The 42521-nt window shown below is 34.6% G+C and carries 48 protein-coding genes and 2 tRNA genes; 17 read left to right on the top strand and 33 right to left on the bottom strand.

The genetic code is table 11. The annotated features are described in order from the left end of the window. The first annotated feature begins 174 nt into the window (after positions 1 to 174). Positions 175 to 597, top strand: a complete 423-nt coding sequence (locus tag ACP5O9_RS04290; RefSeq protein ID WP_353685760.1) for a PPC domain-containing DNA-binding protein — start codon at positions 175 to 177, stop codon at positions 595 to 597. On the opposite strand, the gene ACP5O9_RS04295 is transcribed toward ACP5O9_RS04290, so the two are convergent. Continuing rightward, positions 594 to 1511: a histone deacetylase family protein gene (locus tag ACP5O9_RS04295; RefSeq protein WP_353685759.1), complete on the bottom strand. Its 918-nt coding sequence runs from the start codon at positions 1509 to 1511 to the stop codon at positions 594 to 596. The genes ACP5O9_RS04290 and ACP5O9_RS04295 overlap by 4 nt on opposite strands. A gap of 21 nt (positions 1512 to 1532) precedes the next feature. Next, entirely contained in the window at positions 1533 to 2222 is a 690-nt protein-coding gene (locus ACP5O9_RS04300; RefSeq protein ID WP_428723497.1) for a hypothetical protein, read from the bottom strand. Positions 2223 to 2462: 240 nt separating this feature from the next. Between ACP5O9_RS04300 and truA the strand changes: the two genes are divergently transcribed. Continuing rightward, the gene (gene truA, locus ACP5O9_RS04305) at positions 2463 to 3227 is read left to right on the top strand and encodes a tRNA pseudouridine(38-40) synthase TruA (RefSeq protein ID WP_353685757.1); all 765 of its coding nucleotides are present in this window, start codon (positions 2463 to 2465) and stop codon (positions 3225 to 3227) included. On the opposite strand, the gene ACP5O9_RS04310 is transcribed toward truA, so the two are convergent. The 7 genes from ACP5O9_RS04310 to ACP5O9_RS04340 all read right to left on the bottom strand — a co-directional run bounded on the left by ACP5O9_RS04310 (position 3221) and on the right by ACP5O9_RS04340 (position 8493). Further along, positions 3221 to 3613 (bottom strand): TraR/DksA family transcriptional regulator, encoded by a 393-nt coding sequence (locus ACP5O9_RS04310; RefSeq protein ID WP_353685756.1) that lies wholly within the window; start codon positions 3611 to 3613, stop codon positions 3221 to 3223. The genes truA and ACP5O9_RS04310 overlap by 7 nt on opposite strands. Next, entirely contained in the window at positions 3614 to 4171 is a 558-nt protein-coding gene (gene frr / locus ACP5O9_RS04315) for a ribosome recycling factor (RefSeq protein WP_353685755.1), read from the bottom strand. Beyond that, on the bottom strand, positions 4143 to 4895 hold the full coding sequence (gene pyrH / locus ACP5O9_RS04320) for a UMP kinase (protein WP_353685754.1): 753 nt from the start codon (positions 4893 to 4895) through the stop codon (positions 4143 to 4145). The genes frr and pyrH overlap by 29 nt, the downstream gene beginning before the upstream one ends. Next, on the bottom strand, positions 4888 to 5481 hold the full coding sequence (gene tsf, locus ACP5O9_RS04325) for a translation elongation factor Ts (RefSeq protein ID WP_428723498.1): 594 nt from the start codon (positions 5479 to 5481) through the stop codon (positions 4888 to 4890). Before tsf ends, pyrH begins: the two co-directional genes overlap by 8 nt. A gap of 12 nt (positions 5482 to 5493) precedes the next feature. Further along, the gene (gene rpsB / locus ACP5O9_RS04330) at positions 5494 to 6279 is read right to left on the bottom strand and encodes a 30S ribosomal protein S2 (RefSeq protein WP_428723499.1); all 786 of its coding nucleotides are present in this window, start codon (positions 6277 to 6279) and stop codon (positions 5494 to 5496) included. 136 nt (positions 6280 to 6415) lie between these two features. After that, positions 6416 to 7657: a sensor domain-containing diguanylate cyclase gene (locus ACP5O9_RS04335; protein WP_428723500.1), complete on the bottom strand. Its 1242-nt coding sequence runs from the start codon at positions 7655 to 7657 to the stop codon at positions 6416 to 6418. Further along, positions 7654 to 8493: an HDOD domain-containing protein gene (locus tag ACP5O9_RS04340; RefSeq protein WP_428723501.1), complete on the bottom strand. Its 840-nt coding sequence runs from the start codon at positions 8491 to 8493 to the stop codon at positions 7654 to 7656. Before ACP5O9_RS04340 ends, ACP5O9_RS04335 begins: the two co-directional genes overlap by 4 nt. A 47-nt stretch (positions 8494 to 8540) precedes the next feature. On the opposite strand from ACP5O9_RS04340, the gene ACP5O9_RS04345 reads away from it, so the two are divergent. Then, the gene (locus tag ACP5O9_RS04345) at positions 8541 to 8807 is read left to right on the top strand and encodes a SemiSWEET transporter (RefSeq protein WP_353685749.1); all 267 of its coding nucleotides are present in this window, start codon (positions 8541 to 8543) and stop codon (positions 8805 to 8807) included. Between the two features lie 48 nt (positions 8808 to 8855). Here ACP5O9_RS04345 and ACP5O9_RS04350 read toward each other — a convergent pair. Both ACP5O9_RS04350 and pgeF read right to left on the bottom strand, forming a co-directional pair. Then, positions 8856 to 8929, bottom strand: a tRNA-Pro gene (locus ACP5O9_RS04350). Positions 8930 to 9170: 241 nt separating this feature from the next. Next, positions 9171 to 9830: a polyphenol oxidase family protein gene (pgeF, locus tag ACP5O9_RS04355; RefSeq protein WP_428723502.1), complete on the bottom strand. Its 660-nt coding sequence runs from the start codon at positions 9828 to 9830 to the stop codon at positions 9171 to 9173. Between the two features lie 67 nt (positions 9831 to 9897). Here pgeF and ACP5O9_RS04360 point away from each other — a divergent pair, with 67 nt between their 5' ends. Next, positions 9898 to 11106 (top strand): HD-GYP domain-containing protein, encoded by a 1209-nt coding sequence (locus tag ACP5O9_RS04360; RefSeq protein ID WP_428723503.1) that lies wholly within the window; start codon positions 9898 to 9900, stop codon positions 11104 to 11106. Next, entirely contained in the window at positions 11103 to 12347 is a 1245-nt protein-coding gene (locus tag ACP5O9_RS04365; RefSeq protein ID WP_353685747.1) for a replication-associated recombination protein A, read from the top strand. The genes ACP5O9_RS04360 and ACP5O9_RS04365 overlap by 4 nt, the downstream gene beginning before the upstream one ends. Here ACP5O9_RS04365 and ACP5O9_RS04370 read toward each other — a convergent pair. Continuing rightward, positions 12344 to 12970: a radical SAM protein gene (locus ACP5O9_RS04370; RefSeq protein WP_353685746.1), complete on the bottom strand. Its 627-nt coding sequence runs from the start codon at positions 12968 to 12970 to the stop codon at positions 12344 to 12346. The two genes, ACP5O9_RS04365 and ACP5O9_RS04370, sit on opposite strands and share 4 nt — an antisense overlap. Continuing rightward, positions 12967 to 13869 carry a metal-dependent hydrolase gene (locus ACP5O9_RS04375; RefSeq protein ID WP_353685745.1) on the bottom strand — a complete coding sequence of 301 codons (903 nt, stop codon included), beginning with the start codon at positions 13867 to 13869 and terminating at the stop codon, positions 12967 to 12969. The genes ACP5O9_RS04370 and ACP5O9_RS04375 overlap by 4 nt, the downstream gene beginning before the upstream one ends. A 112-nt stretch (positions 13870 to 13981) precedes the next feature. On the opposite strand from ACP5O9_RS04375, the gene atpB reads away from it, so the two are divergent. The 5 genes from atpB to ACP5O9_RS04400 all read left to right on the top strand — a co-directional run bounded on the left by atpB (position 13982) and on the right by ACP5O9_RS04400 (position 18497). Further along, positions 13982 to 14659, top strand: a complete 678-nt coding sequence (gene atpB, locus ACP5O9_RS04380; RefSeq protein WP_428723504.1) for a F0F1 ATP synthase subunit A — start codon at positions 13982 to 13984, stop codon at positions 14657 to 14659. Positions 14660 to 14689: 30 nt separating this feature from the next. After that, positions 14690 to 15025, top strand: coding sequence for a F0F1 ATP synthase subunit C (locus ACP5O9_RS04385; RefSeq protein ID WP_353685743.1), 336 nt, complete (start codon positions 14690 to 14692; stop codon positions 15023 to 15025). Between the two features lie 66 nt (positions 15026 to 15091). Next, positions 15092 to 17182 (top strand): CHASE2 domain-containing protein, encoded by a 2091-nt coding sequence (locus tag ACP5O9_RS04390; RefSeq protein ID WP_428723505.1) that lies wholly within the window; start codon positions 15092 to 15094, stop codon positions 17180 to 17182. Then, positions 17179 to 17646 (top strand): SH3 domain-containing protein, encoded by a 468-nt coding sequence (locus ACP5O9_RS04395; RefSeq protein WP_428723506.1) that lies wholly within the window; start codon positions 17179 to 17181, stop codon positions 17644 to 17646. The genes ACP5O9_RS04390 and ACP5O9_RS04395 overlap by 4 nt, the downstream gene beginning before the upstream one ends. Next, positions 17643 to 18497: a M48 family metalloprotease gene (locus tag ACP5O9_RS04400; protein ID WP_428723507.1), complete on the top strand. Its 855-nt coding sequence runs from the start codon at positions 17643 to 17645 to the stop codon at positions 18495 to 18497. The genes ACP5O9_RS04395 and ACP5O9_RS04400 overlap by 4 nt, the downstream gene beginning before the upstream one ends. On the opposite strand, the gene ACP5O9_RS04405 is transcribed toward ACP5O9_RS04400, so the two are convergent. The 8 genes from ACP5O9_RS04405 to ACP5O9_RS04440 all read right to left on the bottom strand — a co-directional run bounded on the left by ACP5O9_RS04405 (position 18494) and on the right by ACP5O9_RS04440 (position 24716). Further along, positions 18494 to 19168, bottom strand: a complete 675-nt coding sequence (locus ACP5O9_RS04405; RefSeq protein ID WP_428723508.1) for a zinc dependent phospholipase C family protein — start codon at positions 19166 to 19168, stop codon at positions 18494 to 18496. The two genes, ACP5O9_RS04400 and ACP5O9_RS04405, sit on opposite strands and share 4 nt — an antisense overlap. Next, positions 19165 to 19734: an aminoacyl-tRNA hydrolase gene (pth, locus tag ACP5O9_RS04410; protein WP_353685738.1), complete on the bottom strand. Its 570-nt coding sequence runs from the start codon at positions 19732 to 19734 to the stop codon at positions 19165 to 19167. The genes ACP5O9_RS04405 and pth overlap by 4 nt, the downstream gene beginning before the upstream one ends. Before the next feature lie 5 nt (positions 19735 to 19739). Further along, the gene (locus ACP5O9_RS04415; protein ID WP_424904412.1) at positions 19740 to 20384 is read right to left on the bottom strand and encodes a 50S ribosomal protein L25; all 645 of its coding nucleotides are present in this window, start codon (positions 20382 to 20384) and stop codon (positions 19740 to 19742) included. Between the two features lie 12 nt (positions 20385 to 20396). Further along, the gene (locus ACP5O9_RS04420) at positions 20397 to 21341 is read right to left on the bottom strand and encodes a ribose-phosphate pyrophosphokinase (RefSeq protein WP_353685736.1); all 945 of its coding nucleotides are present in this window, start codon (positions 21339 to 21341) and stop codon (positions 20397 to 20399) included. 46 nt (positions 21342 to 21387) lie between these two features. Next, positions 21388 to 21459: transfer RNA gene (locus tag ACP5O9_RS04425), tRNA-Gln, on the bottom strand. A gap of 6 nt (positions 21460 to 21465) precedes the next feature. Then, the gene (gene ispE / locus ACP5O9_RS04430; protein ID WP_428723509.1) at positions 21466 to 22311 is read right to left on the bottom strand and encodes a 4-(cytidine 5'-diphospho)-2-C-methyl-D-erythritol kinase; all 846 of its coding nucleotides are present in this window, start codon (positions 22309 to 22311) and stop codon (positions 21466 to 21468) included. Beyond that, a complete protein-coding gene (locus ACP5O9_RS04435) occupies positions 22311 to 23969 on the bottom strand; it encodes a tetratricopeptide repeat protein (RefSeq protein WP_424904414.1) in 1659 nt (552 codons plus the stop codon). Before ACP5O9_RS04435 ends, ispE begins: the two co-directional genes overlap by 1 nt. A 204-nt stretch (positions 23970 to 24173) precedes the next feature. Then, positions 24174 to 24716 carry a ferredoxin domain-containing protein gene (locus tag ACP5O9_RS04440; RefSeq protein WP_353685733.1) on the bottom strand — a complete coding sequence of 181 codons (543 nt, stop codon included), beginning with the start codon at positions 24714 to 24716 and terminating at the stop codon, positions 24174 to 24176. 65 nt (positions 24717 to 24781) lie between these two features. Between ACP5O9_RS04440 and uvrA the strand changes: the two genes are divergently transcribed. After that, positions 24782 to 27523 (top strand): excinuclease ABC subunit UvrA, encoded by a 2742-nt coding sequence (uvrA, locus tag ACP5O9_RS04445; RefSeq protein WP_428723510.1) that lies wholly within the window; start codon positions 24782 to 24784, stop codon positions 27521 to 27523. On the opposite strand, the gene ACP5O9_RS04450 is transcribed toward uvrA, so the two are convergent. Genes ACP5O9_RS04450 through ACP5O9_RS04475 form a run of 6 tightly spaced genes read right to left on the bottom strand, consistent with a single transcriptional unit; the run spans position 27512 to position 33320 of the window. After that, positions 27512 to 28630 carry a Vms1/Ankzf1 family peptidyl-tRNA hydrolase gene (locus ACP5O9_RS04450; protein WP_353685731.1) on the bottom strand — a complete coding sequence of 373 codons (1119 nt, stop codon included), beginning with the start codon at positions 28628 to 28630 and terminating at the stop codon, positions 27512 to 27514. The genes uvrA and ACP5O9_RS04450 overlap by 12 nt on opposite strands. Further along, positions 28623 to 29696 carry an AI-2E family transporter gene (locus tag ACP5O9_RS04455; RefSeq protein WP_353685730.1) on the bottom strand — a complete coding sequence of 358 codons (1074 nt, stop codon included), beginning with the start codon at positions 29694 to 29696 and terminating at the stop codon, positions 28623 to 28625. The genes ACP5O9_RS04450 and ACP5O9_RS04455 overlap by 8 nt, the downstream gene beginning before the upstream one ends. 3 nt (positions 29697 to 29699) lie before the next feature. Continuing rightward, a complete protein-coding gene (locus ACP5O9_RS04460) occupies positions 29700 to 30341 on the bottom strand; it encodes a gamma-glutamyl-gamma-aminobutyrate hydrolase family protein (protein ID WP_428723511.1) in 642 nt (213 codons plus the stop codon). Continuing rightward, complete coding sequence (locus ACP5O9_RS04465) at positions 30338 to 31885, bottom strand: N-acyl-D-amino-acid deacylase family protein (RefSeq protein ID WP_353685728.1); 1548 nt, start codon at positions 31883 to 31885, stop codon at positions 30338 to 30340. The genes ACP5O9_RS04460 and ACP5O9_RS04465 overlap by 4 nt, the downstream gene beginning before the upstream one ends. Then, a complete protein-coding gene (locus tag ACP5O9_RS04470; protein ID WP_428723512.1) occupies positions 31886 to 33091 on the bottom strand; it encodes an N-acetylmuramoyl-L-alanine amidase in 1206 nt (401 codons plus the stop codon). Positions 33092 to 33095: 4 nt separating this feature from the next. Next, a complete protein-coding gene (locus ACP5O9_RS04475; RefSeq protein ID WP_353685726.1) occupies positions 33096 to 33320 on the bottom strand; it encodes a NifU family protein in 225 nt (74 codons plus the stop codon). Between the two features lie 207 nt (positions 33321 to 33527). Between ACP5O9_RS04475 and ACP5O9_RS04480 the strand changes: the two genes are divergently transcribed. Genes ACP5O9_RS04480 through ACP5O9_RS04500 form a run of 5 tightly spaced genes read left to right on the top strand, consistent with a single transcriptional unit; the run spans position 33528 to position 37489 of the window. Continuing rightward, on the top strand, positions 33528 to 35060 hold the full coding sequence (locus ACP5O9_RS04480; protein WP_428723513.1) for a flagellin: 1533 nt from the start codon (positions 33528 to 33530) through the stop codon (positions 35058 to 35060). 56 nt (positions 35061 to 35116) lie between these two features. Beyond that, positions 35117 to 35506: a flagellar protein FlaG gene (locus tag ACP5O9_RS04485; protein WP_428723514.1), complete on the top strand. Its 390-nt coding sequence runs from the start codon at positions 35117 to 35119 to the stop codon at positions 35504 to 35506. Further along, positions 35507 to 36835: a flagellar filament capping protein FliD gene (gene fliD, locus ACP5O9_RS04490; protein WP_428723515.1), complete on the top strand. Its 1329-nt coding sequence runs from the start codon at positions 35507 to 35509 to the stop codon at positions 36833 to 36835. Further along, a complete protein-coding gene (gene fliS, locus ACP5O9_RS04495) occupies positions 36832 to 37257 on the top strand; it encodes a flagellar export chaperone FliS (RefSeq protein ID WP_353685722.1) in 426 nt (141 codons plus the stop codon). The genes fliD and fliS overlap by 4 nt, the downstream gene beginning before the upstream one ends. After that, entirely contained in the window at positions 37223 to 37489 is a 267-nt protein-coding gene (locus ACP5O9_RS04500; protein WP_353685721.1) for a hypothetical protein, read from the top strand. Before fliS ends, ACP5O9_RS04500 begins: the two co-directional genes overlap by 35 nt. 70 nt (positions 37490 to 37559) lie before the next feature. On the opposite strand, the gene ACP5O9_RS04505 is transcribed toward ACP5O9_RS04500, so the two are convergent. Beyond that, entirely contained in the window at positions 37560 to 37670 is a 111-nt protein-coding gene (locus ACP5O9_RS04505; protein ID WP_424904422.1) for a hypothetical protein, read from the bottom strand. A 131-nt stretch (positions 37671 to 37801) separates the two neighbouring features. Here ACP5O9_RS04505 and ACP5O9_RS04510 point away from each other — a divergent pair, with 131 nt between their 5' ends. Next, entirely contained in the window at positions 37802 to 38878 is a 1077-nt protein-coding gene (locus ACP5O9_RS04510; RefSeq protein ID WP_428723516.1) for a DUF763 domain-containing protein, read from the top strand. On the opposite strand, the gene proB is transcribed toward ACP5O9_RS04510, so the two are convergent. The 5 genes from proB to hisG are packed head-to-tail and all read right to left on the bottom strand — an operon-like array spanning position 38865 to position 42469. Next, positions 38865 to 39962, bottom strand: a complete 1098-nt coding sequence (gene proB / locus ACP5O9_RS04515; protein WP_428723517.1) for a glutamate 5-kinase — start codon at positions 39960 to 39962, stop codon at positions 38865 to 38867. The genes ACP5O9_RS04510 and proB overlap by 14 nt on opposite strands. Further along, positions 39959 to 40957 (bottom strand): GTPase ObgE, encoded by a 999-nt coding sequence (obgE, locus tag ACP5O9_RS04520; RefSeq protein WP_353685718.1) that lies wholly within the window; start codon positions 40955 to 40957, stop codon positions 39959 to 39961. Before obgE ends, proB begins: the two co-directional genes overlap by 4 nt. Before the next feature lie 34 nt (positions 40958 to 40991). Continuing rightward, positions 40992 to 41261 carry a 50S ribosomal protein L27 gene (gene rpmA, locus ACP5O9_RS04525; RefSeq protein WP_353685717.1) on the bottom strand — a complete coding sequence of 90 codons (270 nt, stop codon included), beginning with the start codon at positions 41259 to 41261 and terminating at the stop codon, positions 40992 to 40994. Between the two features lies 1 nt (position 41262). After that, positions 41263 to 41577: a 50S ribosomal protein L21 gene (gene rplU, locus ACP5O9_RS04530; protein WP_353685716.1), complete on the bottom strand. Its 315-nt coding sequence runs from the start codon at positions 41575 to 41577 to the stop codon at positions 41263 to 41265. Positions 41578 to 41590: 13 nt separating this feature from the next. Beyond that, complete coding sequence (gene hisG, locus ACP5O9_RS04535) at positions 41591 to 42469, bottom strand: ATP phosphoribosyltransferase (RefSeq protein WP_353685715.1); 879 nt, start codon at positions 42467 to 42469, stop codon at positions 41591 to 41593. Positions 42470 to 42521 lie beyond the last annotated feature (52 nt).

Here is a 42521-nt window from a genome sequence, read left to right on the forward strand (position 1 = left end):
AAATGAGCTCAGTTACAGACCATATAACACAGGACATTGGAAGCATTGCAGAGGGAATAAAAGAGATTGCCACTTCAGTGGAACAGACTTCTCAAACAGCATCTGACATCAGAAAACTTGGTAAAGATTTAAATATTGCAATAGGAATTCATAAAGCTATAAAGGAGGAATAGAATGCTCAAAAAATTCAGTGTAAAAAGGGTGTTACAGGGCAGGCTTTTTAAAGGAGAGGAAATTGTATCAGGAATTACAAAATTTTTAAAAGAAAATTCAATTACCTCTGGGCTTATAAGTGGAATAGGAGCTGTTAAAAAAGCCAGAGTAGGGTATTATGACCAGAGTGAAAAGGAATATGTCTCTCATGAATTTAACGAGCCGATGGAAATACTCTCATTAAAAGGTAATATCTCAATAAAAGATGGTGAGCCTTTTGCACACATTCACATTGTTCTTTCAAAAAAGGATTTTTCATGTATTGGTGGACATCTTTATGAAGCTGAGGTTTTTGCTTTTGAATTTGAAATCCTGGAATTGGAGGGGAATTCTTTCATCAGGGGTTTTGATGAGGAAACTGGGCTATTCTTATGGAAAAATTAACTCAACATCTCTTCAAGAGTTACCTTAACACACTCTGAAAGAGCTTGAAGATTATAACCACCTTCAAGCACAAATATCTTAGGAACATGAGAAGCCCTAAGAATGCTTTTTACAATACTTCTTACTCCTTCTGTTGAGACATTTATATGGCTCATGGGATCATCTTTATGCATATCATAACCTGCTGAGACAAGGATAAGTTCAGGTTTTGCTTCTCTTATTTTCTGAGGCATTATATCTTGAAAAACTGTCAAATACTCTTTCGTGCCTGAGCCAGATCTCAATGGTACATTATAAGTGCATCCTTCTCCAGCACCTCTTCCTATTTCAAGCTCTCTACCTGTTCCAGGATAAAAAGGAAATTGATGGGAACTAAAATAAAAAACAGAACAGTCATCTTCAAATATATGCTGGGTTCCATTTCCGTGATGAACATCAATATCAACTATAAAAATTTTTTTAACTCCCTTTGTCTTTGCATAGGCTGCACCAACTGCTACATTATTAAATATACAAAATCCCATTGCAGCATCAATTTCAGCATGATGCCCCGGAGGTCTTACCGCACAAAAGGCACTATCAAAATCTTTATTTAACACACCATCCACAGCACTCAGCACAGCACCCACTGCATAGCATGCCACCTCAAAAGAATTTTCGCTGAGATAAGTATCTGGATCTATGTATCCTGGTGGAGAATTTTTAATTTTTTCTATATAGTGGAGTTCATGAACCAGAGAAAGTTCCTCTTCAGTTGCTTTTCTTGGTTTAATGTGAAATAATCTATTCCATATTCCTTCTTTTTTAAGATGATTAACAATTGCAATGAGTCTATCCTTTGATTCAGGATGATTTGAAGGCGTCTCATGTTTTAAGAAAATGTCGTCATAAATAAATGCAATTTTTTTATCCATAGAAAATGATATCCATTTATTTTATTGTTTTATCTCATCAAAATTCAAAATATCCATGTATTCCCATTCTCTCCATGCCATCACATATATTTTATTTTTACTGGCATGTTTTATAACCTGTTCAGGAGAAGTGATACTACCAAATATTATTATCAATTTTTTACCCTTGAATTCAGGGAAAAACTCAAAAAATCTCTTTGCTTTTTTCTTTATATCATCAACATCTTTAACATATGGCGTTGATTTAACTTCTATCATAAAAACCATATCATCACAAGTTGCCACTGCATCTACCTCATAATCCTCACCTTTTATTCTCTTAAGTATTCTTTGCCCAAGCATCTGAATGTCGCAATTAAAATACTTACTTAACACTGGGCGCAGGGCAGGTGCAATCAGGTCTTCCACTATCGTACCCATTTTCTTTGCAAGATTACTCCATTCTTTGTTTTTTCTCTTGTTTTCTTCCTGTTGCTCTCTCTTAAATTTAAGCATTTCATTTTTGAAGTCTCTCATTTCATTTTTGAAGTCTCTCATTTCATTTTTGAACTCTCTCATTTCATTTTTGAACTCTCTCATTTCCAGAGATAGTTTTTTATTTTCTTCTGCAAGTCTCTCAATTGCCATTTCAGTTTTCCGAGCCTGATAAATAAGCTCCATTAAAGCCTGTTCAAGTTGATCAACTCTTTTTTCTAATAAAGTCTCCTGCATATTTAATCTCCATCATTTTTTATTTTTATAATATTATGAAATCGATTGTATTTGCAAATCAAATTTATTATCATGAAATTGTTGTCAGTTTTCTTTATTAGCATTTTCAGGTTTCAGGGCAGAATTCTCAAACTTTACAAAGATGAAAGGATACTGTAAGGCTTGGAAAACTTCTATTTGATTTTGACTCAGAGCAAATGCATGCAAGATACAAAGCTATTGATGTTATAATGCTAAATTATGGTTAATGTCAAGATGACAATTCAGTATGATGGCAGTAATTATTCTGGCTGGCAGAGGCAGAAAAAGGAGCTGTCTATTCAGGCAGTGATTGAAGGAGCTCTTTCAAAGATATTTCAAACAGAAATAAAAATTCGCGGAGCCGGAAGAACTGATGCAGGAGTTCATGCCATTGAACAGGTTGCAACCTTTAAAGCCAATGTTAAAATGCCTTTAAGTAGCCTTAAAAAAGCTCTAAATTCTTTGCTGCCTCCTGATATAAGAGTAATTGAAGTTGAAGAAGTTGTTGCTGAGTTCCATCCTCAGTACTCAGTAAAAAGAAAATCTTATGTTTACTACTTGTGTATTGATGAACAGTGTTGTTGTTTTATTCAAAGATATGTATGGCACTATCCAAGAAAGCTCAATTTATCTTTAATGGAAGAATCCCTATCTTTGTTTAAAGGAACCAGAGATTTCACAGCTTTTTCTGGCAGTACTGAGGTAAAGAATAAAGTAAGAACTGTTTATGATTTTACCATGCAGAGGCTTGACAATTTCTGTTTCATGGACATGAACATGAGTGGTAATTTTATCAAATTCAGGATAGAAGCTGATGGATTTTTAAGATTCATGGTAAGAAATATAGTTGGATGCATTGTAGAAGTAGGCAGAGAGAAACTCAGTATTGAGTCAATTAATGAGGCTTTCATCACAGGGAAGAGGCCTTCCAGAATGCAGACAGCCCCTTCCCGTGGACTTTTTTTAGAAAAAATATATTACTGACCTTCCTCACCTTCAAATTTCTCTATCATCTCTATTTTTTCCTGACAGTCTCTGCAGTATATGGCAAATGGAAGGATTTTGAGCCTTTCCTCAGGAATTTCATCACCGCACATTTCACATATTCCATAGGTGCCTTCCTCAAGTTTTCTTAGGGCTTCTTCAATTTTCTTTAAGATGTCTCTATGTGTGCTTAACTGTTTCAGGCTTATGTCTTCTGAAAGATCAATAACACTCAAATCAGCATCATCCATACCTGCTTCAACAATCTGTCGCTTTTCTACGGTTTGAAACTTTTTCATCTCTTCGCGAGCTTCCCTTAGAATCTGCTCTTTCATTTGATTGAGCATTTTTTTTAATCTATCTTTTCTTTCCTGATCTATTTTCATTTAAACCTCCATTATTTCTTTCTCTTTTTGCTCAAGAGCATGGTCAACTTTTTCAATAAAGGAGTTTGTTATTTTTTGTATTTCTTCCTGAAGTCTGCGAGATTCGTCCTCACTCAATTTCTTTTCTTTTTCAGCTTTTTTAATTTCTTCAATAATATCTCTGCGGATGTTTCTTATTGCTACTCTTGCTTCTTCAGCTCTTTTACGGACTACTTTCACAAGTTGCTTTCTTCTTTCTTCTGTTAAAGGTGGAATAACTATTTTAATAATTTTTCCATCGTTAATTGGTGTAAGTCCCAAATCTGACTTCATTATGGCTTTTTCTATGTCTGCAAGCATCCTCTGTTCCCACGGCTGAATTGTAATCATTCTTGGCTCAGGAATCCCGAGTGTGGCAACCTGATTAAGAGGAACCATGCTTCCATAGTAATCCACTCTAATGTTATCAAGAATTCCAAGAGAGGCTCTACCTGTTCTAAATGTAGAAAGATCTTTTTTAAAGACTTCCAATGCTTGATTCATTTTTTCATTAGCTTTCTTCTTGAATTCCTGCATCATTTTTCACCTCTTTTAAAACAATGCTTCCTATTTTTTCTCCTAAGACTATCTTTTTTAAATTATCTGGTTTTTTGATATTGAATACCACAATAGGGAGATTGTTATCCATGCAAAGTGTAATAGCAGTTGAATCCATCACTTTAAGAGAATTTCTTATTACATCCATATAGGTAAGTGTATCAAATTTTTTCGCCTTTGAATCTTTAACCGGATCTGATGAATAAATTCCATCCACCTTTGTTCCCTTAAGGATAACATTAGCACCGATTTCAATTGCTCTGAGAGCTGCTGCTGTGTCAGTGGTAAAATAGGGATTCCCCGTGCCAGCAGCAAATATCACTACACGACCTTTTTCAAGATGTCTTATTGCTTTTCTTCTTATGTAGGGCTCAGCAAGCTCTCGCATCTCAATTGCTGATTGAACACGGGTATCAACTTCTTGTTTTTCAAGAGCATTTTGAAGTGCCAGTGCATTAATTACTGTTGCAAGCATTCCCATATAGTCTGCTGTTGCTCTTTCAATCCCCTGTGCCTCAGCTTCACTACCACGCCATATATTACCTCCACCAATAACAATAGCAATTTCAACTCCTAATTGATAGGCTTTTTTTATTTCCTCTGCCATGTATTTTACAGTAAAAGGATCAATACCATAGCCCTGCTCCCCCATAAGGGCTTCACCACTAAGCTTCAGAAGAATTCTTTTATAAACAGGTTTATTCACATTGACCTACCTGAAATCTAACAAACCTTCGGACTACAATATTTTCACCGAATTTTGCAATTGTTTCATTAATGAGGTCTTTTATTTTTTTCTCAGGCTCTTTAATAAAAGGCTGTTCAAGAAGGCACATCTCTTCAAAGAACTTTTCAAGCTTTCCTTCAATAATTTTTTCAACAACCTGAGGTGGTTTATTCCCCTTTATTTGAGCCTTGTAAATCTCTTTTTCTTTATTTATAACCTCTTCTGGCACATCCTCTCTTTTTATATATTGAGGATTTGATGCTGCAATGTGCATTGCAATGTCTTTACCGAGCTGACGAAACTCTTCATTTCTTGCAACAAAATCTGTTTCGCAATTAAGCTCAAGCATTACTCCGATTTTGTCCATATGAATGTAGGATGTTATAATTCCTTCTCTGGCATCTCTTGTTGCTTTTTTTTGAGCAGTGGCAAGTCCTTTTTGCCTTAAATATTCAATTGCTTTATCAAAATCTCCTCCTGATGCTTCAAGTGCTTTTTTACATTCCATCATTCCAGCACCTGTTTTTTCTCTGAGTTCTTTTACCATTTGAGCAGTTATTGCCATCTGTGTCCTCCTTTATGGTTCAATGTATTCTGTCATTGATTTCTCATACTCCTCTTCCTGGAGTATTTTTTCTTTTATTGCAGCCTTTTCAGCTTCTTCTTCAAGACGTTTTGTGAAAACTTCCTTGCCTTCAAGCACAGCATCAGCCATCTTTGATGTAATAAGTTTAATTGCTCTAATTGCATCATCATTTCCTGGTATAACATAATCAACAAGGTCAGGATCACAATTTGTATCAACAATTGCAACGATTGGAATTCCAAGCTTTATTGCCTCTTCAACAGCTATTTTTTCTTTTTTTATGTCTACGATATATATTGCTTTTGGAAGTTCCATCATATCTTTAATTCCAATTAGATTTAACTCAAGCTTTTGTCTTTCCTTTTCTAATTTTGCAATCTCTTTTTTCGTGTGTAAATAAAGAGTGCCATCTTCTTTCATCTGTTCAATTCTTTGCCACTTTTCAACACTTTTTCGGACTGTGGAAAAATTGGTAAGCATTCCTCCAAGCCAGCGATGATTTATATAAAAAACTCCTGCTCTTTTTGCCTCTTCCTGGATTGCCTCCTGAGCCTGCTTTTTTGTACCAACAAAAAGAATGCTTCCTCCTTCTGCTGAAACTGTTTTTAAAAATTCATAAGCCTCCTCAATTCCTTTAACTGTTTTCTGAAGATCAATAATATGAATGCCGTTTCTTTCTGCAAAGATATACTTTTTCATTTTTGGATTCCATCGTTTGACCTGATGGCCAAAATGAGCACCTGCTTCAAGAAGCTCTTTCATTGTAACTACTGACATAAAAAACCTCCTTAAATGGTTTTAACCTCCGCCCTTTCTCCTTAACCTTTAAGGACCATCGGAGAAATTTCAGGGCGTGTGTTTTTAAAAGAGTCAAAGACTCTTTAACATTAAATTTAAAATTTATCATATTTTTTCAATTTCTTTCAATTACCTCCATTTTATCCTTTATTTTTTTGGCTTTAAAAAGGACTTTATCAACTTCTTTAAAAAATTCTTTATAGCCTTTATAAAACTTGAAGCTTTCACATTTACCGATGCAGCCTATCGCACCAGAGGCACTGACAGAAGTTTTTTTATATCGAGCTTTAAACTCCTCCTTTACTCTTTCAGCAAATTTTATCGCTCCTTCTTGAGATGATCCAATAAGAATGCATCCAAATTCGTCTCCTCCTATTCTTGCAACAACATCTTCCTTTCTTTTGAAATTTTTTAAAACTTTTGCAAAAAGCTTTATAAGTCTGTCTCCTTCAGGATGTCCAAACATATCATTGACTTTTTTTAGACTGTCAAGGTCAAAAAGAATGAGACAGAAACCGTTTCCATATCTTAAACTCCTTGAATATTCTTCTTCAAGCCTCTGAAAAAAGAATCTCCTGTTATATATTCCTGTGAGAGAATCGGTTATTGAAGCTTTATAAAGTTTTTTATTTATTTTTTGTAATTCTGATGTTTTTCTATCTACTTCCTTTTGCAACTGTTCGTTAAATTTTAAATTTTCATGGTAAAGTTTAAAAAGTGTTAATACTGCAGAGAAAAGCTTAACCATTGAAACAAAAAAGAAAATATAGTCTTCATCAAAGGCATTAACCTCAGGATGTGAAAAGTTGATTACTCCGACTATTTTATTCTCAACTTTTACAGCAACAGATAAAACCGAACCTATTGGAAGGCTGGAAAGCTTTTTGTCAAATCTCTCATCTTTTGTTACATCAGGCACATAAATAAAATTTCCTTTTTTAAAAGCCGCACCTGCCAGGCTACTGTCAATATTAAATATTTTTTTCTTGAAATCTTTAAATTTAATTTTCCCTGTAGCAACCTTTAGAACAAGCCAGTTCAATTCAGGATGTTTCTCCATAAATGATATATTTTCAACAGGAAGTAGTTTTATAAATTCATCAAAACAGTAGGAGATAAACTTGTAAATATCCTTTTCAGCATAAATCCTGTCAAGAATTTTATTAATAGAAGAAATGACTCTTATGGATAGCTCAGCACTACATGCAAAATCTTCGGTCAGTTCAAGAAGAGATTTTTCTATAAAGGAGTGTTTTTTAATGTGTTCTAAAATAATTTGTTTTAATTCTTCATCGCTTAGTTTATCCAGATTTTCGACTTTAAAAATTTTTCCAATATCTAATAAAAATTCTCTCATAAGTTTTCCACCTCTTTGAGAATCTCTTTTAATTCATTAACTAATTCTTCTGGTTCAGGAACATCTAAGAGTTTATAAACTTTTTCTCTATAAAATTCACTCTCTATTTTAACTTCAAAAGGATGGTAACCAAGCTTTTCAGCAATAGAATTTGAGAGTTGAACAAGAGCAACATTTTTTGCATATTTCACAGATTTTTGAGGAGGCTCGTGATGATAAAGAATTACATCGCAGAATATCTCCGGCAGTCCCCAAATCTCAGCAAGCCATTTTCCTATTTCTGAATGAGTTGTGCCGAGAATTTTTTTCTCTGCCTGAGTTAAAGAGTTTTCCCTTGACAGAGCTTGCTCTATTTTTTGAAACTGCTCATAAAAAGCATAATTAAGAGCAAAAAGTCCAATATCATGAAGAACACCGGTTGCGAAATTATCTTCTGAAGGCTCATTCAGAAATTTTTCTGAAATAATCTGACATACTGTGCCTGTAGCAATAGAATGTTTAAAAAGCCTCATATAACTTTTTTCTTTTTCTTGTGAGGATTTAAAAAGGCTGAATATTGATATACTTAAAGCAATGTTTTTTAATGCTTTAAATCCTATTTTAAGAAGAGCATCTTTCACTGTTGTAATTGGTTTATAAATGCCGAAATAAACTATATTGGCAACACCAAGAACCTTTGACATAATTGGCGGGTCTCTTTCAATAATATCTACAAGTTCATCAAAATGTGTGAGCTCTTTTGATGTTAAATTAAGTATTCTTTCAGCAGTCCATGAAAGCGTAGGAAGTTTTTTAAGTTTTTGAATGTCTATTCTTATGTCAGTTTTGGAGTTCATAAAAATCCTTCTTGCTTAAAATTATTTTAAATAATACAATATAAATTATGGAGTTTTCAATAAATTTTAATAACATTATTGGAATTGTAGCAGGAATAATAACAACAAGTGCTCTTGTTCCGCAGGCATTAAAAATCTACAGAACAAAATCTGCCAGAGATGTTTCACTGACAATGTTTATTTTTATGGCAGTAGGAATAACGCTATGGTTTGTCTACGGAGTTTTAATCAAAGAAATTCCAGTTATCTTAGCAAATTCTGTCTCATTGATTTTAATTTTTTCAATTATTTTTATGAAAATTCGTTATGGTTAAAGTCTTTTTGCTACCAAGGCAAACTGCCTGAGCTTTTCAACCATTTTATCGGGGTGAGAGGATTTGAACCTCCGACACCACGGTCCCGAACCGTGCGCGCTGCCAGACTGCGCTACACCCCGTTTTTTTATATTAACACTTTTCTGTCACTCTGAGCATCCTCATTCTTTTTTGTCATTCCAAGCACCTCGATAGTGTAAGGAATCTCTGACTACCTTCAATATCAATAAAAAAGCACTGGATTGAACTCGGTCTCATAAATCCTGTTCAATCTGAAGTCTTTTTCAATATCCAATCCTCTATTGGCTGATATAAGAAGGAGAGATTCCTCGGGGCATCGAACCCTTCGGAATGACAAATAAATTATAACATTCTTATTATTCCGCATTGTCTTGTAGATTGTCTGCCATGAAATCTATAAGAAGCATATTCATTGCTTTTGCAGTATGTGCAGTCATCTGAAATCCATATATTTTGTCTTTTAACTCCTAAGGAAATCGCCTGAAGAAGATTTGCAACTCCTATATCAATGTAGTTTTTGCCATTTACTCTAAAAATATAATCCTCTCCAGGATTTTCCTTCTTCATTGCATCAACCACTTCCTCACCAACTTCGTAACAGCATCCTTTAATGTATGGACCAAAGGCAATTAGCAAGTTTTCTGGCTTACATCCATAAACTTCATTCATTTTTATAATTGTCTTTTTTAAAATTCCTTTAGCTGTTCCACGCCATCCAGCATGAACTGCGGCAATTACTTTTTTTTCTGAATCAAATATCAGCGCTGGCAGACAATCTGCTGTTTTTATCCCTATAAAAAGATTTTTTTGATCTGTAATCACTGCGTCTGCTATGGATGGCTCAGCGTAAGAATTCAAAATTGCTATAAAATCTGTATGTCTTTGAACAGGAATGTAAAGCTTAAATGGAAGCGAATTTTTAAAATCTTCAAATTTCTCTATCTTTTTTGTAAAAAATGCTTCAATCTGTAGTCCATTAAATATTTCTGGATAAATGACCATTATTTTATTATACATCTCGAAAAAAAGCATGTTCCATTTTTTAAGAATTTTTTGTGATAATTAATTGATGGGCTATGCAACAAAAATAAAAAAGATCAATGAAAAAGAGCTAATTAAAATCCCTCTTGAAGAATTAAAAATCAAAAAAACTTTACCCTTTGATGTCTACATTCGTGATTCAGGAATAGATAAAAAAATTTTCAATAAAGGAACGATACTTTCAAATAGTTTTATTGAAGTATTGAAGGAAAAAGGAATAAGTCATGTTTATGTTGAAAAATCTGATCTGGATACTTATAAATCAAGAGCATTGCCCGAATCAGTTTTAGACTCTCCAGTAGCTTTTAAAAATTATTCTTTTTGGAAAGAAAAATTCTATCAGATTGACAGAAATCTTTTAATCCCCGGTATTGAAGTTGATTTTCCTATTTATCACTTAAAGGATTTTAACTTCAAAAAAATTGTTGAAGCATCATCGGAAAAACCATCAATGATTTATGGAGATACTATCCCTGAGGAAGGGGATATTTTAATTGAAAAGAAGGATTTGCCTTTATTTAGAGAGTACATTGAATTTCTGAGTAAAAGAGTTGAAGAAAAAGAGCTGATAATAAAAGAATCTGCAAAAGTTTTAATAGCTGAAGTTTTAAATGAACCAAGAAGTGGAGAAAAAATAAAAAAAGTGGGCAAAGTTGTCAATAATATCATAGAAACAATACTTGATAAGCCTGACTCAATTTATGAACTTTTACATTTAAAAGGTTATGATTACTATACTTACACTCACTCTGTTAATGTGGGAGTTTTGTCTGTAGGATTGGGAATACAGATAGGACTTGACAGAGATACTATATATAAACTTGGAATTGGTGCAATTTTGCATGATTTAGGAAAAAGTCAGATTCCCAATGAAATACTCAATAAACAGGGAAGGCTCAATGAGACAGAATACAATATCATAAAACAGCATGTTTTATTTGGATATGAAATCCTTAAAGAAAAAAAAGAAGTTCCTAAAGAATCTCTTTTAGCAGTACTTCAACATCATGAAAAACTCTCAGGAAGGGGATATCCATATGGCTTGAAGGGAGAAGAAATAAAGCTTTTTGGAAGAATTACAGCAATTGCAGACTGTTATGATGCTTTAACAACCAGAAGACCGTATAAGCCTCCACTCACTCCATATTTTGCACTTTCCATAATTGTAAAAGAAAAAGGAGATCATGACACGGAGCTTTTAAAGGCTTTCATAAAAATGCTTGGTAAAATAAAATGAGCAGTTTATTTGATAAACCCTTAGAAAGCATAAAAAAACAACCTCTTGCTTATAGAATGACTCCAAGAAATCTTGATGAATATATTGGTCAACATCATATTCTTTCAGAGGGAAAGCTTCTTCGCAGAGCAATTGATTCAGACAGAATTGCTTCACTTATTTTATATGGACCTCCAGGCACCGGTAAAACAGCTCTTGCAAGAATAATTGCAAACAAAACAAAGGCTCATTTTCAATGGCTTAATGCAACAACTTTAAACATCGAAGAAATAAGAAAGCAGATTTTTGCAGCAAAGCAAAGACTGAGTAAAGGTGAAAAAACAATTCTTTTTATTGATGAAATTCACAGGCTTAGCAGGATTTCTCAGGATGCCTTGCTTCCTGATATTGAAGAGGGAAACATAATTCTTATTGGAGCAACCACTGAAAATCCCTTTTTTTATCTTAATTCTGCTCTTGTTTCCAGAAGTCATGTCTTTGAATTAAAACCTTTGACTGAACAAGAGATTATAACAATTCTTAAAAGAGCACTGTCTGATAAAGAACGTGGCTTTGGAGAGTTAAAAATTGAAATTACACCTGAAGCACTCCTTCATCTTGCAAAATCTTCTGAGGGTGATGCAAGAAAAGCTCTTTCAGCTCTTGAAATTGCTGTTTTAACTACACAACCTGACAGTGCTGGAATTATAAGAATTGATACAAAAATCGCTGAAGAAAGCATTCAGAAAAAACACATTGTCTATGATAAAGCAGGAGATGAACATTATGATACAGCCTCAGCTTTTATTAAAAGCATGCGTGGAAGTGATCCTGATGCAGCAGTTTACTGGCTTGCAAAGATGATTTATGCTGGTGAAGACCCTCGTTTCATTGCCCGTAGAATAGTAATTGCAGCAAGTGAGGATGTTGGACTGGCTGATCCAATGGCTTTGGTTGTTGCAACCTCAGCAGCACAGGCAGTTGAATTTGTAGGGATGCCAGAGGCAAGAATAATTCTTGCTCAGGCAGCTATTTATGTTGCACTTGCACCGAAGAGCAATGCCTGTTACAGAGCAATTGAAGAAGCATTAAATGATATTGAGGCAGACCGTAGTTTTCAAGTTCCAGAGCATCTGAAAGACTCTCACTACAAAGGAGCTAAAAGACTTGGGCATGGAAAAGGTTATAAGTATCCTCATGATTATGGTGGATATGTTGAACAGGATTATCTTCCCGAGAAGAAGAAGTATTATAAGCCTTAAACTCCTCTTAAGTTTCCAAAAATATACTTGTGAATCTGAAGATTTAGCCTTACTGAAAGACCATCACTAATTATCCATTTAGCAAGCTCTGCTGGATTAAGAATTCCATAGGCAGGAGAAAAGAGGATTTCTTTAACTTTTATTTCATGATTTTTTAAAAAATCTTTTGCCCACTCATAGTCAGCCCTGTCAGTTAAAACGAATTTAAGTTCATCAATTTTTTTAAGAAATTTAAGATTTTCAATATAGTTTCTTTCACTCATTCCACTTCCCGGAGTTTTTATATCCATAATTATTTTCACCTGAGGATTTACTCTTTCAATAGAAATTGAACCATTTGTTTCAAGAAGGACTGTATGAGTTTGGACAAGCTGATTCATAATTTCATAAACTTCCTCCTCGAGGAGAGGTTCACCACCTGTTATCTCAACATATTTAAATGGAAATGAATGAATTTTTTTTAAAACTTTATCAATTGAAAGCTCTTCACCTTCATAATAAGCATACTTTGTATCACAGTAGGAGCATCTGAGATTACATCCTGTAAGTCTCAGAAAAATCATAGGAATACCTGCAAGAGAGCTTTCTCCTTGAATGCTTGCAAAGATTTCACAGACTTTCATATTTTTAGATTTGCATTTATTATTTTATAGCCCTGTGGAGTCTCCTTTAGCCAGACCTTTGCAGTAAATCTATCATTCGGTAAAAATCCATAGGAAAGCTCTTTCCAAACCACTACTGTGACATCACCTTCATGTTTAATCTCAGCCACAGGATGTTTTGCAAAGGAAAGCAATGCTCGGACAGCTTCAGCTTCTTTTGATTTTATAATGGCAGGGTCATTTTTGATTTTGTATTTTTCATCACCATATACACGCTTTGTAAAAAGGTCAACAAATCCAGTTATGTATTCATCTGAATGCCTTGCCACAAACCACCATCTTAGAAAATCATTGGGAAGGGGATAAACTCTGTATTGATGGGCTTCAATTTTCTGTTTAAGAAAATCTATTGCCTCTGCTTTAAGGTAAGCCTTTGTTGCAATGTATAAGGCAATGAAAGCCAGTGAAAAAATATATAAAAATTTTGCCTGCTTTTTAAATTTTATTGAAAGAAAAACTGCCAATAAAAGAGGGATTAAAACATAGGGATCAATTATGAAAGTTAAAGAGAGGTTATAAGAATTCCAGTCAAAGGGAGAAAAAATTTTTGTTCCATATTGATTTGTGAGATCAAGAAAAAGATGAAGGGCATAGGCTATGAATGAACAGCAGTATGCTTTCAAAAAGCCTAATTTTTTGCGAAAAATTATCCCTGGTAAAAGAGGGAACAAAAACAATGCTCCAATTCCATGAGTGATTCCTCTGTGATACATAAGAAAAAGCTCTTTGCTGTAAAGCCTCGTGAGAATATCAATATCAGGCATCAGGGAACTAACAAGAATAATAGCAAGAATTAATCTATTTTTACTGAGCGTTTTTCCCAATACAAATCCAGACAGAGTATGGGTAACAGGATCCATAAAAAAATTGTAACAAAAATTAAATAAATAAAAGAAGTTTTGTTTTGTGCTTGACATTTGAAGAAAATTTATGTATTATAACTTAATCAAAAATTAGGAAAGGAGGCATAAAGTGGAAGCACCAACCTTTTTGGGAATGTTGTTACCTTCAATTCCGCCGTATGTTAGTTATTCTTGGTTAGCAATTATATTTCTTATTATTGTTTCTTTAATCGTTAGAGGAAAGTTATCTTTAATTCCATCGGGAATTCAGAATGTTATGGAAGTTATTCTGGAATTTTTATCAAGTCAGGCACGAGATGCAGTTGGGAGTAAGTATGCGAAAACTTTTATTCCCCTTCTTGGAACTTTATTTCTTTACATTCTTACCTGTAACTTATTTGGACTTATTCCAGGTTTTGAATCTCCAACAGGAAACCTAAATACAAATGCAGCAATGGCTGTTCCAGTATTTTTTATTTATCAATTTTATGGTTTTAAGGTTCACGGAATAAAATATCTTGAACATTTTTTAGGTCCTATTAGAAGCATTTATGCAATTCCTTTCATGGCTTTTATGTTTATTGTAGAATGGATCAGCCATCTTGCAAGACCTGTTACACTTTCTGTCCGACTTTTCGGTAATATGATGAGTAAACATCTCCTATTAATGGTTCTTGGAGTTTTAACGCCTTTGCTTGTTCCTACTCTTGTTTTAATTTTAGGAACTGCAGTTAGCTTTATTCAAGCATATATTTTTATGATTCTTACAGCAGCTTATATTGGTGGTGCAGTAGAAGAGTCTCATTAAAAAATAAACAAAGAAAGGAGGTGTAAGGTAATGAAAAAGGTTTTAACAGCAATTGTTTTATTAACTCTTCTTCTTTCTGCTGGAATAGCCTTTGCTGCAGAAGCTACCCCTGATGCTGCAAAGTTGAATTACTATGGTTTTGCAAGCCTTGGCGCCTTGGTAGGAATTGGTCTTGCAGCAGCTGGTGGAGGAATTGGAATGGGTCATGGATTGAGAGGAATAATGGAAGGCTCTGCGAGAAATCCTGGAGTGGCAGGTAAACTTCTTACCACTTTCATCATTGGATTGGCATTGATTGAAACTCTTGTTATTTACACACTTGTAATAGTTCTTATAACTTACTATGCAAATCCTTTTGTAAAGTAATTTTTCCTTCATTTTTTCAAAGAAGGAGGAGCATTTGCTTCTCCTTCTTTATTTTTTTTAAGCTTAATGATGAACAGAAAAAATTTATTAAAAAATGTGGTTATTCTTTCAATTGTTTCTTTCCTCTTTTCCTCCTTGATTTTTCTTTCAGAAATTTTGAAACCCTTTGAATTTAAAGTTTATGATGCATTTTCAAAGTATTTAAATCCTCCAAAAAAAACTGACAGTATTTGCCTTATCTATGTGGATCAATTAAGCATTGATGAACTAAGCAAACAAAAAATAACTTGGCCCTGGCCAAGACAGATTTATGCTCCTGTTATTGAGTATCTTTCAGAGGCTGATGCTGTTTTCATTGATATACTCTTTACTGAGAACTCTTCTTATGGTGTTGAAGATGACAAAATTCTTGCACAGGCAGTTGAGAAAGCAGGTAATGTTTATCTGCCCATTGTTTTATCAAAAGAAAAAAGAAATTTTGATGAAAAATATGCGAAAAAAATAGCCTATCAAGATCTGATACCAGTAAAATATGAATACAATTCTGTAATCTTTCCGATAGAGGAGTTCAAAAAATTTGCTAAAGGTCTTGGAAATGTAAGCATTCTTCCTGATGAAGACGGAATTTACAGGCAGATGCCTCTATTTTTTAAGGTTAAAGATTATGTAATTCCCAGTTTTGTTATGAGTTACTTTATTCAAAAAAATAGCATTTCTGTTAAAAATAAAGAGATCTCAATAGACAACATGGTTATTCCTCTGAATGATGGAAATTTACTCTTAAAATATTCAAGCGATAAAAATCCATTTCATGTTTTTTCATTTGTAGAGCTTCTTAATGCATCAACATCAGAAAATCAAAACTCAAACATCAAAAAGGATTTTTTTAAAGGAAAGACCGTTTTTATAGGACTTACAGCCGCAGGGCTTTTTGATCTTAAGCCTACACCTCTGTCTTCAAAAACACCTGGTGTATTTATTCATGCCACTGCCTTTGAAAATCTGGTTAATAAGGATTTTATTAAAATTGTTCCCAGATTTCTTATTTTTGTCCTGATTTTTTTTATCTCTGTCATAATTACTTACGCTTTTCTGAAACAGCATTCTATGAAAATAAATCTTGTCGTTTTTTTATGTGTGGCAGCATTTTTATTTTCGCTTAGCTTAATTTTATTCAGATTTTCTTTATATCTACAGCTTTTACCATCCTTTGTATGTCTCTTATGTAGCTCCATAATGACACTTCTTTATAGCTATGCCACGGAGGGAAGAGAAAAAAGCTTTATAAAAAGAACTTTCACTCAATATATGGATAAAAAAATTGTTAATTATCTGCTTGAACATCCTGAAACCATAATACCAGGAGGAAATAAAAAAACTGTTACTGTATTTTTTGCAGATATAGCAGGCTTTACTTCTATATCAGAAAGACTGTCACCAGAAGATACAGCAATGATGCTTCATAAAGTGCTTAATTCATTAACCTTGGTAGTTATTAAAAATGGAGGAGTTGTAGACAAATATATTGGTGATTGTATTATGGCTTTCTGGGGTGCACCTTTGAAAACAGATTTAGATGAGATTAATGCCTGCAGAGCTGCTTTAGAATGTATTGAATCTCTTCGTGAGTTAAATAAAGAGTTTTCAGAAAAAGGATTCCCATCAATCAACATTAGAATAGGAATCCATACAGGAGATGCGATTGTAGGGAATATAGGTAGTGATAGACTTTTTAACTATACTGTAATTGGAGACACAGTAAATATAGCATCAAGACTTGAAGGAGTAAACAAGTTTTTTAAAACAAATATTGTAATCAGCGAGGAAACATATTTAAAAACATCGGATAATTTTCTTGTAAGGCAACTCGGAGTAATAACAGTTAAAGGAAGGGCTAAACCAATAAACATATTTGAGATTTTAGGCGAAAAAACAAAGTCAGACTCTGAAAAAATATTATTTGTTGAAAAATATAATGCTGGATATTTACTTTTCACTCAACAGAGATGGGCTGAAGCAAAAGAAATTTTTCTTTCTCTTGTAAAAGACTTTCCTGAAGATTTTCCATCAAGGTTTTATTTAAAAAAAATAGAAGAAGTTGTCGATTCTCAGCAGTTGACAAAAGATTGGTTTATTATTAAAATTGAAGAAAAATGAAGTCAAGAATAATATTCAATGTGGCTGTTTTATTCTTTCTATTTACTACCCTGTTATGGGCTGATACAATTACTGTTGTAACAAAGGAAAATGCAATAAGGGAGGCTCCAAGATTTTTTGCACCTGTAAAAGCCTATGTAAAATATGGAGATATACTCAATGTAATCGGAAAAGAAAGGGACTGGTACAGGGTTAAGTTTAAAAATCTATCAGGATACATACATAAAACCGCGGTTGAAAAAAGAAGTGTTACAAGTTATGGAAATTATACTAATTCCACAGCTCCTTCAGAGGGCGAGATAACTCTTGCTGGAAAAGGCTTTAATCCACAGGTTGAAAGGCAATACAGAAGTAATCATCCGCAGATGCCCTATAATCTTGTTGAAAGAATTGAAAAATATAGCATTCCTGAAAAGGAAATAATATCTTTCATAAAAAACGGAGGACTCTCAGAACCACAATGAAGAAGTTTATCGTTGTATCAGTTTTACTGCTTTTTCTGTGTTCATGTCAGAATGTTGATATAAATAAAGCTTTAGATATAACATTTACCACCATTCAGGTAACTGAAAAAGCAGCAAGACCCATATCTGATGAAGAAGAATACTATGTGGGAAGAGCTGTTGCAGCAAGACTTTTACAGTCCTATCCTCTTTATGAAGATCCAGAACTAACGAGATATATAAATTTAATTGGCGAAACAATTGCTTTGCATTCTGAAAAACCATTTACATATGGAGGTTATCACTTTGCAGTATTAAACAGTAATGAAATAAATGCTTTTGCCTGTCCAGGAGGCATAATATTGATTACAAAAGGAATTATTAAGCTTGCACAGAATGAGGATGAGATTGCTGCAATACTTGCACATGAAATTGCCCATATAAATCATCGTGATGGAATAAACTCAATTAAACAGGCAAGATGGACAGAGGCACTCACAATTATTGGCACAAAAGCAGCAAGACAGTTTGGCTCTGAAGAACTGGTAAGGCTTGTAAATATCTTTGAAGGCTCAGTGGACGATGTAGTTAAAACCCTTGTGGTAAATGGTTATAGCAGAACACAGGAGTATTCAGCAGATGAATCTGCTTTGTTATATCTTGCAAAAGCAGGATACGATCCTCGTGCATTAATTAATGTTCTTGAGAGATTGAAAAAATCCACTACTGCTTATGGCACAGGGATTTTCAAAACACATCCACAACCTGATGATAGAATAAATAATCTCAAAGATAAACTCCCTTCAGTAAGTGTAGATTTAAATCTCTTTAAGAAAAGAGTACAGAGATTCAGATTTTTTGTAAAAAACTAATTATAAGGTGGAAGGCTTATTATTTTTGAATTTTCTCCATGATTGAGGATGTCTACCATAGCAGTTAAAGACTTTAAATGAAAAATATTAAATACTTCCGGATTTCTTAACTCGCCTGTATTGAACGCTGACAGAAAAATCAATGATTTGTATATTTTTTTTGAGGTTTTGATGGCAACAGAGTTTAACAGGGTTTGTTCAAAAAATTTTTCACTTATTTTTTTAACTTTTTTGTTAATGCTCATTATTTGAAGCCAGTAAAATCTGTCAACTATTCTGTCTGCTTTTATTTCAAAAATAATATGCTGAAAGGAATTAAATTCTCTGATCTCATCGTGAAGCACCGCATCTGCTGCTAAGTGAGTTAAAAATCCGTAGGCAAAAGATTTTTCTTCAGGTGTCTTTGCCATATTTAAAAGCATAAAACCTGTTTTCCATGAATGAGGATTTTTTTCTTGGGGGAGATATTTTTTGCCAATTACTGTGTCAGGAATAATGTTGCCATAAATAAAGTAATCTTTATAAAGTTTTATCATTGTTAAAACCTCTGTAGTTACCAATCCCGAAAGAGAAAGTATCTGCCATGAAAGATAAGTATGAGTAAGCGGTCCCCATGCATAGGAAGGTTCAGGTAAAAAGATAAAAACAATGATGAAAAAAAGCCAGCTCATCTTTCAGCCTGATGGTAAATATTCATTGCTTTATTAACACCTTCAGTAATTATAGCAATAATTGAGTCTGCTGCTAAAGCAACTTTCTCCTTTACTGTTTCCTTTTCTTCTTTTTTAAAAGGACTCAGAACATAATCCGATGTATCCTGATCAGGGTCTTTACTGATTCCCAGTTTTACTCTGATAAAATCTTTCGTTCCAATGTTTTCAATAATTGATTGCACCCCTCTATGTCCTCCTGAGGAACCATTCCTTTTTATTTTTATTTTGCCTAAGGGTAAATCAACATCATCATGGGCAACAATCAGGGAAGAAGGAAGAGACTGTAAAACTTTTTCATTTACCAGCTTTTTTACAGCTCTTCCACTTAAGTTCATGTAAGTTAGAGGTTTTACAATTGCTATATCTTTATCCTGAATCTTTGCCTCAGCTATTAAATAATCATCTTTTTCTTTAAACTTTACATTAAGCTTTCTGGCAAGTTCATCAACTATCATAAAACCCACATTATGTCGCGTATTTGCATATTTTCTTCCAGGATTTCCCAGCCCAACAATTATAATCATTCAATTTATTTTTCTTCCTCTTCTTCAGCTTTCTTGCCCTTCTTTATAACTTCAGGTTCAGGTGTTTCTTCTACAGGCGCAGCTGCTTCTACTTCTTCCTCTTCTAATGTAATTGTAGCAATAACTTCATCTGGATCTGAAATAACTTTTATTCCCTCTTCAAATTTGATATCTCTCACATGTATTGCATCCCAGACTTTTAAGTTAGAGACATCAACTTCAATATGACCTGGTATCTTTTCAGGAATTGCTTCAATTTCAATTTCTGAAATTCCGTGCTGTAGCACACCTTTGTCTTGTTTAACTCCTATTGGTTCACCAACAAGAACAACAGGAACAGTAACCCTGATTTTTTCAGTGGCACTTACCTCCATAAAATCAACATGTAAAAGTTTTCCGCTAACTGGATCAACCTGATAGTCCTGAAGTATTGCCTGTTTTTCTTCTCCATTCAGTTTAAGAGTAACGAATAATTTTTCTCTTGTAGCAATGTTCATAAATGGAAGAAGTTCTTTTGCCCTTATCTGGACAGGAACAGAATACCCTCCTTTATAAACAATACAGGGAATTATACCTTTATTCCTTAACTGCCTTGCTACTGCCTTTCCTGTCCTTTCTCTTTTTTCTGCATTTAAAACAAATCTTTCCATAACTATTCCTCCTTACACAAATAATGAACTTATAGAAGTTTCTTCATGTATTCTTTTTATCGCTTCACCTAAAAGATGAGCAACAGTGAGAACTTTTATTTTTGGACACTTATCTTGTTTGTCATGAACCGGAATAGTGTCTGTAACTATAATCTCTTCAAGCACTGAATTATTAAGTCTGTCTATTGCAGGACCTGAAAGCACTGCATGAGTGCATGCAGCAAAAACTCTTTTTGCACCTTTTTCTTTTAATGCTTCCGCAGCCTGAACCAGTGTTCCACCTGTATCAATCATATCATCAATTATTAAGGCATCTTTATCTTTTACTTCTCCTATTACATGCATTACCTTTGAAATATTTGGAGCATCACGCCTTTTGTCTATTATTGCCAGAGGTGCGTTAATTTTTTTAGCAAAGGCTCTTGCTCTTTCTGTTCCACCTGCATCAGGTGAGACAACAATGATATTGTTTAAAAGGTTGTTCTTTTTTAAATAATCAAGGATTACAGGCGCAGCTAAGAGATGATCAACAGGAATATCAAAAAATCCCTGAATCTGACCAGCATGTAAATCAATGGATAAAACTCTGCTTGCTCCAGCAACTGCAATAAGGTTTGCAACAAGTTTTGCTGATATGGGAACTCTTGGCTGAGCTTTTCTGTCCTGTCTTGCGTAGCCATAATAGGGAATAACTGCTGTAATTCTCCCAGCAGAAGCTCTTTTTAATGCATCAATCATTAAAAGTAGCTCCATGATGTTGTGATTTACAGGTGTGCAGGTAGGCTGAATAACAAAGGCATCAGAACCTCTCACATTTTCCTTGATTTGAACCATTATTTCACCATCACTGAAAGTGCTAACAATGGTTTCAGTTAAAGGAATTTGCAAATAATCACTAACCTTTTTAGCAAGTTCAGGATTTGCATTTCCAGTTATTAACTTGATACCATCAGGCATTCCCATCTCCTTAAAATAAAATTACCCTCTTTCTGAGGGTTTTTTACTGGGGAGGCAGGATTCGAACCTGCGAATGGCGGATCCAAAATCCGCTGCCTTGCCGCTTGGCGACTCCCCAAAGATGTCAACAAAGGGTTTGAACCACTTTACACCAGTATCCTTCAAAATTTTTCAATGCTTTTTTAGCATCCGCTTCATTGTTAAACAATCCAAACACTGTTGAGCCACTTCCACTCATCAGAGCTTTTTTAGCGCCAGCTTCAATCAATTTTTTTTTAATTTTATCTATCTCAGGATACTTTTCCAAAACAGGCTTTTCAAGATCATTCCACAAGTTAAAACTATTAACATCACCACTACAGAGTAGATTATACAACTGCCAAATATTATTATTTATTTTTTCGTATTCTGTTGTCAATTGAGTTTTAAAATTTAAAGATTCATAAGCCCACTTTGTAGAAATGCTGAAATCAGGTTTAACCAGCAAAAGCGTATAAGATTTCTGAATTTTTAAAGGTTTAACTATATCACCCCTTCCCTGCACAATACATAGTGGAAGATAAAGGAAAAAAGGTATATCACTGCCAATTGAGCTTCCTAACTCATGGAGTTTTTTTATGTCAAGATTGAGCTGCCACAGTTCATTTAAAGCTTTAAGAGTAACAGCTGCATCAGAACTGCCTCCACCAAGACCTGCACCACAGGGGATTTTCTTTTTTAGGATAACATGGACACCTTTTTTTATTTTAGTGTATTCCTGTAATGCCTGAATTGCCTTGTATACCAGATTATTTTCCTTTTTTACTGGCAGGTTTGTTTCAATTTCTATTGTTTCCGAAGATTTAAAAATCAGGGTATCATGCAGATCTATGGCATGCATTAATGTGATAATGTCATGGTAACCATCTTGTCTTTTTCTTAAAACTGAAAGCGACCAGTTTATTTTAGCAAATGCCTTAAAGATGCGCATTATTTGATTAAAGGTTGAATTTCTTTTATCTTTTTTTCTACTCTTTCTTTTAAACCTTCTTCTTTTTCATTATGTTTTAATGCTTCCTGCCAGCTCTGAAGAGCTTCTTTAAAATTTCCGAGTTCTTTATAAACATCTCCAAGATGTTCAAGAATTACAGGGTCATCTTTTACATATTTTATTGCTTCAATAAGATACTTTAAAGCATTTTTATTGTCTCCAAGTTTGAAGTAAACCCATCCAAGACTGTCAAGATAATATCCATTGTTGGGTTTCAGTTTTACTGCTTTTTCTATCATTGATAGAGACTCTTTTAGATTAATGCCTCTGTCAGCATAGCTGTAGCCAAGATAATTAAGAGCTTCGGCATGCTCTGGATTAAGAGAAATAACTTTTTTCATTAACTTTTCTGTTTCCTCAAATCTGCCAAGTTTGTCAAAAACAACCCCTGCAGTAAAGTTAATATCAGCATTATCAGGAAATTTATTGAGCGCTTTTTCAATATATTGCTTTGCTTTTTGATAATCCTTTAAATCCATAGCAGTTTCTGTGGCATAGATATAAATTTCAGGCACATTATCTGCAAACTGAAGAATCTCATCATAAATATTTAAAGCTTCTTTAAGATTTTTCTGTTTTAAATAAACTGTGGCAAGATTTAAAAAGGCATTTATCTGCTTTGGATTGATTGAGATAATTCTTTTCAGTATCTTTTCAGCCTCTGTTAGTTTTCCTGTTTCAATGTAAACTAAGGAAAGATAGTACATAAGATTCAGATCATCTGGATGTTTTTGTAGGAGATACTCAAGTTCTTCCTGAGCTTTATCATACTGTTTTGTCTGTAAATAAAGAATAGCAAGTTTTTCATGGATCTGCTCTGCCTCTGATTTTTGTTCTTTCAGGGTTTCAAGTTCTTTTATTGCTTCTCCGTATGATTTACGGGAAAGATATAGATTTATCAAGCGTTCTCTTGCAAAAAGATTTTCAGGATTAAGTTCCAATGCTTTTTTGAAATATTTCTCAGCTTCTTTAAAGTTTCCGGAAATCTCCTCAACTGCTCCTAAATTTGTATATGCAGGCTCATAATCAGGATTAAGTTGAAGAATTGCTTTAAAACTCTCCCGAGCTGATTGAAAATCCTTTTTTTCAATGTAAATTACTCCAAGAAAGTGTAAAGCCATTATATTGTCAGGGTCTTCTTTCAGTATTTTCTTAAAGGTTTCAATTGCCTTATCATACTTCTGGGAGATAAGATATAAATTACCGATTTTTGAAAGCATTTCAATTCTGTTTGGTGATTGACTTAGAATCTTTTCATACACTCCAATAGCTTCATTAATTTTCTTTTCCTTTACATAAATGGAGGCAAGAACCTGTAAAGCCTTTGTGTTTTCAGGGTCTTCCTTTAATACTTCATTGATGTAGCTCTTTGCTGTTTCCAGTTCGTCAATATTTAAATATGAATCAGCTAAAAGTATCTTGAGAAGTTTTGATGATGGGTCTTCTTTTAATGCTTCTTTGTAAAAGTCAATTGCTTTATTTAAATCTCCGTTTATGCTGGCATAATATCCAGCCATGAAATTGAAATAAACTTCTCCATTTGCTGGTAGGGGAATAAAAAGAAAAAAAATAAAAATCAGAAATAAAACATATCGCATAAAATATTATGGCATACTCTGAAGCAATAAAAAAAGAGGGGGATTTTTCCCCCTCTTTTTAACTTAGCAGGAACCTTTGCATTTGCAGGTAGGCATTGCCTTTCCTGAAACTTTCTTAATCATCTTGGCACCCCCCTTTCATAGGGATTTTAAACCTCTTCATGAGGTTTTTAGAGCTTCATGCTCTACATCAATTATACCATTTTATACAGGCTTTCTATCAAAGAAAATATTTTTCCCTTTTATACTTAATGGAATACCGAGTATAATCTGTGAATCCATAAATCCAAGTTTTTTTGCGGCAACACCTACAGAATACATTACCCTGTTGTCAACTCCCAATTCTTTAGCAACTGAAACAAGTGAGCCAATTGCAATACCAAGATCAATTACTCTGATTGTGCATACAGGTCCTGAATATTCAACCTCATATGTCTTTTGTTTAATGATTGAGTTGCAGTCATAACCACAAGCCCCGCAGTTTACTCCAGCAGGTTTTTTAAAGTTTAGCCCAACAAGAATTAATCCTTCAGCATCTCTCACATTTTGAGCATCTCTTTTGAAAAATTTATGGGTAGCCTGCTCACCAATTACTTCCATCTGTCTGGCAATTGCTTCTTTTTCTTCCTGAGTAACAATTGCTGTAACGATTTCATCTTCTCCCTTTGCTTTTGGTGCTGTTCTTGCTGAGATAAGCATTATTTTTGCTACAGTTTCAATTACTTCTTTTTCTGGATTAAGCTTCATTTATTTACCTCCCAAAGTTAATGTTGATTAAATATTTTATCATATAGTTAGAATAAAAGATGCCCATGAGCAAAGTAGAGGATTATATCATAATTAAAGGAGCAAGGCAGAATAACCTAAAAAACATAGAGTTACTCATTCCTCACAATAAATTAACTGTAATTACGGGGATTTCAGGCTCTGGCAAATCATCTCTTGCCTTTGACACAATATATGCTGAGGCTCAGTGGCGATTTATTGAATGCATGTCAAGTTATGCAAGAGTATTTATTGAAAAACTTCCAAGACCGGATGTTGACTTAATTGACAATTTAAGACCCTCTATAGCTCTTGAGCAGAGGAATCCTGTTAAAGGTTCAAGAGCAACTGTTGGAACCCATACTGAAATTTATGATTATCTGAGAATAATTTTTTCCAAAATAGCAATTCCCATATGTCCAGAATGTAAAAGAGAGATAAAAGCATGGAGCCCTTCAAAGATCGTTCAGGAACTCTTACAAAATTACTCTGGCAAAAGAGCATTTATAATGTTTGAAAGCGAAGAATCTACTGAAAAACTTATTAAACTTGGTTTTTCAAGAGTTTTCATATATGAAAATACTCATGCTGTGGTAAAAGAGCTTTCAGAATTTCATGAAAAATTGAAAATGATAATTGTTGACAGGCTACGCATTTCAGATGTTTCAAGACTTAATGATTCAGTGGAAATAGCTTTCAAGATGGGGAATGTTAAAGTTTACATTGTTGAAGACAATATATTGCTCAATTTCCCTTCTGAGGCAATATGCCCTCAATGCGGTATAAAAGCTCCAGAAGCCTCTCCACTTCTTTTTTCCTTTAATCATCCACAGGGTGCCTGTGCTGAATGCAAAGGATTTGGTTACATACTCAAATATGATGAAAGTTTTATTATTCCAGATAAAGAGATTTCCCTTGCTGAAGGCGCTATTGAAATATGGGAAAGACCATCACTCAAATGGTGGAAACAGCAGCTTATCAGGGGAGCAAAGCTTTCAGGAATCAATGTAAATATTCCTTACAGAGCTCTACCAGAGGCGCACAAAAATCTTATTTTTACAGGGAATCAGTATTTTTACGGAGTGAATGATTTTCTTGAAGAACTTGAAAGAAAAAGATACAAGGTTCATATAAGAGTTTTTCTTTCAAGAATTAGAAAGCCTTCTCTGTGTCCAGTATGTAAAGGAAAGCGATTAAAGGAAGAAGCATTGATGTTTAAAATAAATGGACTTGACATAGGTGATTTAAACTTTATGTCAGTAACTGAGCTTAAAAAATGGATTCAATTACTTAAACTTTCTCCGGAACAAGCCAGGGTCGCAGAAGAACCTTTAAAACAGATTTCTGAAAAGCTTGATTTTCTTGAAAGAGTAGGGCTGAAATATTTAACTCTTGACAGGCAGATTAAAACTCTTTCTGGGGGAGAGTACCAGAGACTTAATATATCAAATCAGCTTTCAAATAAGCTTACCGCAACTCTTTATATTCTTGATGAACCAACTGTGGGACTTCATCCAAGAGACACTGATAGAATTATTAAAGTTATGAAAGAGCTTACAGATTATGGAAATACAGTAATAGTTGTGGAACATGACAGAGATGTAATAAAACAGGCAGACTGGATAATAGAACTCGGTCCTGGAGGTGGTAGTTCTGGTGGCAAAGTAATTTACTCTGGAAAAATGAAGAATTTTTTAAAAATGAATACACCTACTGCCAATTATCTTAAAGAAAATGATGCGTATTTAATTAGCCAATTTTCCAGGTTTTACAAAGAATTTATCACTTTAAAAAATGCCAGGGGACATAATCTCAAAGGCATCACAGTTCATTTTCCACTGAACGCTCTTACAGTGGTAACAGGAGTTTCAGGCTCAGGGAAAAGCTCTCTTGTTGTTGATACCTTTTATAAAGCAGTGGCAAACCAGCTCGGTTTGGACAATGAAGAGCCCCTTTCATTTGATGGCATTGAAGGAATAAAAAATATTAAAACAATAAAACTCATTGATCAATCTCCCATTGGAAAAACACCAAAGTCTATGCCAGTTACATATCTCGGGCTTTATAGCAAAATTCGTGACATATTTGCCTCTCAAAGAGAGGCAAGAGCAAGAGGACTGTCCTCTGGTGCTTTTTCTGTAAACAGTTCAGAAGGTCAGTGCCCAACCTGTAAAGGTGAAGGATTTATAAGAGTTCAGATGTATTTTTTTGAAGATTTATTTTTACCATGCGAGGACTGTGAAGGGAAAAGATTCAAAAAAGAAGTGCTGGAAATAAAATACAAAGACAAAAACATCCATGAAGTTTTATCAATGAGCTTTGATGAAGCCTATGAATTTTTTTGTGATGAGTTTGCATTAAGAGAAAAAATAAATATTGTGAGAGAACTCGGTCTTGGTTATCTGAGATTAGGACAGCCTGCTACAACTCTTTCAGGTGGTGAGGCACAGAGAATTAAAATCTGTGAAGAAATTATTAATTCAATCACATCAAGAAAATCCAATCTTAAAGGTTTTATTTACATTCTTGATGAACCAACTGTTGGACTTCATTATGAAGATATAAAGAAATTTCTCCATATTGTGAAAAGACTCATTGATAAATCAGCGACAGTAATTATAATTGAACACAATCTTCAGGTAATAGCAGATGCTCACTGGATAATTGATCTTGGACCTGAAGGCGGAGATGAAGGAGGCTACCTTCTTTACGAAGGTAACCTCCATGATTTCCTTAAAGTTAAAAATTCCTACACTGCAAAATATCTAAGAGAACACTTAAAATCTTAAGAAGGCACCAATACCACCATATTCAATAAGTCTCTGTCTGTCCTTTTCATCCTTTACAACCTCAACGAGGGCAGATTGCTCAATTGCCATTTCTGTAGCCTTTTCCAGTAAGTTATCAGCTTTCATTACGCAGTTACCACATTCCATACAGCATTCAACAGGCTGAGTTGTTGCAAAACCGCAGTTTTCACAGATGTAACCCTCTACTTCATAATCTCTGGCTATGACAAGTTTCATTACTCTTTTTTCTCTTAAATATTTCAGAGTATCATCAATTCCAGTGACAGAGTTGTCATTTTTCAATGCCCTTGTAATAAGTTCGGAAACTGTTTCTTTTTCCTTAGATTTTTCATATTCTTCAATTATTGGAAGAACTTTTTCCAGAACTTCTTCCTTTGAAGCATGTTTTTCAATGTTTGCTCTTCCTACTATTTTTAGTTTCACTTCATCAGGAATCATATCCATCAAATGGGAAATTGCTTCGTCCGGACCTGCAACAATAAGTCTTCTAATCTCTTTGTCTTTAAGAAAATCTCCGAACTTATCCACAACATCCTTAAGATGCATTTTTACATGATAATCAATGTGTCTCTCATATCTCTTCTCTGCCAGAGCAAACCATCCGCCTTTCTTATGTTTGCCCGGTACATCTTCATGCTCAATCATTCCATATTCTTCAATATCTCCGAGGAAAACTAAAAAAACTCTTGCTGTGCGTTTGTCAACAAGAATAACGCCATATTTCTGATAATTATCAATTAAATCAAAAAGCGGGCTTGTATAAGGAGTTTTATCAACTATTAAATCCTCTTTAAGTTCCACATTTAAATCATACCTTATCCAAAGCTCTTTTTTAATACAGCTATAAATAACAAGAGATTTTTTAAAAGATTCTCTTTCGCTCTGAAGAAAACTCTCTATCTTTTCTATATCTTCTTTGACAGAGCTCAGAGTTTTTTCTGGTAAAGCTTTTACAAGATTTTTAAATTTTGACAGATAAGCCTGTTTTTTTCTCTCCTGTGGAGAAACATTAAGAAAAAGACTTACGACGAAAGCATCTTCAAATTTGAACTTTTCAAGTCTTTCTAAATCCTTTCTCTCAAACATTTTCAGCACCTCCTATAAAGTTCTTTAAAATCTCCAGGAAGGAAACAAAAAGGCTAAAAACAAGCGGACCAATTATAAATCCAATAAGTCCAAAAACCTTGATACCACCAAGAACAGACAGGAATATAAAAATAAGTGGTAATTTTACTCTACCTTTTATTATTACAGGTTTCAAAACATTATCAATTGAGCTTATTACCAGTGCTCCAACAACTGCAAGAATTAATCCTTTTAAAATATAACCTTTAACCAGCAAATAAACAGAGGCAGGACCCCATACAGCAAAAGCTCCTAAGACAGGGATAAAAGATGCTATAGCAGTTGCAAATCCCCACAAAGTTGCTGAAGGAATATTAAGAAGATAAAAGGTTATTCCAAGAATTGTGCCCTGAAGTATTGCTATAAGAATGCCTCCATAAAATGTGGTATAAATTATGTTTTTTATCTGCTTTCTTATGGATACTTTATCTGTCTCAGCAAAGGGTAAAAACTCGCCAATTTTTTTTACAAAGCTCTCTCCGTCCTTTAAAAAGAAAAAAGCAATAAAAAAAGTTAAGATAAGATTGATAAACAGATTCACTACATCACCAAATCCGTGTGCAATTCTTAAGGCGCTTTCTTTCATTAAATTTCCGATTTCATTTTTAATTAAATTTTCTGTAGATGAAACATCTCCTGCAGTAATAAAGCTTAGCTTTTCAAGTATTTTTACCAGTACAGGATTTGTTGTTATATTATTTACAAGTTCTGGAAGATTTACTTTTTTTATAAGCTCTCCTGCTTCAAGTATTATTTGATATGATATAAAAACAAAAGGGAGAAGAAAGAGAAGTATTATGAGCAGAATTGTTACAAATGCTGATAATCCTTTATATTTTAAAAACTTTTTTACAAAATCAAAAATAGGGTGAAATACAAGAGCAATAACTGTAGCCCAGCCAAGGGAGGCGAAAAAAGACTTAAGTATCTGAAAGTTAAGATACCCCAGAATACCGATAAAAAACAATAAAATCCAGATATAAAAGCTTCTTTCAAGAGAGAGTCTGTATTTTTTTGAAGGACTCATATTTTATTTTATCTTTTTTGAAAAACTTTGCCAAATCTTCCATGAGGCTTCAGAGCAATCTCTTTCTGGATGCCACTGAACTCCTATAAAAAAAGGATGCCCTTTAAGATAAACTCCTTCAATAACTTTATCTTTTGCCATGCAAAATATCTCAAGACCTTTACCAGGAGTTTTAACTGCCTGATGATGGGAACTGTTTACTCTATAAATGCCTTTTTTCAATAAAAAATCATCAATGACCTGAATTTCATGATCGCCTTCTGTGTGATTTATATCAGTTTCAATGTTCTGCCAGAGAGTTCCTCCTAAAAAAACATTCATAAGCTGCATTCCATAGCATATTCCAAGAACAGGTTTTTCTTTTTGAATAAATATCTCAAGAAGCTTCATCTCTGCCATAACCCTCTCATCAGGAACAAGACTTTTACAGGCAGTATTTTTTTCTCCATAAAATTCTGGATTTATGTCTTCACCTCCTGAGATCAGTAGTCCTGAAATTTTATCAATACTATCAATTACTTTTTCTGTCATATCCGGTGAAATTATTAAAGGAGTAAGACCGACTCTGATAATGCTCTGGATATAATCCCTGTTTAAATAAATCTTTTTTTCATCAATACTACATGTGATTCCAACAACTTTCATAAAAGCATTCTTCCACTTCTTTTTCCTGTTAGAGAACCCTCAAATACAGCAATTTCTCCATTTACAATAACATATTTGATCCCCTTTGAAGTATTAAAAGGATTTTCAAAGGTGGCTCTGTCTTCAATCTCAGCAGGATCAAAAATAACAATATCTGCAAAATAGCCTTCCTTTATAGCTCCTCTTTTTTCTATTTTGAAAGTTTTTGCTGGCAGAAAAGTAATTTTTCTTATTGCCTCTTCAAGGCTTAATATCTTTTTATCAAGAACATATCTTTTTATAAATCTTGGAAAACTTCCAAAACCTCTTGGATGAGGTTTCCCCTGTCTTGTAATCCCCTTTGAACTTCTTGCAGAGCTGTCAGTTCCTATCATAACATAGGGTCTGGAAAGAATTTTTTCAAGATTTTCCTCGCTCATTCCAAAGTATATCACTCCAACTTGAAGATTTGAACGAATCAGTAAATCACATATAAAGTCAGCAGAGCATTCAAAATCAATAATCTCTCCCAGTCTCCTGCCCTCAAGTGTTCTGTTAAAAGCAGCATCGGAAATTAAAAGACTGTTTAGAAACTCTCTTCCGCGCTGTTTAAGATATTTCTTAATTTGATTCCTTATGTTTTTGTTTTTCAGTCTCTTTATAATATCATCCCTGCTTCCTTCAATTATCCATGATGGTAAGAAGGCATCAAGATCTGTTTGAGAGGCAGTATAAGGATATCGATCTGCTGTTATTTTTATTCCATTAGAATGCGCCTCTTCAATAATTTTAAAAACTGCTTCAATCTTCCACCAGTTTTCCTTCCCTGATGTCTTAAGATGAGATATATGAACAGAAACTCCTGTTTTCATTCCAATAAAAACTGTTTCTTCCAATGCACTGAGAAGCTTTTCACCTTCGCTCCGCATATGAGTTGCGTAAATACCTTTAAATTTCTTTAAAGTTTTTGCAAGCTCAATGATTTCTTCTGTATCAGAAAAAATTCCAGGTGGATATATCAAGCCTGTTGAAAGACCTTTTACTCCCATAGCAAGATGGGATTTCAAAATTTCTTTCATCTTGTTTATCTCTTTTTTTTGGGCTTTCACATTTTTGTATCCAATTACACAGCCGCGAATATTACCGTGTCCGCATAAGGTGATAAAATTAATTGAAGGAGCTGCTTTTTTCAATAAATCAATGTAATGCTTAAAGTCATTCCATGGTTTTAGCCCAAGCAGGTTTATTTCCGAAAGTCTTCTTTCAAAAACTTCACCAAACATTGGAAATCCTGATACTCCGCAGTTGCCATTTATTTCAGTGGTTATTCCCTGCGTTATTTTGCCTTCTGCAACAGGGTCTGCAAGGATTGTGAAATCAGAATGGGAGTGTGTATCAATAAAACCAGGTGAAAGAATCAATCCCTTTGCATTTATGGTTTCCCTGGCAGAGTATTTTTCTTTGCCTATGTAAACTATTCTGTCCTTTTTTATTCCTATGTTAGCTTCAAAGGCAGGACTGCCAAGTCCATTAAAGATTAAGGCTTTTTCTATGAACAAATCCATTTAAATTGCCTTTTTTGTTTTTTGCCCATTTACTTTAGTTTTTGAAGAATTATGCCTTGTATATTTTACTTTTTTAATTTGCTCTGTGTGCATAAAATAATTTTTTATTCCTTCAACAATTGATTGAGCTATTTGCATTCTGTATGAATCACTGCTGAGAAGTTTTTCTTCTTCTGGATTGCTGATGTAGGATACTTCAAGAAGACAGGAAGGCATCTGAGCTCCAACAAGTACATAAAAAAGAGCACCCTTTAGTCCATTGTCATGCCTTAAGAATGCAGACTTTAAGCTTTCAGTTAGTGAATTATGAACATATCCTGCAAGCCGAACAGAACTGTCTCTCTTTGCTTCTCTTTCTAAAGAAGCCAGCATAAATCCCACTTCACTTTTTAACTGTTTCATTTTTTTAATAGAAATGGCGTTTTCTCTTGCTGCAACTCTTATTGCTTCCTCATCATCAGTCCAGTTGAGAATATATGTTTCTATTCCGCGGGCATAAGAATTTGAAGAGGCATTTGCATGAATGGAAATAAAAAGATCAGCCTGAAGTCTGTTTGCAATCTCTGTTCTTTCATTGAGTGGTATAAAAACATCTCTGTCTCTTGTTAGGATTACCTCAAAGGAGGGTTCATTTTTTAAGAGTTCTTTAACTTTCAGAGCAATATCAAGTGTAACATCTTTCTCCTTCAATCCTGAAGGTCCAATTGCACCGGGATCCTTACCTCCATGCCCTGGATCAATGACAATTTTTCGCTTCAGTATGTTTTTTACTTCTCCATCATCAGATTTTATTGATGACTTGGCATTTCCCCTCGGATATATATCAATTACCATTCTGAAAGGATCTTCCAGCTGAATGATTTTGAATTCATAATCAGGTTTTTTAAGGTCAAAAACGATTCTTACTGTATTGGCATCAAACTGTCCAACGCGAATTTTGCTTACAACCGGGCTGTTTACTGAATACTCTTTTTTTAACTCTTTATTGAGTGAGGCATTTTTTATATCAAAGAAAAGTCTTTCAGGATTTTTAAGCTCTCCCTTTACAAACTCAGAAATTCCTGTTGTTTCAATTACTACCCTTAATCTTTCAGAAAGCTCATAACATCTTATATCCTTAACTTGAATCTTTTCCTGTGCAAAAGCAGAAAAAGCAGACAGTGCTACAAAAGCAAAAATGGATAGAACCCTGAAAAATCTTAACATCCCATTAAACAGCTACAACTTCTTTAACCTCTGGAATCTCACTTTTAAGAGTCTTTTCAACCCAGTTTTTAAGAGTAAGTGTTGCCATTGGACATGTTCCACATGCTCCTTTTAACTTCACATAAATTACATCATCTTTAATCTCAACAAGATCAATGTTACCTCCGTCTGCCATAAGTCCCACTCTTATTTTGCCAAGAACTTGCTCAACCTTTGTTCTGTCAATCATGAAAAACCTCCTCTGTTGTTTTTAATAATTATACCCTATTTGCAAAATATTTTCTCAAGCTCAAGGGGTGTGAAGCTAAACTTTTTTAAAAATTCACCGATTAAAAAATTAAGACAGCAGGGTGGAAAGGAGGTGAAGGAGCGAATTCACCCGTATGCTGTCTGGATGCAGGAGGCATCCTAAATAAAAAACATGGAGGTTTAAACCATGGCATTAAGAATTAACTTCAATGCAGAGGCAACAGTAACACACACTGCCCTTTTAAGAAATGAAAGGGCAATGAACAAATCTCTTTTAAGAATTTCAACAGGTCAGAGAATCTTAAGTGCAGCAGATGATGCAGCAGGTCTGTTTATTGCAGACCAGCTTGCAACAGTTGGAGCAGCTTTGGACCAGGGTAATCGTAATATTCAGACAGGTATAAGTGCACTTCAGATTGCAGAGTCAAATGTTGGACAGATTTTTGAAAAACTTCAGACAATTTACACAAAAGCGCAGTCTGCAGCAAATGACATCAATGACCCGAATGCCCGTGCAGCACTTCAGAATGATATTACAAATCTTGTTGATGCCATTCAGAAAATCGCAACTGATACAGAATACAATGGAATTAAACTTCTTGATGGAACATTTGCAAGTAAGGTTATCCACTATGGTGCAAGGGCAGATCAGACAATTACAACAAGTATTCCAAATGTAAAGGCATCAAACATTGGTGCTTATGTAGTCCAGGGAACGGGTCAGGTTACATCAAGTGCAACATCAGCTTATACTGCATTAATTACAGCAAACTGGCAGTATGACGCTTCTGCTGATACAGTAACTGTAGCAGGCGTAAGTCTTAAAGATTCATCATATCTTAGCTATACTGGTGCTGTTGATGCAAAGGCAATAGCAGATGCAATAAACAATAATGCAACATTACAGTCTTTAGGAATCTCTGCAAGAGCAAAAAATAGCTCTACAGCAAGCACAGATTTCAGCAATATCCAGGCAGGAACAAATCAGTCTGCTACTATAAATTTTTATGTAGGTTCTAATACCGCTTCTGCAAACGCAATTTCTATTACAGTAAGTTCTGGACAAACTCTTACTCTTGATCAGCTTGTCTCCCAGATAAATACTCAAGCTTCAGCTAAAGGCTTAAATATAACTGCTTCAACTTCTGGAAGTAGGCTTGTCCTTACAACAACTGGAGAAACAATAGGAGTAGAGGTAACTTCTACTACTGGTCTTTCTGTTAACCTTGCTACACTTCTTGAGGGTGCTTCAGGATCAGTATCATCAGCAACTACTGCTACAGGCTCTGCTGTAAAAGTTGGAAATCTGTCAATTGCTGGAACAGATTCATATAATTATGATTTCACTGGAATAAGCAGTTCTACTGAAGGTCTTGGTGTTGCAGCTACAGGAAATGGAAGTTTCTTTAACCTAAATAGCATTAATGTAACAACAAATGCTGGAGCAGAACTTGCTATTGATATTGCAAATACTGCAATTAAAAAGGTTGACAGAGTTCGTACCCAGATTGGTTCAGTAATTAACAATCTTCAGGCAATATGGGATGGTCAGAAGACATCCTATGACAACACAAAGGAAGCTGAAAATGTCATTCGTAACACAGACTTTGCAGCTGAGATGAGCAACTTTACAACAATGCAGATAAGAATGCAGGCAGGTATGGCAATGCTTGCACAGGCAAATGCACTTCCACAGCTTGTGCTTCAGCTTCTGAGATAGTAAAATGAGTAGGGGAGGACTCCCTCCCCTGTTTAATTTTTTAAAGGGAGTCAAATATGAAGGTGGATGGGATAGAAAGGGAAACAATAATCATAAATCCATACAGACACACGGAAACAGACAATACTCAAACAATTATTTATGCAAATCAGAAAGACATAATTAAAACTGAAAACGATGATAATTTAAGTGGAACAAATAAAAATCAAAAAATAACAGTGTCTCAGCAAGAGCTTAACAAAATGATGGAAGAGCTAAGACACAAATTCAGCATGCTTGAGAAATATCTTCAGATAGATATAGATCAGGAGCTTCAGATGCCTATCTCAAAGATTATTGATATGACAACAGAGGAAGTAATACGACAGATTCCACCAGAATGGATTGTTGAGATTTTAAGAAGAATGGAAGAACTTAAAGGAATATTTTACTCGAGGGAGGTTTAAGTGGCAGATTTATATTTTTCAGGTATTACAGGAACACTTGATACAGGAGCAATAATTGATAAATTAATGCAGATAAAGCAACAGCCTCTTACTGCCCTTATTCAGAAGAAAGCTCTGCTTCAGGCAAAGGTTTCAAGTCTTACAAATCTTTATGGTGCAGTCAGTGACATTCAGAATTTTTTCAGCAATCTCAACATAAGCAGTATTTTTAATACAAAAAAAGCAACTTCTTCAGATACAACGGTTTTAGAGGCAACTGCAACATCGGATACTCCAAATCTGACAATGAATATAACAGTTAACAAGCTTGCTCAAACAGAAATGCGTGCAAGCACACAAGGACTGTCTTCATTAACAGGGACATTTTCATCTTCAGGAACTCTTACACTTAAGTACTGGACGGATGACTTAAATTATCTTACTTACAATATAAATTACTCAGCAGGGCAAACGCTTCAGGACCTTGTAAATAGTATAAATTCAGCTCAAAACAACATCAAAGCCTCAGTTTACTATACAGGCTCAGACTACAGGCTATTGCTCACTGAAGCAAACCCTGCAAACTCAAAAAAGGAAACAAATACAGCCACTTCTTCTTATGTTATTGAAGCAACAGGAATGCCTGTAGAGCTTGGTAGCCTGGACAGTCCAATTCAGAATGCTCAGAATGCATCAATAACAATAGGAAATTCAACAACTCCTGTAACAAGCCCAACAAATACATTTTCAGGGTTGCTTACAGGACTTAATATTACAGTAAACAAGACAGGTTCAGCCACATTAACAGTGAGCGAAGATTACTCTCAGATAACAGCCACTCTTAATAGCTTTGCAAATTATTATAATTCAGTAATATCTCTTGTAAACTCAATGACTGCCAAAGGTGCTCAGTTTCAGGGTGAAGCCGCAGTTACAACAATTAAAACAGGTTTTGTAAATCTTCTCAATCCACTTATAAGTGCTGGTTTAATTAATTATTCTGACAAAGATGGAACAATTTCAATAAACACCGATGCATTACAGTCTTTGCAATCATCAAATCCTGATAAATTAAAAAATATAATAACTACAATCAAAAACTCTTTTAGCACTGCACTGACTGGATGGACTTCTTCAATAAAAACATATGAAGGCATGGAAGAATCCCAGATTAATTCAATTGATGATAAAATCTCCAGCATGCAGGAGTATCTTGCAAAATATGAAGAAAGACTGAGGCAAGAGTATGCCCGTCTTGAATCATTTATATCACAGATGAATCAAATAAGTAACAGACTTCAAGACTTTATGACAACACTTTCAGAAATGACAAAGGGAGGTAAAAAATGAATTATGTAGATGCCTATTTGCAAAGCAAGGTAATGGGAGCAGATGCTCTTGAACTTATAACAATGCTTTATGATAGAGCAATTGTTTCCCTTAATATTGCAAGGGAGTTAATAATTAAAGGGGTTGATGATCCTGAAATTGTAAAGAAAAAGGCTATTGAACTAAGCAGAGCAACAGATATAATGTATTATCTCAATGACATTCTTGACAGACAGCGTGGTGGACAGATTGCAGAAAATCTAAGCATAATTTACACAACCATTGTAGAACAGCTTGTAAGAGCCAATCTTTTTAATGATGTTGAAACAATTTCCAAATGCATAGAAATTTTAAATAATCTTAAGGCAGCATGGGAGGATGTAAAAAAACAGGCAAAGGAAGGACAGTATGAACCCGGAAGAGCAACTGCTGGAGCCGTCTAAAATAAGAAGTCTGCTGATTAAGGCTCAAATCGCCCTCAAGGAAAATCGTTATGAAGAAGCTCTTTCAATTATTCAGGAGATCAATGCAGAGGACATGGCAGGTCTGTCTTCTGAAGAATTGCAGGCAGTGGGTAGAGTTTTAGCCTATTTGAAAGAACTTTCTGAAGAAAAGAAGCAATTTTTAGTTGAAGAATTAAAAAAAATTCAGGCAGCAAAACAATATCTTGGTTAATCAACTTTCAAGAAGTTTTCAAAGTGCCATTTCAATCTTAATTTTATCAAAATTCGCAAATTCCTGCTAATTATGCTCTATCACAGGAGCGTCTTGAGATAATATCCCATGTTTCTTCATCAATTTCATCAAGATATTCAGACACTTTAAATTCTGCTCCGCACTCACTACAGCAGAGCACGATTCTACTTCAATAAAAGAATATCAAAATCTGACTCTTGCAATATTTACATTTAGCTTTTTTCAGAACTCTTTTTCGCACTTTAGCCTCTAATTTTAAGTTTTTAGTTGTTTTATATTTTATAATAAATTATGCAAAAAACAGGAATAGCAAATATGCCTCTTCATAGTGGTAGAGCTCCTCAGTGGCTATTTAAAAGAATGGTTGCTCTTTCAAGAGCAATAGTTGAGTTAATGATAATAGAGCTTGGCAGGGAAGAACTCCTACGAAGGCTTTCTGATCCTTACTGGTTTCAATGTCTTGGCTGCGTTCTTGGCTTTGACTGGCACAGTAGTGGCGTTACCACTACTGTTACTGGAGCACTGAAAGAAGCATTAAGAGGAGTTGAGCATGAATTTGGATTGTTCATTGCAGGAGGCAAGGCAAAGAAAGCTTTACAGACTCCACAGGAAATAATAAACTATGCTAATTCGTCAGGTTTTGCACCAGAGCCTCTAATCTATGCAAGTAGAGTTTCTGCAAAAGTTGACAATGTGGCAGTTCAGGATGGATTTAGTTTATATCATCATGTAATCATTTTTACCCAACAAGGGCATTGGTGCGTTATTCAACAGGGAATGAATGAAACCCTCCAGACAGCAAGAAGATATCACTGGTTGAGTTTTACTCTTAAGAGTTTTGTTGAAGAGCCTCATCAGGCAGTTTGCTGCGATGTAAAAACAAAAACATTGAATTTTACAGCAAAAGAGTCTTCAGAGCTTAGACAGGCTTCAGTGATACTTTCGCAGGAAAATCCTGAAAAAATAATAAAAGAAATTAAAAAAATCAATGAACTCAAACTTCCTCAAAGACATTCTGTAACAATTCATGATGTAAAAGCAGAAAATTTATATAAAATTTTGCTTAAAACCTATGAAAAGCAACCTAAGGATTTTGAATCTCTTCTTGAGACAAAGGGAGTAGGAGCAAAAACTTTAAGAGCTCTCGCACTTACCTGTGAGCTTTTGTATGGAACTCCTTTGAGCTTTAAAGATCCAGCCCGTTTCAGTTTTGCTCATGGAGGAAAGGACAGAACTCCTTATCCTGTGGACAGAACCCTTTATGACAGAACGATTGAGATTTTAAAAAAAGCAATTGAAGAAGCAAAAGTCGAAAGAACAGAAAAGCTTTCCGCATTAAGAAGGCTGGCAAAAATTACACAAGTATAACAAGATTGTCCCTGTGAATTACTTCATCAGAGTATTTATAGCCGAGAATTTTGTCAATTTCCGAGGATTTTTTCCCTTTTATAAGCTTTATCTCACATGATGAATAATTAACCAGTCCTTTGGCAATTTTTTCACCTTTTTCATCAATGCAGTAAACTGCATCTCCTACATCAAAATCTCCTTCCACTTTTTTGATTCCTGATGGGAGAAGACTTTTGCCATTTTTAAGCAAAGCTTTTACAGCGCCTTCATCAATGTAAAGATTTCCTTTAGACCTTGTTGCATAGGCAATCCATCCTTTTCTTGAGGTAACCTTTTCCTTCACAGGCTCAAAGAATGTTCCCACCTGCTTTCCTTCAATCACTGCTTTAATATTTCCATATTTTCTGCCACCTACAATATGAACAGGGATTCCAAAGGAAGTTGCCTTTTTTGCAGCAATAACCTTTGAATACATTCCTCCAGTTCCATATCCCGTGCTTGTTGGTTTTGCTATTTCAGTAAGTTCTTTTGAAAACTCTTTTACATGCTTTATTAATCTGGCATTAGGGTCTTTTTTAGGATCTGAAGTGTAAAGACCTGCAACATCTGAAAGAATTATTAAATGATTTGCTTCAACAAGCCCTGAAACAAGAGCTGCAAGCTGATCGTTATCGCCAAATTTTATCTCATCAGTTGCTACTGTGTCATTTTCGTTAATTATTGGAATTATACCCATCTCAAGAAGTGTGAAAATCGTATTCTTTGCATTTACATAACGAACTCTATCGCTCAGGTCATCTCTTGTAAGAAGAATCTGAGCTATGTGTTTTTTAAATTTTAGGAAATACTTTTCATACATCCACATCAAAAGTGGTTGTCCGACTGCTGCAGTTGCCTGTTTTTTTCTTATTTCTTTGGGTTTGCTTTTAAGTCCGAGTTTTTTCAAGCCTGAAGCAATTGCACCTGAGGAAACCATTACAATTTCTATTGCCTTGTTATGAAGTTCCGAAATCTCTCGAGTAAGCGAAGAAATTCTTTTCTGATTTATCCTTCCTGCTTTGTCTGTTAAAAGATTACTTCCTACTTTTACAACAATTCTCACTTTTTCAACCTTTCTGAAAGATATTTAAGAAGTTCATCAATACCTTCTTTTTTTACTGCACTTATCGTGAAAAAATCAATACCTCTTTTTTCGCAGTATTCTTTAAGCCTGTTCAGTCTTTGTCTTTTATATGAAATATCAATTTTTGTCCCAACCACTGCAAAGGGTTTTTCTGTTAGGGCAGGGTTATATAGTTCAAGTTCTTTCTGAATTTTTTCAAAATCTTGTACTGGATCAGAATCTAAAAAATCTGATACATCAACAAGATGAAGAAGTAAAGAAGTTCTTTCAACATGTCTTAAGAATTGATGCCCCAGTCCTGCACCTTTGTGAGCACCTTCTATCAGGCCTGGAATATCAGCAACAACAAAGCTTTGATAATCCCCATACTTTACAACTCCAAGCACAGGAGCAAGGGTAGTAAAAGGATAATCAGCAATTTTTGGACGAGCAGAGCTTATTACTGAAATTAAGGTTGATTTTCCAGCATTTGGAAGTCCAATGAGTCCCACATCTGCCAGAAGTTTGAGCTCAAGAATTATCCATCTTTCCTCCCCTTTTTCACCTAACTGAGCATATCTCGGAGCTTGATTTGTGGGAGTTGCAAAATGGGCATTGCCAAATCCTCCTTTGCCGCCTTTTGCCACTACTGTATATTTGCCTTCTTCATTCAGGTCAGCAATTATCTGCTCTGTTAGAGCATCTTTAACAACTGTTCCAACAGGCACTTTTATAATCAGATCTTCTCCGTCTCTGCCTTTCATATTACTTCCTTTACCATGTTGTCCCCTTTGTGCCTTGTATGTTTTTTTATACTTATGATCAAGAAGTGTATGGAGTTCACCAGAAGCCTGAATTATTACATCTCCTCCTTTACCACCATCTCCACCATCTGGTCCTCCTTTGGGAACATACTTTTCTCTTCGGAAGCTAATACAACCTCTTCCACCATCACCGGCTTTCACATAAATTTTTACATAGTCAACGAATTGCATAGAATTGAAGAGGGTGGCATTAGCCACCCTTAGTTTACTGGGCAGGTTCTGTAACTGGATAAACGCTTACTTTCAGTCTTTGCTTGTCTTTTCTTTCGAATTTAACAATACCATCAATCAATGCAAAAAGGGTATAATCAGAGCCTACACCTACATTAGCTCCGGGATGAAACTTCGTTCCTCTTTGACGGACAAGGATATTGCCAGCTTTTACAAACTGTCCACCAAATCTTTTTACACCAAGTCTTTTAGCTTGGCTGTCTCTTCCATTTCTTGAGCTTCCAACACCTTTTTTATGTGCCATTTTATCCTCCCATGATTTCTTTTATCTTTACTTTAGTATACCATTGTTTGTGACCTTTAAGTTTATGAATAGCCTTTTTTGACGGAGGTCTGTATACAACAACTTTTTTATCTTTTGCAGTTTCAATCACTTCAGCTTTTACTTTTAATCCTTCAATATAGGGAGAGCCTATTTTAAGCCCTTCATTACCCTGAAAAAGCAACACCCTGTCAAACATTATTTCATTTCCTGGTTCAAGATCAATCTTTTCAATTTTTAATACATCTCCCACTTTAACCTTAAACTGTTTCCCACCTGTTTCTATAATAGCGTACATGAAAAACACCTCCTCATGGAATTACTTTATTCAATGGATATTCAACAAATCCTGAAGCACCTGCCTCTTTAAGCTTGGGTAAAAGCTCTCTCACTCTTTTTTCATTTATTATAACCTCTACTGCATACCAGTTTTCATCATAAAGCTGGGAAATTGTAGGAGAATGTAGAGAATTAAGCAGGCTGAGCACTTTTTTAAGAGAATCCTTTGGAACATTCATCTTGAGTCCTACCTTTTCTTCAGCCAGCAGAGCACCCTGAAGAAGCATTGCTATGTCTTGCATTTTTTTCTTCTTCCACGGATCTTTCCATGCACTCTTATTGGCAATAAAACGAGTAGTTGACTCAAGAATTGTTTCAATAACGCGTAGTTTATTTGCCTTTAAAGAAGCGCCTGTTTCAGTTAAATCAACTATTGCATCAGCAAGATAAGGAGGTTTAACCTCTGTGGCACCCCATGAAAAATAAACTTCAGCTTTAATTCCTTTAGATTTTAAGTATCTTTTTGTATATCCTACAAGTTCAGTGGCAATTCTTTTATTCTGCAAATCTTCAATAGTTTTTATTGAAGAGTCTTCTGGCACTGCTATAACCCACCTAACTGGTCTAAATCCTTCTTTTGCATATCTGAGTTCTGCGACTTCTATTACATCTACATTCTGTTCAAGAATCCAGTCATATCCAGTAAGTCCGCAATCAAGATACCCTTTTTCAACATAAACTGGCACTTCCTGAGCCCTGAGAAGCATGGCTGAGATTTCCTCGTCATCAATTACAGGATAATAGGATCTATGGGAAACATGTATGTTGTATCCTGCTTTTTTAAATAGCTTCAATGTAGTTTCTTGTAGGCTTCCCTTTGGCAGCCCGAGTTTTAATACTTTTTCTTCCATTCTGATTTAGACCTCCGAAATAAACTTAGAAATTTTAGTTTAAAATTTTTAT

This window comes from Thermodesulfovibrio sp., assembly GCF_049969575.1.
In the GTDB taxonomy this organism is placed as follows: Bacteria; Nitrospirota; Thermodesulfovibrionia; order Thermodesulfovibrionales; family Thermodesulfovibrionaceae; genus Thermodesulfovibrio; species Thermodesulfovibrio obliviosus.

What these genes read in the sequence shown, in the direction of transcription:
- ACP5O9_RS04290 (WP_353685760.1), top strand. Translation starts at nt 175, where the DNA reads ATGCTCAAAAAATTCAGTGTAAAAAGGGTGTTACAGGGCAGGCTTTTT.
- ACP5O9_RS04295 (WP_353685759.1), bottom strand. Translation starts at nt 1,511, where the DNA reads ATGGATAAAAAAATTGCATTTATTTATGACGACATTTTCTTAAAACAT.
- ACP5O9_RS04300 (WP_428723497.1), bottom strand. Translation starts at nt 2,222, where the DNA reads ATGCAGGAGACTTTATTAGAAAAAAGAGTTGATCAACTTGAACAGGCT.
- truA (WP_353685757.1), top strand. Translation starts at nt 2,463, where the DNA reads ATGGTTAATGTCAAGATGACAATTCAGTATGATGGCAGTAATTATTCT.
- ACP5O9_RS04310 (WP_353685756.1), bottom strand. Translation starts at nt 3,613, where the DNA reads ATGAAAATAGATCAGGAAAGAAAAGATAGATTAAAAAAAATGCTCAAT.
- frr (WP_353685755.1), bottom strand. Translation starts at nt 4,171, where the DNA reads ATGATGCAGGAATTCAAGAAGAAAGCTAATGAAAAAATGAATCAAGCA.
- tsf (WP_428723498.1), bottom strand. Translation starts at nt 5,481, where the DNA reads ATGGCAATAACTGCTCAAATGGTAAAAGAACTCAGAGAAAAAACAGGT.
- rpsB (WP_428723499.1), bottom strand. Translation starts at nt 6,279, where the DNA reads ATGTCAGTAGTTACAATGAAAGAGCTTCTTGAAGCAGGTGCTCATTTT.
- ACP5O9_RS04335 (WP_428723500.1), bottom strand. Translation starts at nt 7,657, where the DNA reads ATGAGAGAATTTTTATTAGATATTGGAAAAATTTTTAAAGTCGAAAAT.
- ACP5O9_RS04340 (WP_428723501.1), bottom strand. Translation starts at nt 8,493, where the DNA reads ATGAACTCCAAAACTGACATAAGAATAGACATTCAAAAACTTAAAAAA.
- ACP5O9_RS04345 (WP_353685749.1), top strand. Translation starts at nt 8,541, where the DNA reads ATGGAGTTTTCAATAAATTTTAATAACATTATTGGAATTGTAGCAGGA.
- pgeF (WP_428723502.1), bottom strand. Translation starts at nt 9,830, where the DNA reads ATGGTCATTTATCCAGAAATATTTAATGGACTACAGATTGAAGCATTT.
- ACP5O9_RS04360 (WP_428723503.1), top strand. Translation starts at nt 9,898, where the DNA reads ATGGGCTATGCAACAAAAATAAAAAAGATCAATGAAAAAGAGCTAATT.
- ACP5O9_RS04365 (WP_353685747.1), top strand. Translation starts at nt 11,103, where the DNA reads ATGAGCAGTTTATTTGATAAACCCTTAGAAAGCATAAAAAAACAACCT.
- ACP5O9_RS04370 (WP_353685746.1), bottom strand. Translation starts at nt 12,970, where the DNA reads ATGAAAGTCTGTGAAATCTTTGCAAGCATTCAAGGAGAAAGCTCTCTT.
- ACP5O9_RS04375 (WP_353685745.1), bottom strand. Translation starts at nt 13,869, where the DNA reads ATGGATCCTGTTACCCATACTCTGTCTGGATTTGTATTGGGAAAAACG.
- ACP5O9_RS04385 (WP_353685743.1), top strand. Translation starts at nt 14,690, where the DNA reads ATGAAAAAGGTTTTAACAGCAATTGTTTTATTAACTCTTCTTCTTTCT.
- ACP5O9_RS04390 (WP_428723505.1), top strand. Translation starts at nt 15,092, where the DNA reads ATGATGAACAGAAAAAATTTATTAAAAAATGTGGTTATTCTTTCAATT.
- ACP5O9_RS04395 (WP_428723506.1), top strand. Translation starts at nt 17,179, where the DNA reads ATGAAGTCAAGAATAATATTCAATGTGGCTGTTTTATTCTTTCTATTT.
- ACP5O9_RS04400 (WP_428723507.1), top strand. Translation starts at nt 17,643, where the DNA reads ATGAAGAAGTTTATCGTTGTATCAGTTTTACTGCTTTTTCTGTGTTCA.
- ACP5O9_RS04405 (WP_428723508.1), bottom strand. Translation starts at nt 19,168, where the DNA reads ATGAGCTGGCTTTTTTTCATCATTGTTTTTATCTTTTTACCTGAACCT.
- pth (WP_353685738.1), bottom strand. Translation starts at nt 19,734, where the DNA reads ATGATTATAATTGTTGGGCTGGGAAATCCTGGAAGAAAATATGCAAAT.
- ACP5O9_RS04415 (WP_424904412.1), bottom strand. Translation starts at nt 20,384, where the DNA reads ATGGAAAGATTTGTTTTAAATGCAGAAAAAAGAGAAAGGACAGGAAAG.
- ACP5O9_RS04420 (WP_353685736.1), bottom strand. Translation starts at nt 21,341, where the DNA reads ATGCCTGATGGTATCAAGTTAATAACTGGAAATGCAAATCCTGAACTT.
- ispE (WP_428723509.1), bottom strand. Translation starts at nt 22,311, where the DNA reads ATGCGCATCTTTAAGGCATTTGCTAAAATAAACTGGTCGCTTTCAGTT.
- ACP5O9_RS04435 (WP_424904414.1), bottom strand. Translation starts at nt 23,969, where the DNA reads ATGCGATATGTTTTATTTCTGATTTTTATTTTTTTTCTTTTTATTCCC.
- ACP5O9_RS04440 (WP_353685733.1), bottom strand. Translation starts at nt 24,716, where the DNA reads ATGAAGCTTAATCCAGAAAAAGAAGTAATTGAAACTGTAGCAAAAATA.
- uvrA (WP_428723510.1), top strand. Translation starts at nt 24,782, where the DNA reads ATGAGCAAAGTAGAGGATTATATCATAATTAAAGGAGCAAGGCAGAAT.
- ACP5O9_RS04450 (WP_353685731.1), bottom strand. Translation starts at nt 28,630, where the DNA reads ATGTTTGAGAGAAAGGATTTAGAAAGACTTGAAAAGTTCAAATTTGAA.
- ACP5O9_RS04455 (WP_353685730.1), bottom strand. Translation starts at nt 29,696, where the DNA reads ATGAGTCCTTCAAAAAAATACAGACTCTCTCTTGAAAGAAGCTTTTAT.
- ACP5O9_RS04460 (WP_428723511.1), bottom strand. Translation starts at nt 30,341, where the DNA reads ATGAAAGTTGTTGGAATCACATGTAGTATTGATGAAAAAAAGATTTAT.
- ACP5O9_RS04465 (WP_353685728.1), bottom strand. Translation starts at nt 31,885, where the DNA reads ATGGATTTGTTCATAGAAAAAGCCTTAATCTTTAATGGACTTGGCAGT.
- ACP5O9_RS04470 (WP_428723512.1), bottom strand. Translation starts at nt 33,091, where the DNA reads ATGTTAAGATTTTTCAGGGTTCTATCCATTTTTGCTTTTGTAGCACTG.
- ACP5O9_RS04475 (WP_353685726.1), bottom strand. Translation starts at nt 33,320, where the DNA reads ATGATTGACAGAACAAAGGTTGAGCAAGTTCTTGGCAAAATAAGAGTG.
- ACP5O9_RS04480 (WP_428723513.1), top strand. Translation starts at nt 33,528, where the DNA reads ATGGCATTAAGAATTAACTTCAATGCAGAGGCAACAGTAACACACACT.
- ACP5O9_RS04485 (WP_428723514.1), top strand. Translation starts at nt 35,117, where the DNA reads ATGAAGGTGGATGGGATAGAAAGGGAAACAATAATCATAAATCCATAC.
- fliS (WP_353685722.1), top strand. Translation starts at nt 36,832, where the DNA reads ATGAATTATGTAGATGCCTATTTGCAAAGCAAGGTAATGGGAGCAGAT.
- ACP5O9_RS04500 (WP_353685721.1), top strand. Translation starts at nt 37,223, where the DNA reads ATGAACCCGGAAGAGCAACTGCTGGAGCCGTCTAAAATAAGAAGTCTG.
- ACP5O9_RS04510 (WP_428723516.1), top strand. Translation starts at nt 37,802, where the DNA reads ATGCAAAAAACAGGAATAGCAAATATGCCTCTTCATAGTGGTAGAGCT.
- obgE (WP_353685718.1), bottom strand. Translation starts at nt 40,957, where the DNA reads ATGCAATTCGTTGACTATGTAAAAATTTATGTGAAAGCCGGTGATGGT.
- rpmA (WP_353685717.1), bottom strand. Translation starts at nt 41,261, where the DNA reads ATGGCACATAAAAAAGGTGTTGGAAGCTCAAGAAATGGAAGAGACAGC.
- rplU (WP_353685716.1), bottom strand. Translation starts at nt 41,577, where the DNA reads ATGTACGCTATTATAGAAACAGGTGGGAAACAGTTTAAGGTTAAAGTG.
- hisG (WP_353685715.1), bottom strand. Translation starts at nt 42,469, where the DNA reads ATGGAAGAAAAAGTATTAAAACTCGGGCTGCCAAAGGGAAGCCTACAA.